Annotated in this window: 47 protein-coding genes; 31 read left to right on the top strand and 16 right to left on the bottom strand. The window is 49.2% G+C overall.

Going from position 1 to position 57,671, the window contains the following annotated elements; translation table 11 throughout:
- The first annotated feature begins 139 nt into the window (after positions 1-139).
- Together MKY66_RS27700 and MKY66_RS27695 are read left to right on the top strand one after the other, a co-directional pair.
- A complete protein-coding gene (locus MKY66_RS27700) occupies positions 140-640 on the top strand; it encodes a GNAT family N-acetyltransferase (protein ID WP_076209747.1) in 501 nt (166 codons plus the stop codon).
- 24 nt (positions 641-664) lie between these two features.
- Positions 665-1,453 (top strand): SDR family oxidoreductase, encoded by a 789-nt coding sequence (locus MKY66_RS27695; RefSeq protein WP_076209748.1) that lies wholly within the window; start codon positions 665-667, stop codon positions 1,451-1,453.
- 113 nt (positions 1,454-1,566) lie between these two features.
- Here MKY66_RS27695 and MKY66_RS27690 read toward each other — a convergent pair whose 3' ends face one another.
- The gene (locus tag MKY66_RS27690; protein WP_076209749.1) at positions 1,567-2,115 is read right to left on the bottom strand and encodes a GNAT family protein; all 549 of its coding nucleotides are present in this window, start codon (positions 2,113-2,115) and stop codon (positions 1,567-1,569) included.
- Positions 2,116-2,147: 32 nt separating this feature from the next.
- A complete protein-coding gene (locus MKY66_RS27685; RefSeq protein WP_244988428.1) occupies positions 2,148-2,390 on the bottom strand; it encodes a DUF2164 domain-containing protein in 243 nt (80 codons plus the stop codon).
- Between the two features lie 392 nt (positions 2,391-2,782).
- On the opposite strand from MKY66_RS27685, the gene MKY66_RS27680 reads away from it, so the two are divergent.
- Positions 2,783-4,516: a glutamine--tRNA ligase/YqeY domain fusion protein gene (locus tag MKY66_RS27680; protein ID WP_076209887.1), complete on the top strand. Its 1,734-nt coding sequence runs from the start codon at positions 2,783-2,785 to the stop codon at positions 4,514-4,516.
- Positions 4,517-4,850: 334 nt separating this feature from the next.
- On the opposite strand, the gene MKY66_RS27675 is transcribed toward MKY66_RS27680, so the two are convergent.
- Positions 4,851-6,044, bottom strand: coding sequence for an MFS transporter (locus MKY66_RS27675; protein WP_047840746.1), 1,194 nt, complete (start codon positions 6,042-6,044; stop codon positions 4,851-4,853).
- A gap of 162 nt (positions 6,045-6,206) precedes the next feature.
- Between MKY66_RS27675 and MKY66_RS27670 the strand changes: the two genes are divergently transcribed.
- Positions 6,207-6,836 carry a molybdenum cofactor guanylyltransferase gene (locus MKY66_RS27670; protein WP_076209750.1) on the top strand — a complete coding sequence of 210 codons (630 nt, stop codon included), beginning with the start codon at positions 6,207-6,209 and terminating at the stop codon, positions 6,834-6,836.
- On the opposite strand, the gene MKY66_RS27665 is transcribed toward MKY66_RS27670, so the two are convergent.
- The gene (locus tag MKY66_RS27665) at positions 6,806-7,780 is read right to left on the bottom strand and encodes an AraC family transcriptional regulator (RefSeq protein ID WP_305956044.1); all 975 of its coding nucleotides are present in this window, start codon (positions 7,778-7,780) and stop codon (positions 6,806-6,808) included. The two genes, MKY66_RS27670 and MKY66_RS27665, sit on opposite strands and share 31 nt — an antisense overlap.
- A gap of 245 nt (positions 7,781-8,025) precedes the next feature.
- Between MKY66_RS27665 and MKY66_RS27660 the strand changes: the two genes are divergently transcribed.
- From MKY66_RS27660 to MKY66_RS27635, 6 genes are all read left to right on the top strand, one after another.
- Positions 8,026-10,029: a beta-galactosidase gene (locus MKY66_RS27660; protein ID WP_076209752.1), complete on the top strand. Its 2,004-nt coding sequence runs from the start codon at positions 8,026-8,028 to the stop codon at positions 10,027-10,029.
- Positions 10,030-10,309: 280 nt separating this feature from the next.
- Positions 10,310-12,100 carry a sensor histidine kinase gene (locus tag MKY66_RS27655; protein ID WP_076209753.1) on the top strand — a complete coding sequence of 597 codons (1,791 nt, stop codon included), beginning with the start codon at positions 10,310-10,312 and terminating at the stop codon, positions 12,098-12,100.
- Entirely contained in the window at positions 12,097-13,206 is a 1,110-nt protein-coding gene (locus MKY66_RS27650; protein ID WP_305956045.1) for a response regulator, read from the top strand. Before MKY66_RS27655 ends, MKY66_RS27650 begins: the two co-directional genes overlap by 4 nt.
- Before the next feature lie 147 nt (positions 13,207-13,353).
- Positions 13,354-14,634 (top strand): extracellular solute-binding protein, encoded by a 1,281-nt coding sequence (locus MKY66_RS27645; RefSeq protein ID WP_076209754.1) that lies wholly within the window; start codon positions 13,354-13,356, stop codon positions 14,632-14,634.
- Between the two features lie 181 nt (positions 14,635-14,815).
- A complete protein-coding gene (locus MKY66_RS27640) occupies positions 14,816-15,700 on the top strand; it encodes a sugar ABC transporter permease (RefSeq protein ID WP_017691891.1) in 885 nt (294 codons plus the stop codon).
- Positions 15,697-16,524, top strand: a complete 828-nt coding sequence (locus MKY66_RS27635) for a carbohydrate ABC transporter permease (protein ID WP_047840740.1) — start codon at positions 15,697-15,699, stop codon at positions 16,522-16,524. Before MKY66_RS27640 ends, MKY66_RS27635 begins: the two co-directional genes overlap by 4 nt.
- Before the next feature lie 156 nt (positions 16,525-16,680).
- Here the strand turns inward: MKY66_RS27635 and MKY66_RS27630 are convergent, their stop codons facing one another.
- Positions 16,681-18,147, bottom strand: a complete 1,467-nt coding sequence (locus tag MKY66_RS27630) for a PLP-dependent aminotransferase family protein (RefSeq protein WP_339806456.1) — start codon at positions 18,145-18,147, stop codon at positions 16,681-16,683.
- Between the two features lie 348 nt (positions 18,148-18,495).
- Between MKY66_RS27630 and MKY66_RS27625 the strand changes: the two genes are divergently transcribed.
- A complete protein-coding gene (locus tag MKY66_RS27625; protein ID WP_076209756.1) occupies positions 18,496-19,107 on the top strand; it encodes a LysE/ArgO family amino acid transporter in 612 nt (203 codons plus the stop codon).
- 208 nt (positions 19,108-19,315) lie between these two features.
- Here MKY66_RS27625 and MKY66_RS27620 read toward each other — a convergent pair whose 3' ends face one another.
- The 4 genes from MKY66_RS27620 to MKY66_RS27605 all read right to left on the bottom strand — a co-directional run bounded on the left by MKY66_RS27620 (position 19,316) and on the right by MKY66_RS27605 (position 23,877).
- On the bottom strand, positions 19,316-19,612 hold the full coding sequence (locus tag MKY66_RS27620) for a methyl-accepting chemotaxis protein (protein ID WP_305956046.1): 297 nt from the start codon (positions 19,610-19,612) through the stop codon (positions 19,316-19,318).
- A complete protein-coding gene (locus tag MKY66_RS27615; protein WP_305956047.1) occupies positions 19,581-20,153 on the bottom strand; it encodes a hypothetical protein in 573 nt (190 codons plus the stop codon). Before MKY66_RS27615 ends, MKY66_RS27620 begins: the two co-directional genes overlap by 32 nt.
- A 377-nt stretch (positions 20,154-20,530) precedes the next feature.
- Positions 20,531-21,532: a GTP 3',8-cyclase MoaA gene (gene moaA / locus MKY66_RS27610; RefSeq protein ID WP_076209757.1), complete on the bottom strand. Its 1,002-nt coding sequence runs from the start codon at positions 21,530-21,532 to the stop codon at positions 20,531-20,533.
- Between the two features lie 119 nt (positions 21,533-21,651).
- The gene (locus MKY66_RS27605; RefSeq protein WP_305956048.1) at positions 21,652-23,877 is read right to left on the bottom strand and encodes a methyl-accepting chemotaxis protein; all 2,226 of its coding nucleotides are present in this window, start codon (positions 23,875-23,877) and stop codon (positions 21,652-21,654) included.
- 524 nt (positions 23,878-24,401) lie between these two features.
- Between MKY66_RS27605 and MKY66_RS27600 the strand changes: the two genes are divergently transcribed.
- The 11 genes from MKY66_RS27600 to MKY66_RS27550 all read left to right on the top strand — a co-directional run bounded on the left by MKY66_RS27600 (position 24,402) and on the right by MKY66_RS27550 (position 37,007).
- Complete coding sequence (locus MKY66_RS27600) at positions 24,402-25,226, top strand: ABC transporter ATP-binding protein (protein ID WP_076209759.1); 825 nt, start codon at positions 24,402-24,404, stop codon at positions 25,224-25,226.
- A complete protein-coding gene (locus MKY66_RS27595; protein WP_076209760.1) occupies positions 25,207-26,019 on the top strand; it encodes an ABC transporter permease subunit in 813 nt (270 codons plus the stop codon). The genes MKY66_RS27600 and MKY66_RS27595 overlap by 20 nt, the downstream gene beginning before the upstream one ends.
- Complete coding sequence (locus MKY66_RS27590) at positions 26,016-26,954, top strand: ABC transporter permease (protein ID WP_083656967.1); 939 nt, start codon at positions 26,016-26,018, stop codon at positions 26,952-26,954. The genes MKY66_RS27595 and MKY66_RS27590 overlap by 4 nt, the downstream gene beginning before the upstream one ends.
- A gap of 140 nt (positions 26,955-27,094) precedes the next feature.
- Positions 27,095-28,159, top strand: a complete 1,065-nt coding sequence (locus MKY66_RS27585) for an ABC transporter substrate-binding protein (RefSeq protein ID WP_076209761.1) — start codon at positions 27,095-27,097, stop codon at positions 28,157-28,159.
- A 242-nt stretch (positions 28,160-28,401) separates the two neighbouring features.
- A complete protein-coding gene (locus tag MKY66_RS27580) occupies positions 28,402-29,775 on the top strand; it encodes an aspartate aminotransferase family protein (protein ID WP_076209762.1) in 1,374 nt (457 codons plus the stop codon).
- 109 nt (positions 29,776-29,884) lie between these two features.
- The gene (locus MKY66_RS27575; protein WP_076209763.1) at positions 29,885-31,174 is read left to right on the top strand and encodes a M20 family metallo-hydrolase; all 1,290 of its coding nucleotides are present in this window, start codon (positions 29,885-29,887) and stop codon (positions 31,172-31,174) included.
- A gap of 4 nt (positions 31,175-31,178) precedes the next feature.
- On the top strand, positions 31,179-32,060 hold the full coding sequence (locus tag MKY66_RS27570; protein ID WP_076209764.1) for a nitrilase-related carbon-nitrogen hydrolase: 882 nt from the start codon (positions 31,179-31,181) through the stop codon (positions 32,058-32,060).
- Between the two features lie 111 nt (positions 32,061-32,171).
- Positions 32,172-33,539, top strand: a complete 1,368-nt coding sequence (locus MKY66_RS27565; protein WP_076209765.1) for an NAD(P)-dependent oxidoreductase — start codon at positions 32,172-32,174, stop codon at positions 33,537-33,539.
- Between the two features lie 503 nt (positions 33,540-34,042).
- Complete coding sequence (gene preA / locus MKY66_RS27560) at positions 34,043-35,338, top strand: NAD-dependent dihydropyrimidine dehydrogenase subunit PreA (protein ID WP_076209766.1); 1,296 nt, start codon at positions 34,043-34,045, stop codon at positions 35,336-35,338.
- Positions 35,335-36,780: a dihydropyrimidinase gene (hydA, locus tag MKY66_RS27555; protein WP_076209767.1), complete on the top strand. Its 1,446-nt coding sequence runs from the start codon at positions 35,335-35,337 to the stop codon at positions 36,778-36,780. The genes preA and hydA overlap by 4 nt, the downstream gene beginning before the upstream one ends.
- A complete protein-coding gene (locus MKY66_RS27550) occupies positions 36,780-37,007 on the top strand; it encodes a hypothetical protein (RefSeq protein WP_076209768.1) in 228 nt (75 codons plus the stop codon). Before hydA ends, MKY66_RS27550 begins: the two co-directional genes overlap by 1 nt.
- A 15-nt stretch (positions 37,008-37,022) precedes the next feature.
- Here MKY66_RS27550 and MKY66_RS27545 read toward each other — a convergent pair whose 3' ends face one another.
- The 7 genes from MKY66_RS27545 to MKY66_RS27515 form a co-directional block, all read right to left on the bottom strand.
- Positions 37,023-38,690 carry a PucR family transcriptional regulator ligand-binding domain-containing protein gene (locus MKY66_RS27545; protein WP_339806450.1) on the bottom strand — a complete coding sequence of 556 codons (1,668 nt, stop codon included), beginning with the start codon at positions 38,688-38,690 and terminating at the stop codon, positions 37,023-37,025.
- A 355-nt stretch (positions 38,691-39,045) separates the two neighbouring features.
- Positions 39,046-42,282, bottom strand: coding sequence for an efflux RND transporter permease subunit (locus MKY66_RS27540; protein WP_076209769.1), 3,237 nt, complete (start codon positions 42,280-42,282; stop codon positions 39,046-39,048).
- A gap of 33 nt (positions 42,283-42,315) precedes the next feature.
- Positions 42,316-43,245 carry a TetR/AcrR family transcriptional regulator gene (locus MKY66_RS27535; RefSeq protein WP_339806448.1) on the bottom strand — a complete coding sequence of 310 codons (930 nt, stop codon included), beginning with the start codon at positions 43,243-43,245 and terminating at the stop codon, positions 42,316-42,318.
- Positions 43,246-43,875: 630 nt separating this feature from the next.
- Positions 43,876-44,190 (bottom strand): multidrug efflux SMR transporter, encoded by a 315-nt coding sequence (locus MKY66_RS27530; protein ID WP_017691901.1) that lies wholly within the window; start codon positions 44,188-44,190, stop codon positions 43,876-43,878.
- Positions 44,190-44,531, bottom strand: coding sequence for a multidrug efflux SMR transporter (locus MKY66_RS27525; protein ID WP_017691902.1), 342 nt, complete (start codon positions 44,529-44,531; stop codon positions 44,190-44,192). The genes MKY66_RS27530 and MKY66_RS27525 overlap by 1 nt, the downstream gene beginning before the upstream one ends.
- Positions 44,528-45,151 (bottom strand): TetR/AcrR family transcriptional regulator, encoded by a 624-nt coding sequence (locus MKY66_RS27520; RefSeq protein ID WP_076209771.1) that lies wholly within the window; start codon positions 45,149-45,151, stop codon positions 44,528-44,530. Before MKY66_RS27520 ends, MKY66_RS27525 begins: the two co-directional genes overlap by 4 nt.
- Before the next feature lie 126 nt (positions 45,152-45,277).
- Entirely contained in the window at positions 45,278-46,753 is a 1,476-nt protein-coding gene (locus MKY66_RS27515; protein WP_076209772.1) for a phospholipase D family protein, read from the bottom strand.
- A 228-nt stretch (positions 46,754-46,981) separates the two neighbouring features.
- Between MKY66_RS27515 and MKY66_RS27510 the strand changes: the two genes are divergently transcribed.
- The 9 genes from MKY66_RS27510 to fni all read left to right on the top strand — a co-directional run bounded on the left by MKY66_RS27510 (position 46,982) and on the right by fni (position 57,630).
- Positions 46,982-47,965, top strand: a complete 984-nt coding sequence (locus MKY66_RS27510; protein WP_339806445.1) for a MerR family transcriptional regulator — start codon at positions 46,982-46,984, stop codon at positions 47,963-47,965.
- 265 nt (positions 47,966-48,230) lie between these two features.
- Positions 48,231-49,781, top strand: a complete 1,551-nt coding sequence (gene crtI, locus MKY66_RS27505) for a phytoene desaturase family protein (protein WP_076209774.1) — start codon at positions 48,231-48,233, stop codon at positions 49,779-49,781.
- Positions 49,778-51,241 carry a phytoene desaturase family protein gene (gene crtI, locus MKY66_RS27500; RefSeq protein WP_076209775.1) on the top strand — a complete coding sequence of 488 codons (1,464 nt, stop codon included), beginning with the start codon at positions 49,778-49,780 and terminating at the stop codon, positions 51,239-51,241. The genes crtI (MKY66_RS27505) and crtI (MKY66_RS27500) overlap by 4 nt, the downstream gene beginning before the upstream one ends.
- Positions 51,238-52,110, top strand: a complete 873-nt coding sequence (locus MKY66_RS27495; RefSeq protein WP_076209776.1) for a phytoene/squalene synthase family protein — start codon at positions 51,238-51,240, stop codon at positions 52,108-52,110. The genes crtI (MKY66_RS27500) and MKY66_RS27495 overlap by 4 nt, the downstream gene beginning before the upstream one ends.
- Positions 52,110-52,877, top strand: a complete 768-nt coding sequence (locus tag MKY66_RS27490) for a carotenoid biosynthesis protein (protein WP_076209777.1) — start codon at positions 52,110-52,112, stop codon at positions 52,875-52,877. The genes MKY66_RS27495 and MKY66_RS27490 overlap by 1 nt, the downstream gene beginning before the upstream one ends.
- Positions 52,846-53,607, top strand: a complete 762-nt coding sequence (locus MKY66_RS27485; RefSeq protein WP_076209778.1) for a lysophospholipid acyltransferase family protein — start codon at positions 52,846-52,848, stop codon at positions 53,605-53,607. Before MKY66_RS27490 ends, MKY66_RS27485 begins: the two co-directional genes overlap by 32 nt.
- 1 nt (position 53,608) lies before the next feature.
- Positions 53,609-54,757, top strand: a complete 1,149-nt coding sequence (locus MKY66_RS27480; RefSeq protein ID WP_076209779.1) for a glycosyltransferase family 2 protein — start codon at positions 53,609-53,611, stop codon at positions 54,755-54,757.
- A complete protein-coding gene (gene crtI, locus MKY66_RS27475) occupies positions 54,754-56,235 on the top strand; it encodes a phytoene desaturase family protein (RefSeq protein WP_076209780.1) in 1,482 nt (493 codons plus the stop codon). Before MKY66_RS27480 ends, crtI (MKY66_RS27475) begins: the two co-directional genes overlap by 4 nt.
- A gap of 327 nt (positions 56,236-56,562) precedes the next feature.
- Complete coding sequence (fni, locus tag MKY66_RS27470) at positions 56,563-57,630, top strand: type 2 isopentenyl-diphosphate Delta-isomerase (RefSeq protein ID WP_076209781.1); 1,068 nt, start codon at positions 56,563-56,565, stop codon at positions 57,628-57,630.
- Positions 57,631-57,671 lie beyond the last annotated feature (41 nt).

Below are 57,671 nucleotides of genomic sequence, written 5' to 3'. Positions count from 1 at the left end.
TAGAACAAAAAACTTAAATAGTGGAGTAAACGAACAATGTCTTCCTATTCCTAAGTTTCTCAACGTTCTGAACTCTCTTAACTTTCCCGACGTTGTAACGCACAGCGTTGTCGACTATAGCACGAAAGGTTGAATCATTATGCTTACCAGCCATACATTTACGATTCGTCCATCCGAGATTAAAGATGCAGCCCAGCTAATGGAGTTGGATGCCCTGGTATGGGACAAATACACCTCTCCTGCACCTATGCAATGGCGTTCCAGACAACAATATCTGCAGCATTGCCCGCCAGGCAGTCAATTGATTGCGGTGCAGGGAGAGCGGGTATGTGGTTATGTGGGCTTTAATCCAGCCACAGGTATGCCCGTCAACCGTCATGTCTACGAGATTCATATTGCGGTTCATCCTCATGATCGGCGTTGTGGCATAGCTACAGCTTTGATGGATGCCATCAAGCAGCATGCGGCCCAACAAGGCGTTCGCAAGCTCAGGTTGCGCGTACTCTCCAGCAATCCGGGAGCGATTACGTTTTATACCCAGTGTGGATTTGTGACAGAAGGCAGGCTGGTATCCGAGTTTTATATCGGCGGCAAGTATGTGGATGATATTCTTATGGGTTATTTTATCCAGACCAGATAAAAAGGTAGCTGAGGAGGAACAACGATGGATATGGGACTTCGGGGTAAAAAAGCACTGGTGCTGGCTTCCAGTCGCGGGCTGGGCAAAGCGGTTGCCGCTCAATTGGCAGCAGAAGGTGCTGACGTCATGCTCGCCAGCCGGAGCGAAGAAAAGCTCGCAGCAGTGAAGCAGGAGCTTCTGGCGCTTGGCGGTGGCGGACGTGTGGAATATTGTGCAACCGATGTGACACGCAAGGAAGATATTGAGGCTCTGATTCACAAGACAGCAGAAATGTTCGGACAGATTGATATTCTGGTGAACAATTCGGGTGGCCCGCCATCGGGTTCATTTGAGTCACTGACGGATGAAGATTGGGAACGTGCATTTGAATTAAATGTACTCAGTTATGTAAGGCTGATTCGCGGTGCTCTTCCTTATATGAAAGAAAGCGGAGGACACATTGTCAATATCGCTTCAACTTCGGTGAAGCAGCCGATTCCGGGTCTGGTGCTGTCCAACACGTTCCGTACTGGCGTGTTTGGATTGGCGAAGACGTTATCCCAGGAGCTGGCTCCATACGGAATTTTGATCAACACGGTGGCGCCAGGACGTATTGCAACAGACCGTATACGTGAGCTGGATGCAGCACGGGCTGAGCAGAATGGAATCAGTGAGGAAGAGGTATCTGACCAATTCCGTAAAGAGATTCCACTGGGCCGTTATGGTCAACCAGAGGAGTTTGCCAAAGCGGTTGTATTCCTGTTATCCGGAGCCAATACGTACATTACCGGAACCTCATTGATCGTGGATGGTGGTATGGTCCGAGCACTATAAAAGTCATGGATACAATAAAATACCCTCTGTCACCACATTACGTGGAGATCGAGGGTATTCGTGTTGATCCATTATGTTGGGAGAGATCACTCCCGATTCATTATGTAGGCGAATTAGCGCAAGAGTTCCCATTCATGCTGAAGCATGCCGTACACCGCATGGTTCACGTAACCTTTAGGCAGTTTCTCTGCCTGACGAATGACACCCTCGAGAACAAATCCGAGTCTTTCAGGGATAGCGCGACTCCGTTTGTTATTCGTTGCCGAGCGAATCTCGACGCGATTCAGGTCCAGGTTCACCAGAGCATAATCAACCAGAACGCGACAAGCGCTTGTCATCAAGCCTTGACCCTCAAAGCCTTTTCCAAGCCAATATCCGATGCTTACCGAGCGGTTGGTCCAGTTAATTTCGTGGAATCCAATGACGCCGGCTAGATCCCCTTTTGACCATACTCCGGCGGTGAATCCGCCATTCTCGGCACCTTGTTTTAACGCGTTGGTAATGAAGTTCGAGGTGTGTTCCACTTCTGTCACATGATCCACCCACGGCAACCAATGTCTCAGTTGATCCCGCGAGCGATCTGTCAGTTCGAACAGCGGTTTGGTATGTTCCATGGCCAGTGGCCGAAGTTCGGTATATTCATCCAATGAATAGGTAAACATGAATGCAACCTTCTTTCTTTATAAATTAGTGATTAACGGGAAGTCTTGGGTAACTTTTGCTCCAGTGCAAACAGGTCTTCTTCCATTGAGGCCATGCGTTGATTGACCGTTGTGCGTGCGTCACGGAGTGCCTGATTATATATGTAGGGAGCGAGCTGTGTCATGAACAGGTCGAGGACACCCCAAGCGGCCAGATCACCCAGTTCTTCGCCACGTTCCTCTTCGAAATACGACTGGATGGTGCGAATGGCTTCATCCTGCTGTTCTTTGGTCAGTTTAAGCGAGTTCGTTGGAATGGGAAACCCTCCCTTTAATTTGTTTTTAGGAGTTGTTCAAAAAGTCCGCTTTTGATTACGAATAATGCCTTACGGCATCATCAGCATCGAAGATGAAATTCAGCCGAAATGTCCGTTGCTCACGTAGTTTTCCTACGCTCCGCTACTCCATTTCTATCTTCATTCCATCTTCTCGGTACTGAAAACCAGACTTTTTGAACACGTACTTTTACTATCATGCTACATGATTCGAGCGAACCCGTCAAAATGGTTTAGGGCCTATTTATGCACGGCTTATCCTGACTTTGGTGCCGTTCTTTATTGAACTCCTCCCCCGTTAAAGGTATATTTAAATGAAACGCGTTGCAATTACTGAAAGTTCCAATCAATTCATGAAAGGTTTGATACCTGTGGACAATCGTACAACCCCACCTAACTTTATCAAAAATATTATTACCGAAGATCTCCGGTCTGGGAAAGTCCAGGAAGTTATTACCCGTTTTCCTCCGGAACCGAACGGTTATCTGCATATCGGCCATGCCAAGGCGATCTGGATTAACTTTACGCTGGGCGGCGAATTTGGCGGCAAAACGAATCTGCGCTTTGATGACACGAACCCGGTCAAGGAAGATGTAGAGTACGTTCAATCGATTCAGGAAGACGTGAAATGGCTCGGATACGAGTGGAACGAGAAACGTTTTGCCTCGGATTATTTTGACGAGATGTACAACCGTGCTGTCTTGTTGATTAAAAAAGGTAAAGCCTACATCGACGACCAAAGCGCCGACGAAATCCGTGAAATGCGCGGAACGCTAACGGAGCCGGGTAAGAACAGCCCGTACCGTGATCGTTCGGTGGAAGAGAATCTAGACCTGTTCACACGTATGCGTGCAGGTGAATTCAAGAACGGAGAGAAAGTGCTGCGTGCCAAGATCGATATGTCTGCACCAAATATCAATCTGCGCGATCCGGTTATTTACCGGATTTCACATGCACATCATCATAACACGGGCGACAAATGGTGTATCTATCCGATGTACGCCTTTGCTCACCCGCTCGAAGATGCCATTGAAGGTGTAACGCATTCCCTCTGCTCCCTGGAGTTCGAGGATCAACGTCCATTCTACGATTGGGTTATTGCCGAGTGTGAGATGGAGAGCCAACCACATCAGTACGAATTTGGCCGCCTGAATCTGTCCCAGATGGTGACAAGCAAGCGGAAGCTGAAACTGCTCGTAGACGAAGGCCATGTGGATGGATGGGATGATCCACGCATGCCGACAATTTCGGGTCTGCGCCGCCGGGGTTATACACCGGAAGCTATTCGTGATTTTGTATATGAGACAGGCATTTCCAAAAACTATGGAGTTATCGACCTGCAAACGCTGGAGCACTTTGTACGTGAAGATTTGAAACTGAAAGCTCCACGCACGATGGCTGTGCTGCATCCGCTCAAAGTGGTTATTACCAACTACCCTGAAGGGCAAGTGGAATGGCTTGAAGCTGAGAACAATGTGGAGAACCCGGAGATGGGTAATCGCCAAATTCCGTTCTCCCGTGAGATTTATATTGAACAAGACGATTTCATGGAAAATCCGCCAAACAAATATTTCCGTTTGTTCCCTGGCAACGAAGTTCGTCTGAAACATGCATACTTCATCAAATGTAACGATGTGATCAAAGATGCAGAAGGTAATGTAACTGAGATTCATTGTACCTATGATGTAGAGACGAAGAGCGGCAGTGGCTTCACTGGCCGTAAAGTCAAAGGAACAATCCACTGGGTAGAAGCGACTCAAGCGGTACCTGCTGAATTCCGTCTGTACGAGCCGTTGATCCTGGATGAAGCACCAGAAGCAGAGGTCGAAGTGGCAGTAGCTGGGGCTGAAGCTGAGGTTGTGGAAGAGCAACCGGAGAAAACGTTCCTGGATCAATTGAACCCGAACTCCCTTGAGATTGTTAATGGGTTTGTGGAACAAGAGATGAAAGAAGCGAACGCTCAGGATAAATTCCAATTCTTCCGTCACGGTTACTTTAGTGTAGATCCAAAACACTCCGAACCAGGACGTCCGGTATTTAACCGGGTCGTATCCCTGAAAAGCTCATTCCAACTGCCGAAGGCGTAAAGTAAAGTCAAGGCGTAGGATCAATGCTACAAGTTAGAGCTATAAAGACTTAAATTTATAAATGTAAAAGGCGTCTCCAGGACAACAACCCATGGAGACGCCTTTCTCTTTACTGCACCTATGATTAATCTTTTGTCTGAATGTTTGAACGTTTTATTTACACCATAACGGAGAGGACAGAAGAAAGCTGGAGAAGCGGAGCGGTCGCCTTTATCCCCGGATTTTACCCTTTGAAAAGGAAATCAAGAAAATTCGGGGATAACAGCGATCGAAAGATTCTTCTGTCATCGGAGTGCTCCAGTGGAAATCTCTTTCAACTTTTTCAAACAAAAGATTATCTGTCCTCATCCATATTACCCATCTCCGTCAATACAACCGGCTGATAGCCGTTACGTCGATTCGATAACCACATGATGCTAAATCCAACAGCGCCGATGAGCGAGAAGAATACGCCAATGCTATACATGATTTCTGCACCGAAGCTCTGGAACAACCAGCCGCCGAACAGACCGGCAATGACGCCGGAGAGACCGCCCCAGGCCATCGTATACACCGCTTGACCGGAGGAACGATAAGGTCTTGGAATAAACAGCATGGTCAGCTGTGTACCCACATAGAAGTATCCACCAAACGTAATGGAGTGCATTAACTGAATGAATACAATCTCCAGTGGGTTGTTAGCCAGTGCCATGAGCTGCCAGCGAAGTGCAAACAGCACACTGATCAAAATGAGAGATGCCAGGAGCATGCTCATTTTGCGTTTGAGTAAGCGATCGAGCAACAGGAATACGCCGACTTCGAGAATGGATGAGGTGAAGATGGCCCAGCCGACCATCTGTTTGTCACCACCCATTTCTACTATGTATAGTGACATAAACGTACTGTTCATGGCATTAGGCACCGATACGAGTACACCCAGGCCGATAAATGCCATAAAATACGGATTGAACATGACTTTGCCAAACCGCCGAAAAGTAACCACAGGTGTATCCGAAGCGATCGGCTGTCTGGGTAGAAATACGGATAATACAAAGGCGGTGGCAATCATGCACGCAAATATAATGGATACACTGCCGATGCCAAAACGGTCAATGAGCGGTCCGGCTGCGACGGCAGTCAGCGCCCAACCGAGTGAACCCCAGAGCCGGAATGATCCAAATTTCTGGTTTGTACCATCGATATATCCGAGAATCAGACTGTTCGTTTGAGCAAATAATGGACTTTGAAAAAAATAAAAGAAAATCATAGCTACATAGATCCACGTATATGTGGGCGCATAGAATACACCCTGGGCGAGTACAAATGTGCCTCCCATCATAATCATCAGAATGATGCGAATGTTGCGAGATTTATCGCTCCAGAAACCCCAGAACGGGTTGGCAAACAAGGATACAAAGGGTCCAATCGCCATGAGACTGCCAATCTCCAGTTTGGTCATACCAATCTCTTGCAGATACAACTGCAGGAATCCGGCGAAGATCGAGATGGCTCCATATATGAAAAAGTTATATAGTTTCAGAGAAACCAATGAGGGATTGCCTCTTGAAGGTGCAGGTCTGTCCAATTAAGCCATTCCTTTCAAATGCATATTGTTCAATGTATCATTTGTTGAAAGGGGATTCAATGCATAGCGAACGTTTTGAAATTGATGTAGTCAAACACATATTGTGATCTGAGGGAGGATAACAACATGAATACGCGTGAATGGACAGGCATCATATTGGCAGGAGGTTTATCCAGCCGCATGGGGACCAACAAGGCCATGCTGGAACTGAATGGTTCCCTTGTACTTCAACATGTCACAAAGGCCATGAGACCCGCAGTATCCCGTATCATCGTGGCTGCCGGACCCAATGTGACAACCTACAGTGCGATGGGCTACGACTGCGTTCAGGATCACTATCCGGGGAAGGGGCCACTCGCCGGTCTCCACGCGGCGCTGGAAGCTTCCGATACAGACTGGAATCTGGTATGTGCCTGCGATATGCCGCTCCTGCAAACGTCTTTCTTTGATGGAATAAAAAAACTGGTCGAGTCGCATAACTCTTATTCTGCTATCGTTCCACGCGTGGATGGACATGTCCACCCTCTTGCAGGGGCTTACCACATACGAGTGCTCCCTGATCTGGAGCAGCGCCTGATGCAGGATCATCTTCGAGTCATGCGATGGCTTGAAGAGATCGGTTGCTGTTATGTCGATGCGGAAGAGCTTGAGAGAGCTGGCGTTCATCAAGTAGCGATGCAAATGAGTAATATGAACACGCCGGAAGAATATGAGCGTATACACAATCAAGATTCCGGACTTGAATCAGATCTATAGGATACAGGATCAGCTGATTCATCTGCATGATGGTTGCGGTATTGAAGCGGGCTCTGGCCTGTCCAACGTTTGAATTGTCTGCTGAAATGGGACAGATGGGTGTAGCCGAGCTTCCACGCAATTTCCCCGAGCGACAGCTCAGGCTGTTCGATCAGCACTTTGGCCTCCTGCAACTTCAAGCTGGAAAGGTAAGCCCTGGGTGATCGCCCGTACACTTTGCGAAAGACCTGTAGACCATATCCCGGGCTGATGCCAAACGAGGATATAATCTGCTCTACTTTGACCGTGGATACACTGCTTTCCTTGGTTCGAAGCTGGGCATGGAATGCTTGCTTGATTGCCTCCGCTATAGCTCCCGCATAATGCATGGCTGTTGGAGCTGGTGCATGTGAAGCAGCAACGGAAGTTGTGGATTCCGGTTCATTGTCAGCGGCTTGGGACAACAGGGCGAACAGTTCAAACATGCGGGCCTGCATGATCATTTTGTCAGTGGACGTGTAGGCCTCAGATATGTTAATCATGCCCATCCAGCTCTCCAGCACAACGCGCATCTTCCTATTATCTGCCGTACCTGCTGCGTAGATTCGGCTGTGCTGTGACATCAGCTTCAGGGTGAAGACCGGATCATCCACATTAAAGTGAGCGCTAAAATAAGTCATGCCTTCCGTGGATACACATTGATTTGTATGTTTGAACCCGGGAGGAATGAGAAGAATGGAACCTTCCTCCACGGTATAGGTATAACCATGAATCACACTCTCCTGCGTACCTTCGATGATCAACATAATCTCAAAGCCCGGATGTGATTCTTCCGGCATCGCCCATCCATAGGGTACTTGTTGGCTGTGCGCACCATAGAATTTGATGTTACAGTCGATAATAGGCAGCCAGTGGGCCAGCGTATGGTGAGGCATTTCTCGGAGCTGTGATCGGATATCCATCATATTCACCTCGGAAAAGGGTAAAAATAACTTGCCTTATACAATCGGCACCCGTAGTATACTTCATTATAATCAGTTTAACGCAAGTATGGATAATCCATGGAACACATCAGCGTTTGAAGTGGTTGATGAACAATAGAAGTTCTTCAAACGATAATAATGTAAACGCTACCATTATAGATTGGAATATGTCAACTCTTGCACACGTCAAGAACATTATATTTTCCACTTAAAAAGGAGATTAAATCATGGACAAATTATTATATGGTGTAGCTTACTATGATGAATATATGCCTTACGAAAGATTGGACAAGGACATTCAGATGATGAAGGATGCAGGGATCAACGTGGTCCGTATTGCAGAATCAACCTGGAGTACTCATGAACCGCAGAATGGTGTATTTGACTTTTCTTCTGTAGATCGTGTGCTGGATGCCATGCATGAAGCGGGAATTCAGGTTATCGTCGGGACACCAACGTATGCTGTTCCAACGTGGATGGTAAAGGAACATCCGGACGTGCTGGCTACCACCTCACAGGGACCTGGTAAATACGGCGCAAGGCAGATCATGGATATTACACACCCAACCTATCTATTCTATGCCGAGCGGATCATCCGGAAGCTAATCTCTCGGGTAAGCACACATCCAGCGGTCATCGGTTATCAGACAGATAACGAGACGAAGCATTACAATACGGCCGGAGATAATGTACAACTGCAATTCGTCAAATACATGCGGAACAAGTTCAGCTCCCTGGATGAGCTCAACAAGGAATTTGGCCTCGATTACTGGAGCAATCGGATCAATAGCTGGGAGGACTTCCCGTCTGTTGTAGGAACGATCAACGGCAGTCTGGGTGCTGAATTTGCCAAGTTCCAGCGTCTGCTGGTAACCAACTTTTTGGCTTGGCAGGTGGGGATCGTGAATGAATACAAACAGGAAGGACAGTTTGTTACCCAGAATTTTGACTTCGATTGGCGTGGATATTCCTACGGCATTCAAGGAGATGTGGATCATTTTGCCGCATCGAAACCTTTTGACATCACCAGTGTGGACATCTACCATCCTTCCCAGAATGATCTGACCGGTATTGAAATTTCATTCGGCGGGGATGTGGCGCGTTCGACCAAACAATCGAATTATCTGGTACTGGAGACCGAAGCGCAGGCTTTCTGGCATTGGGTTCCCTATCCGGGACAGCTGCGTTTGCAGGCATTCAGTCATCTGGCATCAGGAGCGAACATGGTCGCTTACTGGCACTGGCACTCGTTGCACAATTCGTTTGAGACGTACTGGAAAGGATTGCTCAGTCATGACTTTGAACCGAATCCGGTGTACAACGAAGCGAAGACCATTGGCAGGGATTTTGCCCGTCTCAGTCCAAAGCTTGTGAATCTGAAGAAAAAGAATCGGGTAGCCGTGCTGTTTAGCAATGAGGCACTGACATCCATCAAGTGGTTTGGGTTTAACTTCACCAGTGACAAGAACTACAATGACGTGGTGCGCTGGATGTACGATGAATTGTATAAAATGAACATTGGCTGTGACCTCATCGACCCATCGGTTGAGAGTTATGCGGAATATGACGTGCTCGTTGTACCTGCTCTGTATGCTGCTTCGGATGCATTGTTGGAAAAATTAAATCAATTCGTACAGGATGGTGGATATATCGTCTACTCGTTCAAAAGTGGATTTGCAAATGAGCATATCAAGGTACGCTCTTCTCGCCAGCCCGGCCTAATTAGTGAAGCATGCGGGATCAGCTATAACCTTTTTGTAGAGCCGAAACATGTGTCACTGCGCGATGATCCATTCAAGGTTGGTGAAGAACAGAACCAGATCTACACCTGGATGGAGTTAATTACGCCGACAACGGCTGAAGTACTCGCTTGGTATGATCATCCACATTGGGGTGAATATGCGGCAATTACCCAGAATACCTATGGAAAAGGCAAAGCCACCTATGTCGGCTGTTACACCAGTTCAGCGGTGATCCGTAAGGTGTTGGAACGTGTCATGAAGGAAGCGGGTGTATGGGGAGCCGATCAGGAGCTGGCTTTCCCTATCATTGTAAAGACAGGTGTGAACGATCAAGGGAACACGATTCGCTATTATTTCAATTATGCAGATGAGGCAACATCCTTCGTAAATGCTTATGGAAAAGGAACTGAACTTCTGGCAGGAACCCCGATTGCTGCGGGAGAGAAGATCGAACTGGAACCATGGGGCATACGGATTGTCGAACAATAATAGAGTAGGCAATGGATGTTGAACTATAAATTTACACAAAAACGGAGATGACAGAAATAACCTAACGAAGCGAAGCGTGCGCCTTTATCCCCGGATTTTCCCTTTTCAAAAAGGGAATCAGAAAAAATCTGGGGATAACAGCGATCGAAGGTTGTTCTGTCATCGAAGTGTCCGTGTAAATAGCATTAGTTGTAACATTTCCAAACGAATATAAAGACCAAAGCGCCCTCAGCTTCCATGCTGGGGCGTTTGTCTATTTTAGCTCAGGAGTGGATGCACTGTGTTTACCGAATGTTATCGGAAGCTGATAGATCCTTTCAAACGCAGCATTCGCAATAAATTGATTCTTACCATGACGCTGCTGGCCGTTGTGCCCGTCATTGCCATGACCGCCATGGCAGCCGAGAATACCCGCTCTTCCATGGAAGAGGAGATTATGGAGACCAACCAAGCCAATATGAATTGGGCCTCCATCTATCTGGGTGAACAGTTCGCTCGCATGAACAATATTATCTATTCGATTCAGATCAGTGACGAATTGCATCAATATCTGGCGTTGAACCAGGAAGCACCGGCAGCCAGCCGATTCGACGAACAGAAGGCCATGTTTAATATGCTGAACAGTGTATACTATTCTGCTGGCAATTATGTATTTGGCGTTGAACTCTATCTGAAAGAATTGGACACCCTGTTCACCTTCAACTCCATGGATTCTCGCATCAAGGCGGTATCGGAAATACCGGAAGGGTATCATGAGCTTTTTGCACAACATAAAGATTTTACAATTATTAATGATCCGGACGATCCACAAAAGTTTCACATGACCCGCAGCATGAACCGCTTCGAGGATCAGGCACAGATCGGCGCCATCAGTCTGGAGATCAAGTGGGCTGAGTTCAACCAGACCCTGGAGCTGCTGGATAGCCGGGGAGACTATGCAGTATACATTGCCGATAGCGCGGGTAGTCCGGTCTATCAACCAAACCAAGAGATTCAGCCGTCTGCGGAAGCACTAGAGAAATTGGCCGGTACAAAAGAAAGTTCGGGGTTTATCCGTACAGCCAAGGAATACGTATTCTTTCATTCCATTGAGCCGTCAGGACTGCGTGTGATCAAGATTGTACCTGCCCATGTCATTAATGAAAGTGCCTTGGAAACGATGAAATACGGATTGGTTGTGGGTGGCCTGGCAACCGTTATTTCTGTGGGACTAGCTGCGCTCGTAGCCTGGCGTACATCGAAACCCATTGTCAGACTGGCGAATTCCATGAAGGGTATCCAGCTGATCAAGGACAGGGAAGTGGTACGAAGCGGCCGGGTGGATGAGATTGGTCTGCTGGAGAAAAATCTGCACGGTATGGCTAATCGTATTCGGGAACATATTCGCGACAACTACCTGATGAATCTGGAGAAGCAGACGGCTGAGCTCAAAGCACTGCAATCCCAGATCCATCCGCATTTCCTGCAAAACACGTTGCAGATGATTGGCGGCATGGTCTACTCGCAAAAACCGGCAGACAGTTACAAAGTCATTCGAGCCTTGAGCGAGATGTTTCGTTATATTGTGCGAGCGCCGGATGGACTTGTGCCTCTACAGTCTGAACTCGATCAGTTGGAGCATTATATGCTGATTCAGAAGCAACGTTTTGCCGGCAGGCTTGAATATACACTGGAGATTACAGGAGAACTTCGGGCGTGTTATATTCCCAAGTTGTCTTTGCAACCGATTGTGGAGAATGCATTTTTGCATGGTCTGGAGAAGAAACAGGGCGAATGGAAGCTGGGCATTGAGGTCGTCTGTGAACCTACAGATGTAACCATTCGAATTTGTGATAACGGCGTGGGTATGGATACTGAGAAACTAACGGAGATGCAGTCCAGACTGGAGCGGCTTACCCGGCAGGCAGATCGGGTGTGGAGTTCAGGCACAAGTATTGGACTGGTCAATGCGGCCTCACGAATGGTAATGCATTTTGGACCTGAATATGGGATGAGCATGGAAAGTGAATACGGACAGGGGACAAGCGTTACGGTACGAATTCCCTGCAATAGAGGAGGCGAAGCCTTGTGAACAAGGAAATGTACAGAGTGCTGCTGGTGGACGATGAACCGTGGAACCGGGATATTTTACGCAACCTCGGAGATTGGAATGAACTTGGCATGACCGTTTCAGGTGAGGCAGAGGATGGTGAGCAGGCCATACAACTGGTCAAGCAGCATCAGCCTCACATTATCATTACGGATATGCGCATGCCCGGTACAGACGGTGTGGAGCTGCTACAGACGCTGAGCGGACAGTACCCACAGATCAAGGTGATCGTGGTGAGCGGATATGACGACTTCAATTATGCAAAACATGCAATCCGCCATCGGGCTGCAGATTATCTGCTCAAACCGGTGAATCCGGATGAACTGAATGGTGTACTTGCTAAATGTGCAAAAGAGTTGGAAAAGGTTGAATCAGCGCCTGAATCATGGGAATCGTATCCTTCTACGTTCGCAGGTGAGTTCTCCCTGTTTCAGCAGCAGGCTCGCTTGCGGTTTAATGACCTGAACGTTCAGAGTCTGCGTGAGTGGTTCCAACAATTGCAGCAGAAGCTGGAACGATGCGAGATTAACAGACCTCGGCAGCTTGGAAGGGTGGCTCATGAACTACAGGCTTTGTTGGATGAGTTGTGCGTCTCCAATGGCCTGTACGAGCGGCCCGAAGCAACGGCGCTACCTCCTGCGGCTGCACTGGCTTCCATCGAATCCACGATCACATGGATTTCGACTCCATACTATCAGGCTTTGGAGCAGCTGATTGCGCAGCGCAAATTTAAGAACAAGCTGAACCTCGACGAAGTGAAGCAATACATTCAGCAACACTGTATGGAGATGATTACGCTGGAGCAGCTCGCCCAGATCTTTTTTGTTAGTAAGGAATATCTCAGCAAGGTATTCAAGAAAGAGTATGAGGTGAACGTGACCGACTATGTTGTCCAATTACGTATGACGCGAGCGAAGGAATGGGTGATGGACGAACAGATTCCGTTCAAGCATATTGCCGAGATGGCGGGTTATGAGGATGTGTCCTACTTCTATCGAGTGTTTAAGAAGCATTTCGGAATATCTCCAGGGGAGATGCGGAAGGGACAGGCTCGTATGTCAGGCAATTCAGCCAGTAGCACGGAATGAGTCGTTTGATAGAGCATTTGCGGCAGGATTAAGGTTTAAAATAATCCAATACACAAGTCTAATTTTGTCCAATGAAGCGCTTTCATTTTCTGATATATAATGAGCCTATGAAAGACAAACCAGTTACACACCGGGAGGTCATAAGAGATGAAAGTATGGAAAAGCGTAGCAAGTGCGGTACTGGTCAGTGTTCTGCTCGCAGGTTGCGGTTCCAATGCAGGAACGGAAAATGGGCAGGAGGAATCGGCGTCAGGCAGCACGGTATCACTCAAAGTATTCGTTGCACAACCTCGGCTGAAAGAACACTACGATAAATATATAGAACAGTTCAAAGCCAAGGAGAAAGCAGAGAAAAACATTGAAGTGAACGTGCAACTGGAGATGCCGCCTGCGGACAATGCCCCTCAGATACTGAAGACACGACTCGCCTCTAATGATGCACCGGATGTGTTCGCCTTGCATGCAGTCAATGAGATTCCACCATTCAGCAAAGCTGGTTATCTGGAAGACCTGTCGGGCCAACCTTTTGTCGATAAGCTGCTGGATTCGGTTAAACCTTCCATAACGGATGCGGAGGGCAAAATCGTAGCTGTTCCATTGGAAACAGTATCATGGGGCTATCTGTACAATAAAGATATTTTTGAAGAGCAAGGGCTGGAAGTGCCAACGACGTTAACGGAAATGAAAGCGGTCGTGGAGAAACTCAAAGCAGCCAACATTACACCGTTTGAACTGTCCTACAAAGAAGCCTGGATTCCGCAATTATTCCTGCCACTTACCGTGGGTGCATTAACTCAGTCTGAGCACAAAGACTTCGTGGAGAAGATGAATCAGGATCAGGGCTCCTTCTCCGATATGAAAGCGTTGTTTGATATCTTCGATCTCGTCAATGCCAATGGAACGGACAAAGCGCTGGAAGTGGGCGGAGATGATGGTTCAGCAGCCTTCGCTTCAGGAAGCGCCGCGATGTGGATTCAGGGACCATGGTTTGCCGAAACCATTCTGAAGTCCAACCCGGACTTGAACTTTGGTGTAGCACCCATGCCGATCAATGACAATCCGGATGATACCAAAATCAATCTGAGCACCTCCACTTCACTTGCAGTATCATCATCTAGCAAAAACAAAGAAGTGGCACTCGATTTCGTGAACTACATTCTCGATGACAAGGATTCAAGTGCATTCTTCGAAGCACTCAAATTTAATCCGATTGCCAAGATCCATGACTTCAAGAGCTTCCCGTGGGTAGACGATGCTCAGAAATATGTGAGTGAAGGTAAAGCTTATGAGGACCCATCCCTCCCTCAAGCGGTGAAAGACGAGTCAGGCAAAGCGTTGCAAGGTTACTACTCTGGGCAATTAAATCAACAGCAGGTTATCGATGCGCTCGACAAGGCGTGGAAATCCTACAACAAAGTCAACAAGTAGGGAGTTGTGAGAAATTTAGTACCTGCTTTTGTTGGCAATATCTCAACGGTTTTGGGAGTTTTGTCAACAAATTAGCGGTACTTTGTTTCGTCGCAGTCTCCAAGCAGATGATATGGCAGGCAGAACGTTCTTTGTTCCCTCGTTTACGATCATCCGCTTCGAGTGAAAAGGGGGAGAACCAATGGCTACGAATGTGTTCAAGAAGTATCTGTCACTGCTCGCGTTCACTGCGCCTGCCTTTGTCATCTATGCGATTTTCCTGCTGTATCCCACGTTTAGTGGCATGTTCTATAGTCTGACGGATTGGAACGGACTCAATCGGGATTACAGCTTTATCGGTCTGGGCAACTTTGTGGAATTGTTCAAAGAAGATCCTGACTTTCTGAACTCCCTGTGGTTCACGATGAAATATGTAATATTTATGCTGATTCTGCAAAATGGAATTGCCTTGCTGCTGGCCGTGTTGATTGAGTCACGAACGCGCAGCAAAGGGCTCTTTCGGACGCTGTTCTTCATGCCTAACATGATCAGTACAATCATCAGTGCTTTCATGTGGACCTTCATCTTCTCTCAGGTGCTGCCACAGCTCGCAGAGAAACTGGCCTTTTCGTTCCTCGACCAGCAATGGCTGGGTGATCCGAAGTTTTCATTTTACTCTATTCTGATCGTATCGCTCTGGAACGGTGTAGGGTATATGATGATCATCTATCTGGCTGCTCTCCAGGGTGTGCCAAAAAGCCTCAAGGAAGCGGCTGTTATTGATGGGGCCAACGCATTCCAGGTGCTGCGCAATGTGGTGTTGCCAATGATTACTCATGCCGTGACCATCTGTTTCTTCCTGACGCTGAACGGAGCATTCAAAGTGTTTGAAGTGGTGTATGGACTGACTGGTGGCGGACCGGGTCGGGCCACGCAGGTGATCACGATGAACATCTATGAAGAAGCATTCTCCAACAACTTCAGATACGGCTATGCGAGTGCCAAATCGGTTGTGCTGTTCATCATCGTGCTCATCTTTACACTCATCCAGATCACCGTCATGAAGAAGAAAGAGGTGGAAGCATGAGGATGCAACGACTGAATAGTTATCTGATTCGACTGCTGCTGATTCTGGGCTCTCTCGTCGCTATGCTACCGATCTACATGGCGGTTGTGAACTCTTTCAAAACACAGGGTGAGATGTTCCAATCTTTTCTCGCGCTGCCAACAACGTTGCACTGGGAGAATTATTCGGACGCGTTTAACAAAATCAATCTGTTGGGCAGTTCCATGAACTCGGCAATTGTATCCTTTCTGGGGATCGGTGGTATCGTCTTCTGTGCCTCACTGGCGGGATACAAGCTGTCACGTACCTCCGGCCGTTTGAGTAACCTGATCTTCTTCCTGTTTGTTGCATCCATGCTGGTGCCGTTCCACTCGATCATGATTCCGCTGACACGGGTAGCCAAAGGCATGGGGGTGCAAGGAAGCACGTACGGATTGGCCCTGATCTATATCGGACTTGGCGTGAATATGGCAATCTTCCTCTATCACGGGTTTGTGAAGTCCATTCCGCGTGAATTGGAGGAGTCAGCCCAGATGGACGGATGTAATGAGTTCCAGACGTTCTTCCAGATTATCTTCCCACTCTTGCTGCCGATCACAGTCACCATCGCGATTCTGGACTTCCTGTGGATCTGGAATGACTTCTTGTTGCCACTGCTCATGCTGACCGATGTGAATCGTTATACGCTGATTCTGTCCACGAACATGCTGTTTGGGGAATACAACAAGGAATGGCCGTTGATTCTGTCCTCCCTGGTACTGACTGCGATTCCGGTTATTCTGATCTATGCGTTCTTCCAGAAGTTCATCATGGAGGGGATTGCAGAGGGTGCGGTAAAAGGGTAAAACATTCAAAGGTATCCCGCAGCGCAGCTGGTATCTGCCCGTACTGGTATTCGGACAAACTTACGATACTTACGCGAATAGCCTTGATCTGAAGGACATGGTCCTTCCAAGTCAAGGCTATTTTTTGATTGTGAAATCAGGAACCAACATTCGAAGTCAGGAGCCAGAATCCATGAGCCTGTAGACAGCTTCTGCGAGGCGTTTTAACCCATGTTCCATCTCATCGGGGGAAGCATACGCGTATGAGAGCCGAATGTGACTCGCGTCCAGCCGATCATACAGATAACCCGGGTGGATTAGTACATTCTGCTCCAGACAGGTATGGAACAATTGGCGGATAGAGAGAGGGGAGACAGCGAATTGCAACCAGATGTAAAACCCGCCAGCGGGTATTTCCCACTCCGCAATGTCATGAAAGTACTGTCGCAACAGATCCAGCATGAAGTCTCTTCGTTTGCGTAACTCAGGGCGAAGGCGTTCCATATGTCCAGCGTGATGTCCTTCTGCGAACCACAGGGCAGCAGCTTCTTGGGCGAGTGAACTGGTGCCATAATCGGTCTGCATCTTGATATCTGCGAGACGGCGAATGACCGGCTCTGGCCCGACTAGCCATCCGAGGCGCAGACCGGGGCTGACTGCCTTTGACAGAGTACCCATATGCAGCACCCGTCCTTCTTGGTCACGCGCCTTCAGCGATGACGGAGGAGGAGTATCCAGCCACAGATCACTGTAGGCGGCATCCTCCAGTATGGAGATGCCTAGTGTTCGAGCGGTGGTCATCAGTTCTTCCCAGCGGTGATCACTCATCACAGAGCCGGTGGGATTATGGAAGCTCGGGATCGTATAGAGAAGCGAGATGTGGTCTTGATCTTTGACATGCTGCGCCGCGTCCTCCAGACGAGCAATGTGCAATCCATCGTCATCCATCGGGATACCACTCATTTTCAACCCTGCCGATTGAAAGGCGTGAATGGAATAGAGATACGACGGTTTTTCCAGCAGAACTGCTGAGCCGCGAGGGAGCAGTCCGACCGAAATCAAGTGCAGCGCCTGAAGTGAGCCGGATACGATCAGTATGGAATCTGGAGAGGCATGAATGCCAGTCGTCTGCAAATGGGCGGATAAAGCCTCACGAAGCTCCAGGCTTCCCTGAGGTTCCAGGTAGTTGAGTGTACGAGAACGCTGGGACAGGGAGTACAGAATGTCGTTAAAAGCATCCTGAGGCATCAGTTCCGGGGCAAGCTCCCCTGTACCAAGACGTATGATGCCAGGTCGGAATTCAGCCTGATTAATCTGCTGGATCTCGGGCAAGTTGGGATAATACCAGCCCTCCTCAATGGCTTCGTTCCAATTGGGCATCGCTCCATGAGCCATACCATGCCAACCGGAGCCGGAAATATAAGTTCCCCCGCCATGTCTGCCTTCAATCAGACCAGCGGCTGCCAGATTATCAAGGGCAGTGACCAATGTACTGCGGTTTACCCCCATGGACTCAGCCCATATTCGCTGTGAGGGGAGACGATATCCTGCTGACCATTCGCCCGTTGTGATTTTCTGCCGGACATAGGCTTCAATCTGGCGATACAAGGGCAAGTCGAGAGAGGGGTTCGGCTTCCACTCCATGTTTAGCCGAGAATCAGAACGTTCCATGACAGGCAGAATCACCTCCGTTTGAATTTACACTTGGTACTCCGATGGCAGAACAACCTTCCGATCGCTGTTATCCCCAGATTTTTTTAAATTTGATTTTATAAAGGTGAAAATCTGGGGATAAAGGCGAACGCTTCGCTTCTTCAGGTTATTTCTGCCCTCTCCGTTTACGTGTAAATTTTTATTTTTTATATAGTTAACTTCTGAAATGACACTTTGTAACAAACACTATATCATTTGGTTGGGTCTGATGCCATCCAAGTGGTTGGTTACGCCAGCCATCATCTGCTCTACTATGGAATACAGAGATAAGGGGGAAGAATGATGGAGGTTGTTATTCATGCAGTGGTTCTGGCGTTTGGCCTGATCTTGCCACTGGGTGTGCAGAATGTATTTATTTTTAACCAGGGAATGAGCCAGAGGCGTTATATACATGCACTGCCTGCTGTAATAACGGCAGGGGTCAGTGATACGTTGTTGATCGGGGCAGCCGTTGGAGGAGTATCACTCATTTTGCTGCAATGGCCATTGCTGGCGAATGTGTTGTATGGAGCAGGAAGCTTGTTTTTGCTGTATATGGCTTGGAGTATCTGGAGGTCGTCCGAATCTGTGGAAGGTTCACAGACGGTAATGTCAGCGGGGCGACAGATTGCGTTTGCCGCATCGGTATCTTTACTCAATCCGCATGCTCTGCTGGACACGGTTGCTGTGATTTGCACCAGTTCACTTCACTATGAAGGGGTGGAGCGCATCTATTTTGCCCTGACAGCCGCGGCTGTATCGTGGATATGGTTCTTGGGACTTGCAGGCGCAGGAAGGGTGATTGGCAGAACGGATCGAACTGGACGCATCAGTCTGGTGTTTAATCGGTTGTCCGCTGTAGTCATGGTTGGGCTGGCAGTTATGATGCTGTGGAAGCTCATCTATGCATAGAAGGACCGTGATGTGGCTCATCCTGTTTAAAATAAAAAAACTCCCCGTGACGTCAATCGCACGGAGAGTTCAATGTGGGTGCTGAATGTGATTATCAGCATGCCTGGTGATCAAGTTATTGAGTTGGAACTGTAGTGCTCGATAATGCTTTGGTGTTGTGTCTCTTATATATGGTTGGTCATTTGAGTTATGGAAATCATAATCGGATCTATTCCGCCTTCAGCAGCATGGATTCAATAAACACTTTCAGATCCCGGCTTACACTGTTCAACTGATCAATGACCTCGCTGAACTCGGTTACCAGCACCGCTTGTTGGTTGCTAGACTGTGAGATGGATGTGATCTCCTGCTCCATCTGCTGGATGGAATGCTGGACATCTTTCAAGGAACGTTCGATGTTCACCGTAGCTTCTTTGGTACCCGTAGAAAGTTTACGCACTTCAGATGCAACGACGCTGAATCCGGCGCCTGCCTCACCTGCTCGGGGCTGCTTCGATGGCTGCATTCAGGCCTAGCAGATTGGTCTGTTCTGAGATTTCGCGGATGAATGCGGCAACTTTGTTCACTTCACCTGAGTTCTGCACAGCCATGCGGGTATTATCCAAAATCTGCGTGGAAGATGCCGTCAATTGCTCGGATTGGGCAGCTACCGTCTGCACCATATCTGTTAATTTTCCGCTGATACCGCCGATCAATTCAGTGAAGTACTCCAGTTTTTCCTCGTTCTGAAGAGAGAAACCAATGGCAAGTGTGCCCACGATATTTCCTTGTTCATCCCGAAGTGGGGTGGCCGCCGAGTTGATGGATGTACCATAGAATTTTGCGTCAATACGGTTCGCTGAAGTTTCTCCATGTATAAGTGCCCGGCGGAGTGTAGGGTCATCGAGGGAAACGGGGTCTCCTGCCTTGATGCCCAGATCGAGTTCATTGCTGGGAACATAATACCAGAACTTCTCCGTGTCGGTTACCGCAATCATGATATCATGTTCTTTCAGCATAATTTTAAAATATGGACTTGCTGCAACGAGTGCTTCAACGATGTTCAATAAGGTTCAGCTCCTATTATGTATATGTATCATCTAGATGTATTGTATACATCGTCAGAATTATCGGAATCTTGAAGACCTGATAAGGGCATAAGGTATATTAATTAAATTTTTAACAAATGAAACAGGGAAATTAAAGTTTTTCAGAAACTTATGAAAACATAACGAAAAAGCAGACGAAAACAATTAAGTTCTCGTCTGCTTTGGTTATCCACCTATGCCTTATGACACGCTCCACTTCACGTTATGAATGCTGATTTACGTAAGGGTTCACCGCGCCAGCGCTACCTCATTCGTTGTGTTGAGAGGTCATCCTGACGGTAAAGATATATATCGATATGCAGGAATACGCGGTTGAGTTATATTGCGTACTGTTGTTATCCGCCAATCTGGGACATGCGGCGTACCGTCGGCGTGTGCGATTGCATTTTTTGTTCCAAAGCCAGAGCCATCTCATGATTCTTTGGTTTCGTACCCAGCGCTTTGAGGAAAAGTGCCGCCATAGCGTCCGGATCATCCACGAAGCGGCGAACATTATACTCATCCGACCAGTAGAGGCAGGCTTTGATATGTCCATCAGCGGTCAACCGAAGTCGGTTGCAATTGTCACAGAAATGATCGCTTACGGGATGAATCAATCCAAATGTGCCTTCGGAGCCCACAATTTTCATATTTCGTGATGGGCCATTGCCCGCAGGGCCTGTTGTATTTTCTACCGTCCAGCCTGCTTCAGCACATACATCTGTCACAGCTTCCAGCGGCAAATAGGATTTGCGCCATGAATCCGAAGCCTGTCCAATCGGCATATATTCAATAAAACGTACATGAAGAGGTTGATCAATCGTCATTGCAATAAAATCCTTGATCTCATCATCGTTGATACCCTTCATAAGCACAACATTCAGCTTGATCGGAGCAAGGCCAGCGGCAGTTGCAGCTTCAATGCCTTTCAGCACCTTGTTCACATCTCCGCCGCGGGTAATCATGGAGAAGCGATCAGCGCGCAGGGAATCCAGACTGATGTTAATCCGGTTCAACCCAGCATCTTTTAACGCCTGAGCTTGTTTGTCCAGCAGAAGAGCGTTGGTAGTCAGGGCAATATCGTCAATCCCGTCAATTGCCGAGATCATGCTGACGAGCTTATGCAGATCCTTGCGTACCAACGGTTCGCCCCCGGTGAGTCGGACTTTGCGCATGCCCATCGGGGCAAGTACCTTCAGCACCTGTGCTATTTCTTCGTAGCTCATAATCTCATCATGTGGAGCAAACTCCATACCCTCTGCAGGCATGCAGTACACACAGCGTAAATTACAGCGGTCCGTAACAGAAATACGGATGTAGTCATGTATCCGGCCAAATGAATCCTGAAGCAGTTCCATGCAGACCACCCTTTCATCGGTTCAGATTGGAAATCTTCTATTATAAATGATACGACAATTTCAAAAGGAACAGTTGCATCAAATTTTAGCTATTTCTCCAATCCGCGTCAACGATGACGTCAGATGACAGCATTTTTGGCGGGGTGATTCAGATGGAATTGACCCACGAGTTGTTGCAGAAAGACCGTAATGGCTTCCACATTATGCGAAGAATGCTGAACCTGCAACATATCACGAATCAGCTCCATCATCTCGGCCTCCACCTCAGCGGAAGTCGCCCGGTTTTGGTGGCTGATTGCAGCAATATTCTCCATCAGCATGACCACCTGATCCACGACTTGTGTGCGCTCGGTTTCTTCAGCGGTAGCATTTTGCAAAAGTTGCGAAGCGGCCTGAACCAGTGTTGTTCCTTCAGCCAGTACCTGATCTCCCTCTGTAATTAACTGGGACGCAGCTCCTGCTGCTGTTGAGATTCGGTCCAGAATCTGATGAATATTTTCCGTAGAAGAGCGGGATAAATCAGCCAGCTTGCGGATTTCCCCTGCCACAACCGAGAAGCCTTGGCCATGTTCGCCCACGCGTGCAGCTTCAATGGTAGCATTCAGAGCCAGCAGGTTCGTCTGAGCTGAAATTTCATCAATGACAGCCAGTGCACGGTAAATCTCTTTCATGGTATCCATGAAGGACAGGATGGTACGGTTGGTATCGGACACCGCTCCTGAGATTTGGGTCATTTTGTCGCCGATTCGTTCCACTTCCTGCTGAGCCACGCCGATCTGTTCGGTAGCAGAGGTCTCCAGTTGTTGCAGCGTTATGCGCATGTGATCGGCAGCAATCTTGGCCTGGTCGAGATCTTCCAGTTGAGTGCGAATGGCCTGAATCATCGAACCAAGCTTGTGGTTTACACGCTCAGTCGTACCCTGGGTTGTCTCTGTTGAAGTTCGCATCTGAACCTGATTATCCATAACGTCTACCGTGGCAAGTTGTACCTTCAGCATAATGCCTTCCAGAGAGTCAATCATGTTGTTGATCCACTTCGCCAGTTCACCGGATTCGTCTTGGGCAAAAGCAGACGTGTCCAGGCGCTGGGTCAGATCCCCCCTGCCTTCGGCGTTAATTCGAATAAATCGGCTGATGCGACGCAAGTCTTCATGCACCCGTCGATATTGGCTACGATGCAGCTGTAATGCAGTGAAGGATCCGAATAACACATTAAAAGCGGCCATTGCTGCCGCACTCCAACCGCTACCAGTGAGGGCATAGACAAGCGCGGCTCCTGCAACGCCTGACAAAAGCGTGAAGAGACTGTGCTGCTTGAACTGGCGCCAGCCGATGCTTCGTATCCGATACACTTCCTCCAGATCCCCTTCACACATCATGCCCCAGCGATCAGGACAGTGTGGCAGCTGGAAGGTGATGCCTTTGCCGATCACAGAAATATGGCGGTAATCCGAGTAGCCGGGAAAAGCTACGAACAGATTGGAACCATTCTGAATGGTGTTTGCTACCCCGGGGTGCAGTTCTCCGGTCGACGGATCAGTGAACATGAGTTCCAGCTCGGTGTGCTCCTTAACGGAAACGATACCCCATTCGGTGGTGACACCATCTTTGAGGTTTTCCCCATGCGTAAAGGTGCGGTCTTCGAAGCGGCTTCGGGATAAGGCGGTACCGGGTTGCAGATGGGGCCGTAATATGGACTCAGCCATAAAGAGGTAATTGTCACCGGAATCGGGATAGATATGGCCTGATTCTCGTTGGATCAGGTCACCCAGTACATCCCCGGGTACACGGCTGCATAATGAACCGACATATCGACCTTCCTGCAAGATTGGGGAGATAAACAGCAAGGTGACATCATCGTGAAAAGCGGACGAGCGTGGACCAATATCCAACGTCAGTGGATCAGAATAAGGACCATACAAGCATTTTTTACCATGATGATCTACTCTGGAGTATTTCAATCCTGGTCCAATTAAAGCTTCGTAATCTTCATAGATCTGTCCAATATGTTTCTTATATGTAGAGAATACCACCTGATTCTGTTCGTTCAGCATGAATAGCTCCGTACTGTCTACGGCTCGAATATAACTGGATTGAAACCATGCATCTAGTTTGCTTCGTTGCTGTGATCCTTGTAATACATCCTGTAATTGGACCGACTGTATCTGTTGAAGCAAACGATCCAGGTGATTCCACTGTTCATCTGCCCAGTCCATCATAATCTGCCGTCTCGTTTCGGCAATTCCCTCAAAAATCTGTTCCACATCTTCCTTCATATGTGCGTTCAACAGATACGATCGCCACAGCGGCAATCCTTTTCTCCATCCCAGCCAATCAAACATCATGACCACCCCGATTTCTGGATTTGAAAGCTTCGTTCTACTGATCTTTGGATAGACCTATATATGTGGTTTTCAAAGCGTTACATGACTGAGAATTCCAACATGCGTGGCGATTGATCCGGAATGGTGATACCGCCTTCATCATTCAGGAGCTTTGACTCACGTGGAGGTGGAACTCCTTGTACGTCTATTCAATCTTTATACAAGAAAACGACCAAGAATACGAGGGTATATGTCATATTTTCCGAATATTTATTCAATAAATACAAATGATCGTGCGTTTGTTGTTAGGTGAAATATATGTTAGCTATCTACGAAGAAAACTCACATGGATGTATCTGAGAATCTATCTCATTTTACATTGTGTAACATGAACAGGCCCATACTCAAAACACACTGTATAATGTAATTCCCGCCCAAAGCGATATAGTATTATCTAACAAGCAAAACCTGTTACGTTTGTGTATATAAACCTCCCATTCAGCCTTGGTGTGTAATGAAAATAACTTCCACAAAGGAGAATGCCCATGTCCTCCGCACCCTCAGCTACAGTCCCCGAAGCCTGCCATATTGATGTAGATCATGTGTCCGTTGTTTTTGGCACAGGTACACAACAAGTCACTGCTTTGTCGGATGTTACATTCCAGATCCAGTCCAATGAGTTTGTCTCGCTGCTTGGCCCTTCCGGGTGTGGCAAGTCGACCTTGCTCCGGCTGGTGGGTGATCTACTTCAGCCCACCTCAGGCACCGTTCGCATTGCAGGTCAGGAGCCTGAGCGGGCCCGGCTACAGCGACAGTTCGGCATTGTCTTCCAGACACCCGCCTTGTTCGATTGGCGCACCGTTCGTCACAATGTGGAATTGCCCTTGGAACTGCTGGGTACCCGCCGTAAGGAGTGCCGCCGCATTAGCGGTGAACTGCTTGAAATGGTAGGGCTAACCCGCTTCGCAGACCATTATCCATGGCAGCTCAGCGGCGGGATGCAGCAACGTGTATCCATTGCACGTGCCCTTGCGCTTGATCCGCCATTGCTGCTCATGGATGAACCCTTTTCGGCCCTGGACGAATTCACCAAAGAAAAGCTTCAATTGGAGCTGCTTGAGATCAAGCGCTCAACAGGAAAGACCTTCCTCTTTGTCACACACAGCATCCCTGAAGCCGTATTTCTGTCCGACCGGATCATCGTACTCTCGGCGCATCCGGGGCAAGTGCACTCCATTCATTCGGTTAATCTGCCTTCTGACCGCCATAGTGAACTGAGAGAAACGGAAGCTTTCTACCACATGATCACAACCATTCGTAATTGCTTCTACGAGGAGCGTGATGAATCTCATGTCTCTGCGGTTCTTTAAACCAGGATATCGCTCCTGGGTCGTCATCTGGATTATGGCCATATTGGTGCTGTGGGAAGGAATCGCCTGGATGCTTCAACTGTTCTTGTCACCCCAGCAGGCGGCATCTCGCCTTCCTTATCTGCACGAAGTCCTTGCAGCCCTGTTTCGTTACTCGGGTACGCTCGCAGAGCAGGGGGCTGTCACGTTTGGCAATGCAGCCATTGGTTTCGCAGGGGGAACGCTGCTGGGTCTGGGTCTGGCGCTGCTCATGAGCGCGGCTGTCTGGCTGGAACGCACGTTATCTCCATATGTAGTCTCCTCTCAGATGGTTCCGGTTATTGGTCTAGCACCAATCGTGTACGGCATCATCCACAACGCGGAGTGGGCCCGAATTGTTATGGCGGCGTATGTCACTTTCTTCCCCATCATCATCCATACGTTAAAAGGATTGAAAAGTACAGCACCAGAGCACCTGGAACTGATGCGTTCCTGTGGAGCTTCACTGACTGCACGATATATCAAATGTCTGCTGCCCTCAGCACTGCCGGGACTTTTTTCCGGGTTGAAAATAGCCGCTCCGCTCGCGGTGACTTCCTCCATCGTTGTGGAATTGATGGGCGCTCCCGACGGACTCGGTGTCCTGATGGTCAGTTCGTTATATTACGGTCATGCCCAAGTTGGCATGTTCTGGGCGACCATCATGCTTAGCATTGGCATTGGCCTAATTTCGTATCTGGCCATCAGTCTGGCTGAACGTTGGCTGACCCCTTGGCAGCCTGAATTCAGGGCCAAAGGAGGGGATGCCACATGAGTGAAGGTCAAGTTTTGCAACGGAAGCGTGATGAAGGTGTGGCTATTGCTGCTGTAACTGGCGCGGCTACGCCCCTCACGGGTTCACAGATAACATCTGCTTCAGGATCAGAAATTCACGGACAACAGGGACAAGCCGAAAAGGCCAGATTGGGTACCAGCGTTCGCAGGCGCTCAATTGTACTGAGCATGCTTCCTTGGGGTGCGGGTGTGTTATTTCTCGCCCTCTGGCAGCTCAGGGTGTTTCATTGGATATTTTCGTTGGAAAGCTACCAACTGCCCGTGCCTTCCGCCATTGCGGCATCCATTCAGGAAAATGCCAATATGCTCTTTCGATATGCGATGTACAGCGGAACCGAAATGCTGGGAGGCTTTTTGCTCGGTTCATTGTTGGGTGCTCTGGCGGCAGCGGGTGCATCGTTCTTTCCAACAAGCGGCAGGGCCGCGGTTACGGTTCTGTCTGCACTTAATGCTGTTCCGATCGTGGCCCTTGCCCCGATTATGAACAATTGGTTCGGTGATGGGATTTGGTCTCGTATTGCAGTCGTCACGGTGATTACGATGGCCGCCATGGCCGTCAGCCTGTTCAAAGGGCTGACTTCCATTCAGCCGCAGTACAGTGATCTGCTGAGTGGTCTAGCCGCGAGCAGGATGCAGTTTTTTTGGAAGCTGAGACTGCCTCATGCGCTGCCTTCCCTCTTCGCCGGTCTGAAGATCAATATGTCGACCAGTATTATCGGGGCCATTGTGGGTGAATTTTTCATCGCCTCCCAGGGGCTCGGGTACTTGCTCTCGGATCAGATTCGACTGGCGAACATGCCTTTGGCTTGGTCCTGCATTGTCATCGCAGCCGCGCTCGGCATTGTGTTGTATGAAGCGGTTGTCCTGGCAGAAAAGCGACTCATTCCGTGGAATCGTGCACGCACAGATCAATAACGTACATTAGGACACCAACCATCCATAGATCGTAATACGTGATTGAGGTTGTTCAAAAAGTCCACGGTACTGAAAAGCAGACTTTTTGAACACGGACTGATGCTTGAAAATTCGTATATAAACAGGGGGTTGTTCTGTACATGTACAAAACGTTGAAGCCGGGTTTGCTGGTATTGGTCCTGTTGGTTGTTACAGTGCTGAGCGCATGTTCTACGAAGTCCGAGCCGGCGGCTGAGCCTGTCGCTGCGAGTTCAGGAGGGGCGGGCGAAGCAGATCAACCCTTAACCAAAGTGAAAATTCAACTGAAATGGGTACCGCAGGCGCAATTTGCCGGGATTTATGCAGCGAAGGGGAAAGGTTTTTTTGCAGATGAAGGCATTGATGCCGAGATTATTCCGGGTGGTCCGGATATCGTGATTGAGCAGCAGGTGGTCAATGGCGCGGCCGATGTGGGGATCACGGGAGTGGACAGTCTGCTGGTCAGCCGGGATAACGGTCTGCCGCTCGTCTCGCTCGCGCAGATCTCACAGAAGAGTAGCTATCGTTTGATTGCCAAGAAGTCCCTAGGCATTACCGATCCGGCTCAGATGAAGGGCAAGAAGGTCAGTACCTGGTTTGGCAGTCAGCAGTTTCAGGTGCTCGCGTTTATGGAGAGGAATGGACTCGATCCGAAGAAAGATATTGAACTGGTGAAGCAGGGCTTCACAATGGATCAGTTTTTCAATGACCAGGTGGATGTGGCGACGGCAACAATCTATAACGAATATCACGTGGTGCTGGAAAGTGGAATGAAAGAATCCGATCTGGATGTGTTCAACATTGAAGATGCCGGTGTTGGCATGCTGGAGGACACTCTGATTGCCAAAAAGGATTGGGTAGACAGCAACCGTGAGCTTGCGGTCAAAGTGACCCGTGCCATTTTGAAAGGCTGGAACTACGCCATTGATCAACAGGATGAGACGGTGGATATCGTGATGAGTAATGTGACGGAGGGCAGCACCACCCGCGAGCATCAGGTAACGATGCTGGAAGAGATTGCAAAGCTAATTCGCCCGGAAGGATTTACGGAGCAGCAAGTTGGCAGTTTTGTGGATGAGTCATTTACCCGAACTGCGGATATTGCACTGAACTATGGCTTGATCAAAAAAGCTGCCAACCTGGATGAAGCGCTGGAGAAAAGCATCTATGAAGAAGCTGTGAAATAAGCATGGACGAACATTTACACAAGAACGAAGAGTGCAGAACCAATCTGAAGAAGCGAAGCGTGCGCCTAAAAGCTTTCTGAAAGAAAGCTGCATCGGAAGCATACGCTTATCCCCGGATTTTTCCTTAAGGAAAAAAATGAATCTAGAAAATCTGGGGATAACAGCGATCGGAAGATGGTACTGCAATCGGAGTGGGTGAGTGTAAAGTCTGTAGGTCCAGCTTAAAGAGAGGAGGATGACGAATGAGTTCTGTGGATCAGCAGCCTCAGCCTCTTGGCGGTACGAAGGAAGAATGGCTGGAGAAAGATCGCAAATACGTATGGCATCACATCTCACCTCATAACGATCATCCGATGATTGCGGTAAGTGGAGAGGGCAGCTGGATCACCGATCAGGATGGTACACGTTATCTGGATGCGATGTCTGGACTGTGGTGTGTGAATGTGGGGCATGGCCGGGAGGAGATTGCGAGGAGTGCCTACGAACAGATGAAAGCACTCGCTTATGTACCGATGACGCAGAGTCATGAACCGGCGATTTTGCTGGCGGAGAAGCTGAATGAATGGCTGGAGGGGGAGTATCGAATATTCTTCTCCAACTCAGGTTCAGATGCAAATGAGGTGGCTTTCAAAATAGCCCGTCAGTATCACCATCAGAATGGTGAGCCTACACGGCATAAATTCATCTCCCGTCACCGTGCGTATCACGGCAACTCCATGGGCGCACTGGGCGCCACCGGGCAAGCCGCTCGCAAGATCAAATACGAGCCACTCGGCGTAGGTTTCTCTCATGTTCCGCCACCATATTGTTACCGATGTCCGTTTGGACGAAAAAAGGATGAATGCGGACTCGAATGTGCAACCATCTATGAAGAGGTGATTCGTTGGGAAGGTCCTGAGACGGTTGCCGCAGTAATTATGGAGCCGGTGATTACAGGGGGCGGCATGATTGTCCCACCGCCAGATTACATGCGTACCGTACAAGAGATCTGTCAGCGCTATGGAGTACTGCTCATTGTGGATGAGGTAATCTGTGGTTTTGGCCGCTCTGGGCAGAAGTTTGGTCATCAGAACTATGGCGTACAGCCAGATATCGTGACGATGGCAAAAGGCATGACCAGTGCGTATTCGCCGCTATCGGCAACGGCCGTGCGAGCCGATCTGTATGACACGTTCCGGGAACCCGGCCCGGATACCCATTTTCGCCATGTGAATACCTTTGGCGGGAATCCCGTTTCCTGCCGAGTTGCACTGGCGAATCTGGAGATTCTGGAACGAGAGAATCTGGTCAGCCGCGCGGAGGAACTGGGATACCTGCTTCGTGAGAAGCTGGAACCTTTGCTGGAGCTGTCCATTGTGGGGGATATCCGTTCATTCGGATTCGCCTGTGGGGTGGAGTTGATTGAAGCTGATGGTTCTCCTGCGGAGGCGGACAAAGTGATGAAGGTGCTCGCCAGTTGTAAAAGGGACGGCATTCTGATTGGCAAGAATGGCGATACCGTGCCGGGGTTTGCAAACATTCTGACGATCTCCCCACCATTTGTCACCACCGAGGAGGAGCTGGATCTGATCGCTGGAAGTTTGCTCGTTGTGCTACGTAGTCTGGACGCAGGTTAGTTGCCATAGATGGATAACACACAGGTACGACAGACGTTTACGGTTTAGCAAGCGAGATGGAGATTTTCATATCATTACGCGATAAATAAGCGCAAGGAGGCGAGGAAGGGTGCAGACCACAAGAGGCAAAGTCATTAATCAGCATCGGCTGAATGAGCGAATTGAGCAGTTGTCACAGATTGGCCGAATCGCGGAGACGGGTGTCTGCCGACTTGCCCTGACCCCGGAAGATATGGATGGCATCATTCAGGTTCGTCTCTGGATGGAAAAGGCCGGTCTGACGACTAGACTTGATGCCTTCGGCAATCTGATTGGTCGTCTCGAAGGTGCGGATCAGGCGCTGCCGATCCTCATGATTGGTTCCCATATTGACTCTCAGCCCTACGGCGGTCGATATGATGGAGCGATCGGTGTGCTCGGCGCACTCGAAGCCGTGCAATGCCTGATCGAAAATGGCATTCAGCCTCTTATGCCGATTGAGGTGATTGCCTTTTGCGATGAAGAGGGTTCCCGTTTTAACAAAGGGTTGTTCGGCTCGCGTGGCATAACCGGTCAGTTGGAAGAAGGCGAACTGGAGCGGCAGGATAAAAACGGAGTGACCCGCCGGGAGGCGCTGGAAGCCTTCGGCTGTTCTCCTTCGGATTTTGAAGAAGCGATCTATCCGCCAGGTTCCATTGGCAGTTATCTGGAGCTGCACATTGAGCAGGGGCCGGTGCTGGAAGCGTTGAATGCACCAGTAGGTCTGGTGACGGGCATCTCGGGCCCGTTGTGGCTTACGGTGACGATGAAAGGCATGGCGGGTCATGCGGGCTCCGTTCCGATGGGGATGCGGCATGATGCTTTGGTAGGCAGCGCCAAAGTCATTGCGGCTTTTGACGATATGGTGAGAGAAGACCCGGGAGCACCAACCGTAGGTACGGTGGGAAGTTTGAGGGTGTTTCCAGACTCACGGAACATCATTCCGGAGGAAGTCAGCTTCACGGTGGATTTGCGAGACATGGAGATGGAGCGCAGGAACCGGCTTGAAGCCCGATTGATGAACATTTTGGATGACGTGAGCTTCCGATATGGTCTAACCTACTCGCTGACAGAGGATACGAATAGTGAGCCGCGGTATTGTGCAGAGCCAATCATGTCGGTTATTCGTTCATCCGCGGAAGAGATCGGGGTTACTTTGCCAGAACTGATGAGTGGTCCGTTCCATGATGCGTTGGCCCTTTCGCTTGTGTGTGATTATGGCATGATCTTTGTCCGCAGCAAAGACGGCATCAGTCATCATCCCAGCGAATATTCCTCCCCGGAGGATATTGGACTGGGCACGGAAGTGTTATATCGCACCATTCGGAGGATGTGCAGTGGCGTGAACCAACCAATCATTTTACCCGAGGAGGCGTTGTGACGTTATGAGCAAAATCAGCATCGGATTAATCCAGGCTTCTCATGAAATTGAAGGTTCGGCTCCCGTTGAGGTGCATAAGGAGGCCGCGGTTCAGAAACACATTGTGCTGGTCCGTGAAGCTGCTGCAAGAGGGGCGAAGATCATCGGGTTGCAGGAAGTATTCTATGGACCGTACTTTTGTACAGAGCAAAGTCCCAAATGGTATGCATCCGCTGAACCTGTGCCGGAAGGACCAACGACCAGACGTTTTCAGGAGCTGGCGAAGGAGCTCGCGGTGGTGATTGTTTTACCTGTGTACGAGGTGGAGGGCATTGCTTCGTATTACAATACGGCAGCTGTCATTGATGCAGATGGTACGTATCTGGGCAAATATCGCAAACATCATATCCCGCATGTGGAAGCAGGTGAGGGTACAAATGGGTTCTGGGAAAAGTATTATTTCAAACCAGGTAACCTCGGGTTTCCGGTTTTTGATACGGCCTACGCCAGAGTTGGTGTGTACATCTGTTATGATCGTCATTTTCCGGAAGGTGCACGATTGCTTGGACTGGCGGGGGCTGAAATAGTGTTCAATCCGTCCGCTACGGTTGCGGGTACATCGGAATATCTGTGGAAACTGGAACAGCCTGCTCACGCGGTAGCTAACGGCTATTATGTAGCGGCCATCAACCGGGTTGGCGTGGAAGCGCCATGGAATATGGGTGAATTTTATGGACAGTCGTACCTGGTCGACCCGCGAGGCAGAATGGTAGCGATCGGCAGCAGGGATCAGGATGAGGTCGTTATTGGCGAGATGGATACGGAGATGATTCGTGAGGTGCGTAATGTGTGGCAATTCTACCGGGATCGCAGGCCGGAAACGTACGAACATCTGGTTAGTCTGTAGGAAGCAGCAACGAGTGATCGGTAAGTGATTCTGTCAGCGGGGTGGCATGTGTAATGCACGTAAGATTGTTTTAGATAGCGTAGATCATTCTCCAGGAGGTGCATGACATTGATGAACAGCTCAGGAACAACGTTATCCGATTATGGGTGGGAGAGTCGTTTTGCCGAGATGAAACCCGCTATGACAGGAAAGGAAGCGATGGAGGAGTCAAACCGCTGTCTGTACTGTTACGATGCACCTTGTATCAAGGCCTGTCCAACTGATATCAACATCCCTTCGTTTATTAGCAAAATATCAACAGGGCACCTGAAAGGTTCGGCCCGCACCATCATGGATGCAAATCCGGTTGGAGCCAGCTGCGCACGCGTCTGTCCCACAGAGGAATTGTGTGAAGGCGCATGTGTGCTAAATGAATCGTCAAAGCCGATTCGAATTGGTGACTTGCAGCGTTACGCCACTGACTGGGCACGAGCCAAGAATGAGCCGTTATTCCAGGCAGCGCCCACCAATGGGAGAAATGTTGCTGTTGTAGGAGCCGGGCCAGCGGGATTATCGGCGGCTCGTGAACTGGGGCGCGCAGGTTATGAGGTGACGATCTATGAAGCCAAACCCAAAGGCGGCGGGCTGAATACGTACGGCATCGTATCTTTCCGTTTGCCCGAATCGGTTGCGCTATGGGAAGTGGAGCAGGTAGAAGTGCTTGGTGTGCAGATTCGTTATGGTGTGCGCATCGGTGTGGATATTCCTGTTACGCAGTTGCTGGAGCAGCATGAAGCGGTCATTCTAGCCTGTGGCATGGGTTCAGTACCTATGCTGGGCATTGAAGGGGAGACATTGGAAGGTGTCTATGATGCGATTGAACTGGTGGAGTCTACGAAGCAGGGTGTTCCACCCGCGCTGAATGGTCTGAAGGTCGCCGTTATTGGCGCGGGCAATACGGCGGTAGATGCAGCAACCTGTTCGGTACGTCTTGGTGCCGAGCGGGTGCAGATGTTATATCGGCGCGGGGAAAGCCAGATGACGGCGTATGCGTTTGAATATACGTTTGCCAAGCAGGAGGGTGTGGAGTTCCGCTGGTTTACGATGCCGCAGCGTATTATTGGAGACGAGAACGGTCGGGTTCAAGCTGTGGAATGTGTGAAAATGGAGCTGATTACCCCGCCTGGCGGTGGGCGTGCGTTGCCTGTGCCTGTAGAAGGATCGGAGTTCATGATTGAATGTGATACGGTCATCCGGGCGATTGGGCAGCATCGTTTATTACCATTAATTGAAGCGTTCGGGCTGCGTCACCAATGGGGCGTCGTTGAGATCGAACCGCATACGTACCGTACCTCGCATCCTCAGATCTATGCGGCAGGAGATGTTATTTTTGGTCAGGGCCAGGGTGAAGCGATGGTTGTCTCGGCTGCACAGCAGGGTAAGCTGGCTGCTGCCGCAGTCATGAAGGCATTGCCTGGACAGGTGGAAGAGACGGCATGAGCAGTTCATCGAATCCTCGTTCCCCTGACGCGCTAAAGAACCCTACACAACTTATAGTGGGAATTTATGGAGGGTTGAAAAATCTAATGAATCTCACACGTCTTATTTTGATAAAAATCGTTGAAATGAAGCCGAAATGAGCTATTACAGCAATATAAGCTTTCTACGATTCGTTAGATTTTGAAAGTGCCGCAAATGAGTCGAATAAGAGCTCTACGGTTCGTTAGAATTTAGGTGCGTACTATCCAGAAACCCCATTACTACGCAGAGATCCTAAACACGACCAAATATCCAGTACAACGATAAAAATTGAACTAAACATTTACACAAAACGGAGAGGACAGAAAGAACCTGAAGAAACGGAGTGTTCGCCTTTATCCCCGGATTTTCCCTTTATAAAAGGAATCAAAAAAATCTGGGGATAACAGCGATCGGAAGGTTGTTCTGTCATCGGAGTGTCCAGTGTAACCAGTGAGTTCAAACAACACCAAGGAGGGATCGTTATGGCTGACTTATCCATTAATCTGGCAGGTATTCGATCACCCAATCCATTCTGGCTGGCCTCTGCACCACCGACCAATACGGGATATCAGGTCCAGCGTGCGTTCGAGGCGGGCTGGGGTGGCGCGGTGTGGAAGACGCTGGGTGAACCAATTATCAATACATCCTCGCGTTTCGCGGCGGTTCATTTTGGTGGGCAGCGGGTGGCAGGGTTTAACAATATCGAATTGATATCCGATCGTCCGCTGGAAGTGAATCTGCGGGAGATTGCCGAGACCAAGAAACGCTTCCCGGATCGTGCGGTTGTCGCTTCACTGATGGTGGAACCTACGCGGGAGAAGTGGCATGAGATTGTGAAAAAGGTGGAGGCTGTCGGTGTCGACGGCCTGGAGCTGAACTTTGGTTGCCCGCATGGCATGGCCGAACGTGGTATGGGAGCCGCCTCTGGTCAGCAACCTGACCTGGTCGAACTACAGACGATGTGGGTGAAGGAAGTGGCGACCACACCGGTGATTGTGAAGCTCACGCCGAATATCACGGATATTACGGCGACAGCCCGGGCAGCTGTACGAGGTGGCGCGGATGCGATCTCCCTGATCAATACAATTAACTCCCTGGCAGGTGTGGATCTGGATTCGTGGAATACCGTGCCCCATGTGGGCGGCAAAGGAGCGCATGGCGGATACTGTGGCCCAGCCGTGAAGCCAATTGCACTGAATATGGTTGCTGAGTGTGCGCGTAATCCTGAAGTTGGTGTGCCGATCTCGGGTATTGGTGGAATCTCGGACTGGCGGGATACCGCAGAGTTTCTGCTCATGGGCGCTACAGGGGTTCAGGTATGTACCGCAGCGATGCATCATGGATTCCGCATTGTGGAGGACATGATTGATGGGCTGAACGATTATTTGGATGAAAAGGGTCTAAGCAGTGTAGCAGAACTGGTAGGTCAGACGGTTCCGCGTTACTCCGATTGGGGCAATCTCGATCTGAACTACAAAGTCGTCGCCCGCATCAACCGCGATGTCTGCATCAACTGCAACAAATGCCATATTGCTTGTGAGGACACCTCGCATCAATGTATTGATATGTTGACCGACCCGTCCGGCTCCTATCTGGAAGTGGTGGAAGATGACTGTGTTGGCTGTAATCTGTGTTCGATCGTTTGCCCGGTGGATGGGGCGATTGAGATGGTTGAACTTGTACCTGAGCAGGAACCTGTAACCTGGAATGAAAGGCAGTCTGCGATTGCGATGTTGCAATCCGTTAGAGATCAATCAACCAAGGAGGCGATATCATGAGTACCCGCAAATTGATTCGTAACGGTGTGTTGGTCACGGCGTCGGATACCTTTGAAGCAGATATTTTGATCGAAAAGGGTAAAATCACACAGATTGGCATCGGACTGATGCCTGACGAACGAACGGAGGTTGTGGATGCAGCGGGTTGTTACGTCATTCCGGGCGGGATCGACCCGCATACGCATCTGGATATGCCCTTCGGTGGAACGGTAACGGCGGATGATTTTGCGACGGGAACGACAGCGGCAGCCTTTGGTGGTACAACAACGATCATTGATTTCTGTCTGACACAAAAAGGCCGTCCATTAATCGAATCTCTCCAGGAGTGGCATGCCAAAGCCGAGGGTAAAGCTGCCATCGACTACGGTTTCCATCTCATGATCGGCGAGATGAATGATCAGGTGCTGGAAGAGCTGCCGCAGATCATTGAAGAAGAGGGTGTGTCATCCTTCAAGGTGTTCATGGCGTATAAAAACCAGTTTCAGGCCGATGACGGGATTCTCTTCCAGACGTTGCAAAAGGCAAAAGAGTACGGCGCACTCGTCATGGTTCATGCCGAGAACGGGGATGTCATTGACCTGCTGGTTCGACAGGCGCTCGCCGAAGGGCGCACGGAGCCGATTCATCATGCGCTGACTCGTCCATCCATGCTGGAGGGAGAAGCAACAGGGCGTGCGGCGCGTCTGGCTGCACTTGCGGATTCACAGCTGTATGTGGTGCACGTGACCTGTGCGGAAGCAGTGGAGCAAATTGCGCGTATGCGTGAAATGGGCTACCGGATCTGGGGGGAGACCTGTCCTCAGTATTTGATACTGGATCAATCGATCATGGATCAGCCGGACTTTGAGGGTGCAAAGTATGTTTGGTCACCTCCGCTGCGGGAAGTAGCGCATCAGGAAGTGTTGTGGAATGCATTGAAAAGTGGTCAGTTGCAGACGATTGGCTCCGATCATTGCTCGTTTAATTTCAAGGGGCAGAAGGACTTGGGCAAGGATGATTTTAGCAAAATTCCTAACGGGGGGCCTGTCATCGAAGATCGTCTCAGCATTCTGTATTCCGAAGGTGTAGTCAAAGGAAGGATCACACTGAATCAGTGGGTTGATCTATGTTCGACAAGAGCGAGCAAGTTATTTGGACTATTTCCGCAGAAAGGGACTCTCGCTGTCGGGACAGACGCGGATATCGTTATTTTTGACCCCTCTGTAAACAGGGTGATCTCGGCAGATACGCATCATATGAACGTGGATTACAGTGCATTTGAAGGTATGCAGGTACAGGGATGTCCGGTGACGGTGTTGTGCCGCGGGGAGTATGTCATTCGAGATCGGCAGTATACCGGAACAGCAGGGGCAGGCCAATATGTGAAGCGCAACAAGTATGATGCAGGCGCGCCCATACCGATGAAACATCCTGTGACGGCAGTGAATGGGGGGAGAAGCTGATGTCGGATCATGATGTGTTTGATGCCGAGAGGAACGCCATAGAGCGAATGGTTGCACAGGGTTATCGGATCTATGCGGTACGGGAACATCTGGAGGGTGCTCACGTCATATGGGGGCACCCGGATCTTCCCGAAGAGAAACAAGAGCAATACGTAGGCACGGCGTCTGGACGGAAGTGGTTCAGTCACATCCTGATTCGCCAGCTTCAGGAGCAGCGGGGAGCTTAGACGATGCCCAGCTCTTCACGCGATCGGGCCGTGTACGTACTCATAGGCGTAGATGGCAAGTTCGATCGCAACCCTTTTCTCGGGGAGGATATAATCTTCTCCCAAAAGGGCTTCGATTTTGTCCAAACGGTGATACAGTGTCTGTCTGACGATATATAGAGCGGTGGCCGTCTCTTGCTTGGAGCAGCACAGGATCAAATATTGCTTGAGCGTGCGCAGCAGCTGACCTCCTTTCTCTACATCGTAACGAATGAGCGGCCCCAAATATTCTTCGATGAAATCATCCAGATTGCCACTCTGCTTCATACTGGCGATGATGCGGTAACAATGAAGATTACTGTAAAAGGGCTGCTGCATCACACCGATGTCCTTCTGAATTCGCAGTGTCTCCTTTGCTGATTCCAGGCTGTCCTTGAGACGGGAGAGGTCTGTGCAGTTATGACCGATACCGAATAGGCCTGAGAAGAGGCAGTGGTTCTGTTCCTGCTCGTGCTGCTGCAGCTGTTCGATGCAGCGCCAGAGACTGCTTTTGCGCTGAGATCCAGGTAGTGGGTCGAGAATGATAAGAATGATCTGGTGGTTTAGAACGGTGCTGTAGAGGGTGAAATTCTCCCGAGCGAACACGGAACGGGCAACGATGTTGCGTTGGATCAATAATTTCTGAATTTTGAGGCTGTCTGTGTACGCGGGGTTGCTGTCGAATAAGATTATGGTAGCTTTACTCGTTGCGAGAAGGGGATTAACGGTAGATACATATTCATGGATTTCTTTTGTGGAGTGATGTCCGTTAAGCCAGTCAATGACCCACATATCTTCTTTGTAGCGACGTTTCTCTTCCATGTATTTGGTTCGCATCCAGTCCTGGGCAATTGCGGCCGCGCAACGTTCCAGTGCCTGAAAGACGAATTCATCCGAAGGTTTGATTGGTATATTATTTGAATCGTGATCCTGCAGTTTTTGGTGCATCAGCACAAGGTCAGCAAAGGTGTAGTCTAACGCCTGAACAGGCATGCTGATCACATCCAATGTGTTATCTGACAGTTGCATTAAATTCGGAATATCCTCCCCCGCCAAATGTTCCCGCTGCAAAAACCAATCCTGCCGACGAGTCTCCAGCTGCTCTGGAGAGCAATAGGGAACGCTACTCGCTTCCCCCTCAAGTGGATATAACGCCACGGCACATCCGGTTGTTCGTGACAATAATCGAAGCAGGGGTTGTACCCCGTCTCCATTCAGAAGAAGTTGGTTAAACGAGGTGGTGAGACTGTCGAGTTCGGCAATCATCCGCTGATGACTGCGAATCAGGGTGAAATGCAGGTCTTGCGTAATATCAATATAACGGACTTGTTCGTGGAACCAGATCAACGGGAAATCCGCTGCCACTGCAATTTCCTTCATAGCACCGAGCTGCGACTTGGTGTGATCCCCCAGTTCCATACAGAGTCCGGCAGCCCCACGAGCAATTAACTGACGCAAAAAAGACAGGCCTTGCTGCTCACCTTCCTGCCAGCCAATGCCTGTCGTAAGCACCAATTCCCCGCCATTGAGCAAGTCCCCTACTTCTGGAACCTCCATGATATGAACCCAGCGAACATACCGCTCTAGCGCACGATCACTGGCCAGAACTTCCGCCTTGCGAAATACGGGACGTTTTAACATGTCTCTGACTTGAATATGAAGCATTGTCTCCCCCACACAACCACCATCCTTCCCCAATAACATGTGATCTATCTGGAGTCTGGAATCCGTCAACTTGCATAATTAATCCATATTATAAGTCCATTTACAGCCTATGAGCTGAAATCTAACGTTCATTTGTTTCAAATGACAAATGAGTCTGTGCTTTTTGTGATTTTGATTAAAATGAAGCATTTCTATGTCAGTTTATGTATTGTGTGAATTTACATGAAAAAAAAAGCCCCTTAACATCACATCGGAATTCAATCATTCCAATATGCGCTAAGGGGCGAGAAGCTAAATATTATAGTCTGTATTTAAGTTGTACTCAACCCATTACATGAGCACGACTCTCTATTTCTTAATCTTCGATTCTTTTCTTTTTAAATTTCATCAGGAACTCATACACAATCGGTACGATAACCAGTGTGAGCAGCGTGGAGCTGATCAGACCACCGATTACGGTGATTCCGAGTCCTTTGGAGATGATACCCGCACTCTCTTCGAGACCCGTTACCAGTGGCAACAGGGCACCAATGGTTGCGAGAGCGGTCATCAGAATTGGACGCAGACGTGTTGCACCGGCTTCCAGCAAGGCTTCACGGGTAGACATACCCTCTTTTTCCTTGTGAATAACACGGTCGATCAACACGATGGCGTTGGTGACCACGATCCCGATGAGCATCAGTCCACCCATCATGGCTGAGACGTCAAGCGTACCACCAGCGATGAACAGACCTACCATAATACCAATAACCGTAAATGGCAGGGAGAACAGGATTGCGAATGGTGCCAATCCGCCGCCGAATGTAACAACGAGCACGAAGTATACAATGGCGATGGCCGCCAGCATGGCGAGACCCAGTTGAGTAAAGGTATCATTAATCTGTTCGGTTGTACCTCCGAACTTCACTTCAACGCCATCAGGCAGATCCAGCTTGTCGATCTCAGCCTGTAGGTTACTCGAAGCTTTCGTTACATCCGAAGCCAGGATGTTGGCTGTGACTTGTACAACAACTTTACCATCAATTTGCATGATGGAGTTCGGGGACGTACCTTCTTCTACTTTGGCAACATCTTTGATTGGTACTTCGATGCCAAGAGGTGAAGTGACGGTTTCATCCTCAATTTCTTTAATACTGCTGAATGTTTTGTTGTCTGTCTCTACATATACTTTGTACGTTTTGTTATCGATATCGACTTCCGTAAGCACAGGACGTTCCCGTGCCGGGCTCAGCGTCATTGCCAGTTGGCCTGCAGTCAGGCCCAGGGAACTCAATTTCTCCTGATCCGCCACGAGCGTATACTGCCCGTAGGTGTCAGCGAGTGTAGTGTCTGCTTTTTCAAAATTATCCTTATCCGCTTCAACCAGTTTCAGAATTTCGTCCGACACAGGTTTGAGTTGCTCTACATTATCGCCATAGATGGAGAGACTCAGGCCGCTACCACCCAGACCGCCGGACATGTCGAGCTCATTCCAGGTACCTACGGTAACTTCTTTCTTCAGACCTTCTACAAGCTGTTCCTTCACTTGAGTAAAGTCTTTCGTGTCTTCGTTATATTCAATATAGAATAGAGCCGAGTTGGAACCACCGCCACCCATGCTGCTCAGTGGGTTACTTCCGCCGATGGAATATTGCATTTTCTCCAGACCCGGTTGTTCCAGCAACCACTTCTCGGCAACGAGTGCTTCTTTTTCTACACCTTCACGTAAAGCTCCAGTTTGTGGGCTGTACGTAATAGTCACATATTTATCCTGTTGTTCTGGCAAGAAGCTTGCACCGATGAACGGGTACAGGAACAAACTGCCGACCAGCAAGATCACTGCAATACTGACCGTGATGAGTTTGTGTGAAAGGGTCCAGTTCAGCAGACGTTTGTAACCTTCCGCCATTTTGCCCGGTTTTTCTTCGTGATTCTGTTTGTTCTTCAACCCTCCACGGAACAGGGTGTGCGCAAGCATCGGCACAATGGTAATGGCAACGATCAGGGATGCCAGCAAAGCGAATACCATGGTCAGTGCAAATGGCGTGAATAACTCACCGACCATACCGCTTACCAACGCCAGTGGCAGGAATACCGCAATAGTTACGATCGTGGAAGAAAGGATTGGCACAAACATCTCGCGAGTTGCTTCGCGGACTAGTTCACGGCCTTTTAATCTCTCACCTTTGAGCGTTAATCTGCGGTAGATGTTCTCGATAACAACGATGGAGTCATCGACAACCCGTCCGATGGCAACCGTCATGGCACCCAGCGTCATCATGTTCAAAGTAATATCCATCATGTTGAGCGCAGTCAATGCCATGAGCAAGGAGAGCGGGATCGATATAATGGAGATAATGGTTGAACGAATATTACGCAGGAATAGCAGGATGATCAGGATGGCAAACAAGGCACCAAAAACGGCTTTACCCAGCATCGTGTTCACCGAGTCCTGAATCGGTTTACCTTGGTCAAGCAGGACAGTCAAATCAGCATTTTTGAACTGCGATTGCAACTCTTCCGCTTTATCTTTGACTGCGTTAACGACATCAACCGTGTTGGCATCGTTGGATTTTACAATGGAAATACCAATCGATTCCTTGCCGTCAGTCCGGGAAATGGATTCCGCTTGACCGATGACTTCGATCTTGGCAATTTCACTTAATTTCACTGTCGGGATACCAGCTGCGTTGGCAGCACCTGAAGGGCTACCCACACTGGCATTACCACCAGCAGCTTGGCCTGCAGCCTGGTCTGTTCCTTGTGCAGAGCCAGGAGCTGTACCTTGACCAGCTTCACCAGTTGGCGCTCCAGAGCCTTGTGGCGCTCCGCCTGAACCATTGCCTGCGGAAGCTCCGGCACCGCCGGGTACAACTGGAATGGCAAGGTTTTTCAGATCATCGATGTCGATGATGTTTCCATCTACGACAACGGCTTTCTGGGATTTATCCAGTTCAAACAGTCCAAGGGGCACACGAATGGATGAACCTTGAACGATGCCGTTTACCGTATCTTCGGTCAGGCCCAGCTCGGCCATTTTGGCTTGGTCAAACTTCAATTGAACTTCTTTCACATATTGACCGGACACCTGGACCTGAGCTACACCGTCAATATCTTCGAGTGCAGGCTGAATATCCGATTCAACCAGTCGTGTCAATTGTTCCAGGTCACCGCCGTCCTTGTCGGACAGGCTTAGAGATACAACCGGGAAAGAGTTAATGCTGAACTTGGAAATGGTCGGCTTCTGCACGCTGTCAGGCAGTTGTACTTCATTCAGTGCCTCACGAACGGTTGCAGTTGCGTTGGTTAGATCTGTTCCATAATCAAATTCGAGTGTGATCGATGCTGCGTTCTCCATGGAAGTGGAGGTCACTGTCTTCACGCCATCTACATTGCGTAGTTTTACTTCCAGCGGCTTCGTGACATCTTCAACAATTCCCTCCGGTGCAGCCCCCGGATCAATGGCAGTGACATTCAGAAACGGTACGTTGATGTTCGGGATTGTCTCTTGTTTCATCGTCAATCCGCTGTACAAACCTGCGAAAGAGATGATAATCGTCAGAATCCAAATCGCAAACTTGTTGTTCAGTGAAAAATTAATTATACCTTTCATACGATGGTTTCTTCTCCTCTCTGTTTCTCCTGTTTATATGTGTGACGAGTCAGCCTGGATAAACCGGCTATACTTGGCATCCAGACTGTGCTTAAGCTCAGAGTGCAAAGGTTTGATGGCAGATACGCTCTCCAAATTGTGCATCATGCCGAGAATGATGGCACGCCGCGGTGTGAATTCCATCATCTCCTGTCTGAGGATGGCGATGGTTTCGAGAACATCATTCTTTGTTTGCCCTGCGGGCAAATCGGAACCAGCGATATCCTGCATTTGCTTGATGATGTGAATGGGATGACGCATCACAGTGGAGTCTGTGTTTGGATCACTACTCCATGCGGGCCAGTCTTCCAACAAAATCAAAGGCGCAGGGCGCTGATCGAGCAATCCGTAAGCTGCATAATCAATCATCTGCAGCATATTGGTTGCCATTTTGGAGACGGTAAGGGAGGGCATTTCCGTAAACCAGATCTTAACGTAGGAGAGGAACAGACCCTGTATGAGTAAAATAAGATCTATCGTATAGGGTTCAATCTCCGGTCCGTACATATCTTCCAGTTTGTCCTTGAAACCGTGTAGTGTAAGGATCTCCAAATCTTTATGCTGCGGGTTGCATTTTTCCTTGCGATGTGGCTCATCATTCATCATCATGCTTTGCATCTGCACACGTAAAAATTCCTTTAGCTCGGACACATGGCCGAGCAGTGTCTCAATCTGTTTGTGTGAACGTTCTCTCGGAGTAAGGTCAGCTTCATGTTCGATCTGGGATAGTTCGTCTATGAGCGTAAATAAACAGTACTCCATCGTGCTGTCTTCCAATTCCTCTTTGGATTTGAATATCAGGTAGAGGCTTCCCTTAGACATCCCGCATATCTCTGCAATCTCCTGCATGGAGGTTGCGGCACTGCCTTTGGCCGAGAATAGCTTGAGTGCTGTAGTAATGATGAGTTTTTTCTTCTCATTCATCTCATGTATAGGGTTCATTAACGATACTTTCACCTCATCAGGGAACTTATGAGTTCTTGAATTGACTTAAGGGTCAAACTAAGTATAAACGATATAGTTGAAGGAATTCAAATGGGAGTAAATTGGAAATAAGAGCGGAGAAAAGAGACTGATCAAAGGGAAGAATACACGGCAAGTAACAAGGTACAGCTTGTATGTACGATAGGGATAAGGTATCAAGAACGTTTAAGTTAGTTTCCTCCAGTGAAGGCGTACAAGGCAAGTATAATAATGGCGACTAGAGCGATGAGATAGAAGATGGCCATGCCGATGAGAAGGGTATACCCAGTATAAGAACCCATGCGTGCCAATAACTTTCTAATAATTACGACATCCTTTCTTACGTAGCAAAGTATAAAGAGGTTCCCTATTTATATCATTCCCCAAAAAAGACGACTTCCTGATTGAAGTCGTCTTTTTTATATTACAAAATGTAATAGATATCATAATGGAAGCCAAGAATTACACGATAACGGAGATGGCAGAACCAACTTGAAGAAACGAAGTGTTCGCCTTAAAGCTTTCTGTAAGAAAGCTTCTTCGGAAGCATATGCTACCACCGGAGTTATAGAGTGTAATTCAGTTGTTCCGTTATGTGATCAGTTTCAGCCCAACGGCTGCCACCAAAATCATCGCGATAAACAGTATACGCTTCGCTTCTTTCCGTTCACCAAACAGGAACATGCCTGTTAACGTACTGCCGACCGTCCCGATCCCCGTCCACACGGCATACGCTGTGCCCATGGGAATGGATGTCATGGCGTAGGACAGCAACGAGAAGCTGAACACAAACGACACCAGCATAAGTACGATGTATGGCCATCCTTTCTTGGTGGAAGCACCATTAATACCGATTACGCCGAAAATTTCACATATCCCTGCACCTACAATTGCCATCCAAGCCATTATACTGCACCTCCTTTGGCTTCTTGCTGATCCGTAACCAGCTTCAGTCCGATTACGCCGCAGAGCAGCAGCCCGATGAGCAATACTTTGGCCAAGCGGAACGGCTCACCGAACAGTACCATTTCCGTAAGGACGGTACCCGCCGTACCAATTCCCGTAAAGACGGCATACACCGTACCCACAGGCAGCCTTTTGGAAGCGGCAATGATCAGTCCAAAGCTGATCACGATGGCAATCCCCGTTAAAGTCCACTCCCAGGCATTCGAGGCATGTTTCAGCCCGCTCACCCAGACAATCTCAATAATTCCACCGATAAATACATATAACCAGTTGCGGTTCATGATGTTGAATCTCCTTCCGGCACAACGCTTTGTGCCTCTTCGTTCAAATGATGAATGCCATGCCAAAAGACAGGCCAGGATGCTTCCAACCGTCTCTTGTAGCGACGGGAACTTCCATAGATAATCTCCACGGTAATACCGTCGAGGAACGTCATAAATGCAATAGCGGCTTGTTCAGCGGGAAGAGGCGGTATATCTTCATTACGCATTGCCCTTTGCAGCAGACGAGTCAGTGCGCGTTCCATGCCATCGATAAACGGATACACCTGATCCATCACTTCGCCATACAGAGAAAGGGGTGGGTAAAAACAATTACGCAACATCAATCGAGCCGAAGCGTGGGCATTGTATTCTTGTTCGAACCAGATCAGCAAGCCTTTCAGCCGCTGCTCCAATGGTAGATCCGCATGATCGCGGAAATATTCCAGTGTGTGCCGTTTTACCTCGTGAAATGCAAAGGCCAGTGTGTGCAAAAATAAATCATCCTTACAGCTAAAATGTGCATATATGGACGGTTTTTTAATCCCGACTTCATCAGCAATAGCTCTCAGAGAAGCTCCCTCATAGCCATCTCTCGCAAAATGGAACAGGGCTGCATCTCGAATGGATTGAGCAGTCATTCAATCACCTTCCTAACGGTCGTTAGGTAATTATATTTTCACACTTCACACCCCCTGTCAAGATGAAAAAATCCGCCTGCACAGTAGAGTACAGACGGATATAACAGGTATGAATGTGGTTTTTGATCAAAAGGTTGTAAAACCCAGAATCAGTTGCAGTTTATATAGGATACCTTTCAAAAACGTAGTCTTCTCCTGAAACTCATCCAGGTCTAACGTGAACTCGGCATCATTATTATTCCAAATACGCTCGAAATAATTCGCGATATCAAGCGTGAACTTATTGTCTGGAGGTGCAGCAACCCATAGATCATTCTCCAGATTGTAGTCATTCATGTTTCGGGGGGTGAAATTGGTTGAACCCCCTAGGACAATATGATCTCCGGTTGCTTTGGCAAGATAGATCATCTTGGTATGGTATTGTTCCTTGGTGGTGTTATACCAGCGGATCTGAATTTTACCGTCGGATTTATCATGCAATTCAGCAGCGACAGGACGGTTCGGAATGCCGATCTTCTCCTGACCAAATGCATTTTCATTTGGATCAAGTACAAGCCGGATCTCGGTTCCTCGTTTTGCGGCTTCCAGCAGGGCTTCTAATACTTTCGGAGAGGCCACATAGAACATGCCTATCCATAAGGTGTCACCTTTGCCAGCCTGATTGATCTCATGGAGTGCAGCGTCATTCACTTTGCCTTCAGTTAAATAGCGAATTCGTAGGTCTCCCGTGTTTGAATCCGGGGAAGGCGTGGTGTAGGCAGGGACCTGGCCTCCGCCTGAGATGTCGAGTACAGCTTGCTCTGACTGAAGAATATCGCCAATGATTGGGCCTGTTACTTCAAATGCAATGTTCGAGTGGTAGGCACTCGCATCATGAATATTGCCAGAAGAGACAATCGCCGTCTTCTCACTAACAACAACTTTGCGATGATTTCCTTTCACATTGAGCAGCTTGAGATAGGAACGGACCGTTATATCCGGACCATCCGTGGCCATCAGGTTTTTGATCCAGCCATCTCCGGATTGACCAAACCATTGGAAGAAGGTCCGCCAGACCGCAGAGTACACTGGCGTTGAATCACGCAAAGGGTCAACATCAGTGATGACCACATGAATGCCTGCTTGTTTCATTTGTTCCAGCAACGGATTGGGTGCTGAGTTATAGTTGGTATTTACTTCATCTGTAATAAACCAGATGTCCATATCAGGATGCTGATTTTTTTTGGCGACCAGTGCTTCGGTGAATTCATTACTCACAGGAGGAAAGTTCTGTCCCTTGTGCTGATAATTATTGAACAGGAACATATCCACCAGGACAAACTGCTCTGCTTCCTCCACAATCTGCATCATGCGCTGGAAAATCTGCTGTTCGTGCTGCATCTGTCCGTCAGAGGAAGGGTAAGTGAGGTCATGCAGGAACTCGACTTGATCCACACGATACTCCGGGCTTTCGTAGGAAATGCCCGTTGGTAATGGTTTGTAAGTCTGATAGAGCATGACGGCGATGAGCCATAGGACCAATAGGACGAGCCCTGTTCGTATGTATGGAAATTTGCCGCGTGAAGACTTGCGGTCTGATGTATGGCGGCGTAATGAGACCAACGGCGCACTCCCCCTTCTGTACTTGCTGACTTCTATTACCACACGGATGATCACATTGACGCAGGAGAACCCGGTAGTATAACTAATGTAGCGGTAAAATGCATATGGCAAAATTGGCAGGATGCAATCGACAGTTGTCTGAGCGTTGTGTATAATGAGTGTATTATTTTTGTAGAATGTTAGGGTTTTCATATGCCTGACAAGGACGGGGAACCAATGATATAACCTTTGAAATCTGGACATTTAGGAAAGAAAGTGGGTAATAAGGTGTATTCCATCAAACAAGTCGCTGCCATGCTCGGTATCCCGACGGTGACGCTCCGGGCTTGGGAGAATCGGTATAGTGCGGTCACCCCTGAGCGGACGGAATCGGGTTATCGAATGTATACCGAAGAGAATGTTGCGGATCTGCGCTGGTTGAAAGAACAGATTGAGCTGCATCAGACCAATATTTCGGAAGCGGTACGGATGTTGAAAGTAAACAAATTGAATCCGCCCGAGGCTGTGCCCACGCCGATCATGGCTCCGGTGCCTACGATGGAAGAAGCCTACGCACGCATGGCAGATCAGATCTATGACTCGCTCTACAACTTTCAGGGTGAACGCGCCAATGGTTTGATTGATTTTGGTTTCACCATGTATGGGTATGACTCGATGTTCTATCATGTGTTGGTGCCCATTCTGGTTCGGGTTGGAGATGCATGGGAGCAAGGCAGGGCTTCGGTGGCTCAGGAACACTTCATGACACAGCTGATTTCACAGCGGTTTTATCAGTTTTTCCATCTGTTCCCGATCTATCCGCATCTGCCCAAAGTTCTGGCGTTGTGTCCGGAAGGGGAGCACCATCAGGTCGGATTGCTGCTGTTCTCTCTCTTTATGCGTAAAAATGGAGCGGAAGTACTGTATCTCGGTGCGAACACGCCAGAAGAAGGCATCTTCCCGATTATTCGGGAGCAAAAGATCAAGTTGGTCTGCCTTTCGATCACAAGCCCAGGGCTTCTTGAACGGTGTGATCAGCTTATAGAGCGGATTAAAAACGAGTTTCCACATATTCGCTTCGTACTTGGTGGAAAGGGCTATGAGCGTGCAGAACATGCTCGTTACCCGCAATGGATTATGCCAGAGGATTCAGCGGATTGGCAGTCATGGATAGAACGTGAGTATCTCGCAGATCGAACACCTGGTGCGAGGTTTGGACAGGCACATAACTAAACATATCTTATCATTCAATGAATAGGTTAGTGTATAAAGGACATCCTTTGACGAAAGTGATCAAAGGGTGTTTTTTGTGTTTATATATGGATTAGCAGAGTATTTTGACCGACGGGTCATTTTTTGGTTTACAAGGTCGTATAATATTTGTATTATATTTGTATAATGTTTTTGCTAGTTACCGCTTAAAGTGTTCTTGGGCGGTTTAATAATAGGTTAGGGGCTAGAGAACTATAGGAATTCCCTACATAGAAAGGTGAGTGGCATGATACCGAATCAACAACGCAAACGTGCAGCTGTCATTGGCGCAGGTCCGGGTGGACTTGCAGCAGCGATGTTATTGTCCGGTCAGGGGTACGAGGTAGATGTGTATGAGAAACAGCCAGTCATCGGGGGGCGTTCTGCCAGATTGGAACTGGGTGAATATCGATTCGACCGGGGTGCTACATTTTTGATGATGCCACAGCTGATCGAAGAGATGTTCGATGTGGTGGGACGCAAATTATCCGATTATGTGCATATGAAAGAGCTAACCCCACTGTACGCACTGAACTTTGGTGATAAGGTGTTCACGCCTTCTCGTAATCGGGAAGATACAGCTGCACAGATTAAGGAATTGTTTCCGGGCAATGAGGACAATTACCTTCGGTTCATGCAAGAAGAAGAAGTGAAGTTTGGCAAAGTCATGCCTCTGCTCCGTCGTCCTTTTGGCAAGTTGACTGACTATCTACGCAAGGATGCGGTAACAGCTCTACCTAAGCTTGATGTCCACAATACAGTCTATGGAATCTTGTCCCGCTATTTTACAGATGAGCGTCTACGCTGGGCATTTACATTCCAATCCAAATACCTTGGCATGTCTGCCTGGGATTGTCCGGGTACCTTTACCATATTATCGTTTATTGAGCATCACTACGGATTGTTCCACCCCATTGGCGGCGTGAATCGGATCTTCCAAGCCATGGCCGATGTCGTGGAAGAATACGGAGGACGCATACATACTTCCACCCCGGTGAAACAGGTCATCGTTCGCAATGGTCGTGCAGAAGGTGTGTTGCTTGAGAACGGTGAACGCATCGAAGCAGACCATGTGGTTGTGAACGCCGACTTTGCACATGCCGTGAACCATCTGTTTGAACCAGGCGTGCTTAAGAAATATACCCCGGAGAAAATGAAACGCAAAAAGTATTCCTGCTCGACAGCAATGTTGTATCTGGGCGTGGATGGTGATGTGGACCTGCCGCATCACTCGATCTATTTTCCCGAGGACTACCGGTTAAACGTTGATGAGATCACAAAGCATAAAATGTTATCAGCCGATCCATCTCTATATATTCATAACCCTTCCAGACTTGATTCGACGCTGGCACCGGAAGGGAAATCTGCTTTGTATGTTCTGATGCCTACGCCTAACCTTACCGCAAATATTGATTGGGAGGCAGAACGGGAGAATGTGCAGGAGGCCATGATGAAACGCATGGAAGGCATTCCTGAGCTGGCAGACATTCGCAGCCGTATTGAAGAATGTATGCTGTTCACTCCACTTGATTGGGAGACTGAACTGGATGTGTATCGCGGAGCAACGTTTAATATGGCACATAATTTGGGCCAGATGATGTATCTGCGTCCCCATAACCAGTTTGAAGAGTTGAAAAGTGTATGGCTGGTAGGCGGAGGGACACATCCGGGCAGCGGGTTGCCCACGATCTTCGAATCGGCACGGATCAGTGTCAGACTGATTCAGGAAGAGGACGCACGCACACGTTCCAAGCCATCCTCTTATGTGAAGACGGCAGAAGCCAGAGGGCATTCATGAAGCGGGCCGCTATTGTAGGCGCAGGGATTGGCGGACTCACTTCGGCACTGTTATTGAACCGTCAAGGTTGGGATGTCACCGTGTATGAACGGGGTTCCCGCGTTGGCGGACGCATTGGATATGAGCAGGAAGGCGAGTATCGGATCGATCAGGGGCCAACGATCGTACTGCTGCCGGAGATGTTACTTGGAATACTTGAGGAAGCAGGCGTAGATCGTTCGAAGATTGAGTTACTTCGCTGTGATCCGTTATACAGAGTGCATTACCACAGTGGTCGTGTCATGACCAAGATGACCTCACGTGAAGAGCAGACTGCGGAGATTGAGCGTTTGTTCCCGGGAGAGAGCCGAGGATTCACACGATTTATGAAAGATATGGACACGTTGTTTCCGGCAGGCCGGGCAGCGTTTCTGGAAAGGGCTTTTCCGCGCAAAAGGGATTTCTTCACCCCTTCGCTCATGTCCCTCATGGGCAGATTGCGTGCACACAAAAGTGTCCGGAAAGCGGTAGGTGATTATTTTCAGCATGAGGAATTGCTTGATGCGTACTCTCTGCAAAGTCTATACATCGGTGGATCACCGTTTGGGACGCCAGGCATCTATTCCCTTTTGCCTTACGCAGAGCATGAATATGGTATCTGGATGGTCAAAGGTGGATATGCAGCATTGCCGGCCATTCTGGAACAGGAACTGATATCACGTGGTGGACGTGTTGTGCTGAATTCCGAAGTGACCGGACTCACGATTGAAAATGGTGTGTGTAAAGGTATAGAAACGGCAGCCGGCGCAGAAAATGTGGATGCAGTTATCTACAATGGTGATTTCCCCCATCTATCGGGTTTGCTTGGACAATCACCAGAGGTATCGCGTAAAAGAAAAGCGTATCGTCCCTCTTCCGGATGTGTATTGCTCTATGTGGGCGTGGACAAAACCTGGGAAGATGCAACAACACACCAGTTCTTCCTGCCACCGAGTCTTGAAGGTAGCTTACAGGAAGTGTTCAATCAGCGACGCATTCCGGCAAAGTCCTCATTCTACGTATTTAATCCGGTCGCATTGGATGAAACTGCAGCACCTCCAGGACAGAGTGTATTGTATTTCCTCATTCCGGTGCCTGATGCCGAAGGTGTCGACTGGGATCAAGAGAGCGAAGCATTGGCAGAACGGGTACTGGAAGAAGCGGAGCAACGTGGATTCCCGGGACTTCGTGCAGCGATCAAGTGGAAAAAGGTACGTACACCTGCCGATGCAGAGCGAGACGGGCTCTATGGGGGCGGAAGCTTTGGTATAGCACCTGTATTGTTCCAGTCCGGTGTATACCGGCCGCAACCCAAACCATTTCCCAATATACAGGGATTATATGCAGCAGGAGCATCTGTACATCCAGGAGGCGGAGTGCCGATTGTAATGCAAAGTGCACGTATGGCCGTCAATCAACTCATGAAGGAGATGGGAACATGAATGAAGCGATTTTGAGCAGGTGTGAAGAGTTGATGCAAAAGGGTTCTTCCTCTTTTTATCAGGCCTTTAGAGGGCTGCCAAGTCCACGTCGGGAAGCGGTATATGTCATTTATGCCTTCTGCCGCATGATTGATGACAGTGTAGACGAGCCGGAACATTCGCCCTATACGATTCACGAGATCCATGACTTGTTTGATCGGCTAGAGGTAGCGGAAGGGCACTTTATCTGGCCAGCACTGAGATGGTTGTTCAGCAGTTTTCCTCATCTGGATAAGGGGCCATTCTTCCGTCAGATGGAAGGGCAACTTACAGATCTTAAAGTAACGCATTATGCAACGATGCAGGAACTGGAGCATTATTGTTATCTGGTGGCCGGAACCGTAGGTGAGATGTTGTTGCCTGTATTGCGGGATGATAACGGCGCAGAAGTAGCCATGAACGGGATTGCTTTGGGTAAAGGGATGCAGATCGTTAATATTATCCGGGATGTTGGTGAAGATCGGGCCAGAGTGCGCCGGTATGTTCCGCTGGAGATCATGGAGAAGCATGGTTACACGGAGCAGGACTTTGAAGACGGAGTCGTGGACGAACGCTTTATTGCCATTGTTCATGAGTTAAAAGCTGCAGCATTGAACTGGTTCCGTATTGGCATGGATCGTCTGGATACGTACCCAACGGAAAGTGCGTTTTCCATCGAGCTGGCAGCAGCCTTTTACTCCACCATTCTGCACGCCGTTGAACGCAACGATTATGACGTATATACCAAACGGGCATATGTTAGCGATGAATTGAAACTGGAGATGCTGGGTGCGATTGTGAAACGTTACCCGATGCTGGCCTATCAAGCCTCCCGAACGGCGGTATCCTGATGATCCAGTGGCTTTACTGGGCGTGGTATGTCATTGGAACTACCTTGATGCTAACGATTGGCGTGCCGGACGTATTGTCCTTTTCGAATGGTTTATTTCTAATCTTCTACGCATTGTATGTGCTGGATCTGATCTACCAAGGGCGTAATCGGACAGGTCTGTCCGACCAGTCAGTCATCTGGCTGAAACCCGAACTCTGGATAGCCTCTGTAATCATCTGGCTTGGAGGTATGGGCGTAGAGTGGGTAGGGGTTCATACCCATTGGCCGTTTGGTGAGTATGCTTACTCAGACTTCTTCGGGATTCATCTATTCAGTGTGCCAGTTACGCTGGGTTTTGCCTGGATCGCAGTGGTTGGTAACTCGGCGCTGTTAAGTGGCGGCGGTTCAACCTGGACTGGCAAATTGCTTCGAGCAGTGAAGACCGGGTTCTGGGCGATTGTTCTTGATCTGGTACTCGACCCTGTTGCGCATGCGAGAGGATTCTGGGAATGGCAGGCTCCAGGTGGATTCTACGGTGTTCCGTGGACCAATTACATAAGCTGGTTTATCATGGGTGCATTCCTGTCCCTCTTCCTTCCGGCCATGCCTGGTGACCGTAGCTCATTGCTGCGTGCAAAATGGTTGTATCAGCTGTTTATTCTTTTGTTCGGCCTACTTGCTCTAAAGGAAGGAATTACGGGCAGCTTTATCATCGCCATAGCAGGGATGCTTCTTGCCGAAGGGAGCTGGCTCTATGATTCGCGCCGTAAAATCAAAACCGTTTAATCATATTTTTTCCTTATACAATCACTATTATCTGCTACGTCGGCGCTTCCGCTCCTTCACGCTCACAGGGTCACTGGACCCGCAGGTGGACATCAGGGATAACTCCCCGATTGAACCGACTCGTCCGGTGATCTATTTCATGAACCACAGCTCCTGGTGGGATGGTCTGCTGCTCTATCATGCGGCGAGGCAGACATCGCGGGGTGATCATTATGTGATGATGGAGGAGCAACAGCTTCAGCAATATGCTTTTTTTCGTAAATTGGGTGCGTATTCGATCAATAAGGAGAGTGCGTCTGGTATTCGGACCTCTCTACAGTACACCAGTGAATTATTGGATTCAGGCAAAAGGGTCTGGATTTTTCCGCAAGGAGAAATTCTGCATCAGGAGGCCAGACCAATTCAGTTCCGTCCAGGCATCGGATTGTTGCTTCGTCGTTCTCCGAATGCCATCGCCGTACCGGTAACCTTGTGCCATGGGATGGTCCAGCATGATCTACCGGAAATATCAATGCAGGCAGGCCCGGCTGTGATGGAAGACTGGAAGGCGTTGAAGAGTGAAGAGATTGCCGCCAGACTCGGCCATGTGCTGGAACAGCAGTTAGACGATCATAGATCAGAGCTTATACGGATGGGGCAGGGAAGTTTGCCAGATGCGATTCCACTGATTCGTCATGTACGTTCGACAAGTGAAAAATACGATGCGGCACGAAAGCGGGTGAACCGTTAGCATGAATGCATCTGAAATCTTCTGGATTGTGCTTACCTGCATATTGGGCATACAGTTGCTGTTCGCTCTATGGAACGTCTCCTGTCTGCCCAAAGTACGTTTATTCCGAGCAGACCGAATACAACCACCAGACCTGCTGGTCTCGGTGCTGATTCCAGCCAGAAATGAAAGACTACATATCGAAGGATGTCTGGAAAGTGTGCTCGCGAGCGATACGTCGGGATTCCGGATGGAAGTGCTAGTACTGGATGATCGCTCCGAAGATGAGACAGCGACCATGGTACAGGCGATTGCGGATCGGGATGCACGTGTGCGTCTACTGCATGGTGTTGATCTTCCCGAGGGCTGGATGGGGAAATCTCATGCGTGTCACAGATTGGTTCAGGAAGCCAAGGGAGAATGGTACATGTTCGTGGATGCGGATGTGCGTTTGGAGCCAAGTGCGATTCGGCAGACTCTTGCGGCAGGGTGTGAGCAGAGCGGGGGACTGGTAACCGGTTTTCCTTATCAGGTAACGAAGACGTGGATGGAAAAGCTTGTTGTGCCCATGATGGTCTTCACCATCATCAGTCATCTGCCCATTTTTATGATACGCAGATCATCCAGTCCGATGTTTGTAGCCGCTACGGGGGCTTTTTTGCTGATTCATCGCTCCAGTTACGAGGCTTCCGGTGGTCATGCTGCCATTCAGGCACATCTGGTAGATGACATGAGTCTAGCCAAAGCGGTCAAGCGCGCAGGTCATCCGGTGATGCTGACAGACGTGCATGACGTAACGAATACCCGCATGTATCAGAATGGTGCAGAAGTATGGAACGGATACAAGAAAAACATGTACGAAGGTATGGGGCGCAAAGACGTGCTGCTGCTTGGCACGATGTTAATGTATACACTGATGTATATTGCGCCTCCACTAGGATTGACTATTGGACTCATGACGGGTAGTTCGGTGTCCATTCTGTATGGATTGATAGGAACATTATTAGGTATGGCTGTGAAAAGAGCAGCGGATCATGCTGGTGGACAGCCCTGGTGGCTTGCTCTTCTGCAACCGGTCAGCATGGCCTGTGTCATTGCCATCGGACTCGCTTCCTGGCAGGCAGGCCGCTCCGGCAAGGGGTATGTATGGAAAGGTAGGCGGTACAGTTGAGAGGTAACGTCATTATAATCGGTGCAGGATTTGGAGGTCTGTCGTGTGCGATACGACTGGCTTCTCAAGGTGTGCAGGTAACCATTCTGGAACGGCAGCAACACGTAGGTGGCAAGCTGCAGCAGATTGAGCGGGACGGGTATCATTTTGACCGGGGACCGAGCACAATCACGATGCCATCCACCTTTCGTTCAGTCTTCGACCATGCGGGAGTAGCAATGGAAGATTACGTGCAGTTATATGAGTTAGAGCCCCGCACGCGTAATATATTCGCAGATGGCACAGTGGTAGATTTGTCAGGCAATCGCGGGTGGATGAAAGAGCAGATCGCGACGTACAGTCCGGAGGATGCGGCTCGTTATGATGCGTTTATGGATGAATCTGCTGCACTGTATGCGGAAGCTAATCGTCATTTTCTCGGTAAGTTGCTGCTGTCTCCTTCTGACAAATACAATCTCCAGATGCTGCGCAGCCTGCTCCGCGTGCGGCCAACGGTGAAGCTGGATAAGTTACTGCGTTCGTATTTCCAGCATCCACATACGCTGGCTATGTTCGGACGGTACGCGACCTATGTGGGATCATCGCCGTATCAATCGCCCTCCATCTTTGCAATGATGGGTCATGTGGAAGCAGAAGTGGGCATCTACGGAGTCAAAGGAGGAACCTATCAACTGATCGAAGGAATGACTCGGCTGGCACGGGAAAAAGGTGTACAGATCATTACGGGCATAGAAGTTCGGCAGATTGTTGTTCGGAATGGCAAAGTGGCTGGCGTGGATACAGATCAAGGTTTCCGGGAAGCCGACCAGGTGGTTGCCAATGGAGATGTGCTTAGCGTGAATCGACTGCTGCTCGCACCGGAACATCGGAAAGAGATGAGCGATGCGCGCATACAGAAGTATGAGCCATCCATTTCGGGATTTGTAACGCTGGCGGGTGTGCGAAGACAATATGATGCGCTACTGCACCATACGGTCTTCTTCCCGGAACGGTATGAACCGGAGTTTGACCATATTTTCCGTGACCGCAAAATGCCCGCCGATCCCACGATCTACATCTGTTATTCCGGTTATTCGGAAGCGGGCATGGCTCCGGCGGGAGCCAGTAACCTGTTCATTCTCGTTAATGCCCCTTACTTGTCGGATTCGTGGAATTGGGAGCAGCAGACAGAACGTTACGGTGCGTTTGTGCTGGAACAGTTGGCAGCGCGGGGAATTACCGGGTTGAATGAATCCAATGTGCTGATCCGGTACACACCGCGAGATATCGAACGGGATACCTTGGCGCATCAAGGGTCGATCTACGGCATCTCCTCCAATTCGGTGAAGCAGACCTTCATGCGACCAGGCAACCGAAGCAAAGATGTACAAGGACTCTGGTACGTTGGCGGAACAACACATCCAGGCGGCGGCACACCGATTGTGACGCTGTCCGGGCAGCTTGTTGGTGAGCAATTGGCATCGGAAATCTTGAGATAAGTTCGTTGTGCAGATGATGGAGTGAAAATGTGATCTGTTAATCCAAGTGCGTGTTCGTCGTCCGTGTTAACCAGCTTTGAGGTTGAGACGGAAGATCCGTGCTTTTGAGTAGGCATAAGATAGTGGTGCTCCGTGATTTAAGTGAGACATTTGGTGTCGGGGCATCCTTTCAATAGGTGGATTGGAACGTTATACTGGATAGAGTTGAGCTGTAATGCTTAATTAATAAATGTTTTGTCTTTTTTACAAAAGACTTATATACATAGAAGCTAGGAACAGGCAGGTTATCCTGTCGATCCGCACGATTCTCACATAGGAGGTCTCATCATGAATGAACAAGAGCGAGCCGGCGAGCGGCTGCTTCCCGAAGTGGCTACGGGAGAACGGAAGCTGGAACACGTGCGCCTCTGTCTTGAGGAGAATGTGGCAGGAGAAGGGGTAACCAGCGGTATGGAGCGGTTTGCGTTTCGCCATCACCCACTGCCGGAGCTGGATTTTGAAGAGGTGCATCTGGAGACTTCGTTTATTGGCAAAAAAGTACGCACACCCTTGCTCATCAGTTCGATGACGGGTGGAAGCAAAACAACGGGCGCCATCAATGAGCGCCTCGCCCGAGTAGCAAACGCCAGAGGCTGGGCGCTCGGCGTAGGTTCGATCCGGGCTGCCGTGGAACAGCCGGAACTGGCGAGTACCTTCGATGTGCGGCGCTGGGCACCGGACATCCCGGTCATTGCCAACCTGGGCGCGGTGCAGCTGAACTATGGTTTCAGCACGGCTGATTTCCAGCGCGCCGTGGATATTGCGGGTGCGGACATGCTCGTGCTTCATCTGAACACGTTGCAGGAGGTTTTTCAGCCGGAAGGTAATACCAACTTCAGTGGATTATTTCAACGGATTGAGCACTTGTGTCGCGAGTTAGACGTGCCTGTTGGCGTGAAAGAAGTAGGTTTTGGCATCGATGGTGTGACGGCGAAAGGCCTGTATGAAGCAGGTGTGTCGTTCATTGATGTAGCCGGTGCAGGTGGTACAAGCTGGGTACAGGTGGAGAAGTACCGCAACAATAACCCGGTACGCCGGGCAGCTGCTGAAGCTTTTGCCGATTGGGGCATTCCGACAGCGGAGTGTATTCAGGAAGTACGAGCGTTGAACCCTACTGGTGCCCTGATTGGCAGCGGTGGACTGTACACAGGCGTGGATGCGGCCAAAGCCCTCGCGCTCGGAGCGGACCTGGCTGGTTTTGGCCGATCTCTGCTCGAATCCGCAGTTGCTTCCGATGATGCACTGAATGAGCGGTTGGAACAGGTCGAATTCGAGCTGCGTACGGTGATGTTTGGCATTGGCGCAGGGCGGATTGAGGATTTGAAACAGACGGAGCGGCTGGTGGAACGGCGTTAACATAAAGATTTGAATTATGAAAAGGTGTAATGTTTCGTCTT

Source organism: Paenibacillus sp. FSL R5-0766, assembly GCF_037971845.1.
GTDB lineage: Bacteria > Bacillota > Bacilli > Paenibacillales > Paenibacillaceae > Paenibacillus.
Note: the sequence above shows the minus strand (reverse complement) of the source record. Positions and strands in the feature narration are given on the sequence as shown.

Coding starts and splice junctions, on each gene's coding strand:
- MKY66_RS27525 (WP_017691902.1), bottom strand. CDS start 44,531: ATGAACCGCAACTGGTTATATGTATTTATCGGTGGAATTATTGAGATT.
- MKY66_RS27680 (WP_076209887.1), top strand. CDS start 2,783: ATGAAAGGTTTGATACCTGTGGACAATCGTACAACCCCACCTAACTTT.
- MKY66_RS27625 (WP_076209756.1), top strand. CDS start 18,496: ATGATGGAGGTTGTTATTCATGCAGTGGTTCTGGCGTTTGGCCTGATC.
- MKY66_RS27545 (WP_339806450.1), bottom strand. CDS start 38,690: ATGCTTCATATTCAAGTCAGAGACATGTTAAAACGTCCCGTATTTCGC.
- hydA (WP_076209767.1), top strand. CDS start 35,335: ATGAGTACCCGCAAATTGATTCGTAACGGTGTGTTGGTCACGGCGTCG.
- MKY66_RS27620 (WP_305956046.1), bottom strand. CDS start 19,612: ATGCAGCCATCGAAGCAGCCCCGAGCAGGTGAGGCAGGCGCCGGATTC.
- MKY66_RS27580 (WP_076209762.1), top strand. CDS start 28,402: ATGAGTTCTGTGGATCAGCAGCCTCAGCCTCTTGGCGGTACGAAGGAA.
- preA (WP_076209766.1), top strand. CDS start 34,043: ATGGCTGACTTATCCATTAATCTGGCAGGTATTCGATCACCCAATCCA.
- MKY66_RS27630 (WP_339806456.1), bottom strand. CDS start 18,147: ATGGAGTGGAAGCCGAACCCCTCTCTCGACTTGCCCTTGTATCGCCAG.
- MKY66_RS27700 (WP_076209747.1), top strand. CDS start 140: ATGCTTACCAGCCATACATTTACGATTCGTCCATCCGAGATTAAAGAT.
- MKY66_RS27695 (WP_076209748.1), top strand. CDS start 665: ATGGATATGGGACTTCGGGGTAAAAAAGCACTGGTGCTGGCTTCCAGT.
- MKY66_RS27665 (WP_305956044.1), bottom strand. CDS start 7,780: ATGATGGATATCCGATCACAGCTCCGAGAAATGCCTCACCATACGCTG.
- MKY66_RS27660 (WP_076209752.1), top strand. CDS start 8,026: ATGGACAAATTATTATATGGTGTAGCTTACTATGATGAATATATGCCT.
- crtI (WP_076209774.1), top strand. CDS start 48,231: ATGATACCGAATCAACAACGCAAACGTGCAGCTGTCATTGGCGCAGGT.
- MKY66_RS27490 (WP_076209777.1), top strand. CDS start 52,110: ATGATCCAGTGGCTTTACTGGGCGTGGTATGTCATTGGAACTACCTTG.
- MKY66_RS27605 (WP_305956048.1), bottom strand. CDS start 23,877: ATGATGTTTGATTGGCTGGGATGGAGAAAAGGATTGCCGCTGTGGCGA.
- MKY66_RS27540 (WP_076209769.1), bottom strand. CDS start 42,282: ATGAAAGGTATAATTAATTTTTCACTGAACAACAAGTTTGCGATTTGG.
- MKY66_RS27495 (WP_076209776.1), top strand. CDS start 51,238: ATGAATGAAGCGATTTTGAGCAGGTGTGAAGAGTTGATGCAAAAGGGT.
- MKY66_RS27550 (WP_076209768.1), top strand. CDS start 36,780: ATGTCGGATCATGATGTGTTTGATGCCGAGAGGAACGCCATAGAGCGA.
- MKY66_RS27670 (WP_076209750.1), top strand. CDS start 6,207: ATGAATACGCGTGAATGGACAGGCATCATATTGGCAGGAGGTTTATCC.
- MKY66_RS27520 (WP_076209771.1), bottom strand. CDS start 45,151: ATGACTGCTCAATCCATTCGAGATGCAGCCCTGTTCCATTTTGCGAGA.
- MKY66_RS27690 (WP_076209749.1), bottom strand. CDS start 2,115: ATGTTTACCTATTCATTGGATGAATATACCGAACTTCGGCCACTGGCC.
- MKY66_RS27595 (WP_076209760.1), top strand. CDS start 25,207: ATGTCTCTGCGGTTCTTTAAACCAGGATATCGCTCCTGGGTCGTCATC.
- MKY66_RS27585 (WP_076209761.1), top strand. CDS start 27,095: ATGTACAAAACGTTGAAGCCGGGTTTGCTGGTATTGGTCCTGTTGGTT.
- MKY66_RS27600 (WP_076209759.1), top strand. CDS start 24,402: ATGTCCTCCGCACCCTCAGCTACAGTCCCCGAAGCCTGCCATATTGAT.
- fni (WP_076209781.1), top strand. CDS start 56,563: ATGAATGAACAAGAGCGAGCCGGCGAGCGGCTGCTTCCCGAAGTGGCT.
- MKY66_RS27570 (WP_076209764.1), top strand. CDS start 31,179: ATGAGCAAAATCAGCATCGGATTAATCCAGGCTTCTCATGAAATTGAA.
- MKY66_RS27590 (WP_083656967.1), top strand. CDS start 26,016: ATGAGTGAAGGTCAAGTTTTGCAACGGAAGCGTGATGAAGGTGTGGCT.
- MKY66_RS27535 (WP_339806448.1), bottom strand. CDS start 43,245: ATGAATGAGAAGAAAAAACTCATCATTACTACAGCACTCAAGCTATTC.
- MKY66_RS27480 (WP_076209779.1), top strand. CDS start 53,609: ATGAATGCATCTGAAATCTTCTGGATTGTGCTTACCTGCATATTGGGC.
- MKY66_RS27640 (WP_017691891.1), top strand. CDS start 14,816: ATGGCTACGAATGTGTTCAAGAAGTATCTGTCACTGCTCGCGTTCACT.
- MKY66_RS27530 (WP_017691901.1), bottom strand. CDS start 44,190: ATGGCTTGGATGGCAATTGTAGGTGCAGGGATATGTGAAATTTTCGGC.
- crtI (WP_076209775.1), top strand. CDS start 49,778: ATGAAGCGGGCCGCTATTGTAGGCGCAGGGATTGGCGGACTCACTTCG.
- MKY66_RS27485 (WP_076209778.1), top strand. CDS start 52,846: ATGATTCGCGCCGTAAAATCAAAACCGTTTAATCATATTTTTTCCTTA.
- moaA (WP_076209757.1), bottom strand. CDS start 21,532: ATGGAACTGCTTCAGGATTCATTTGGCCGGATACATGACTACATCCGT.
- MKY66_RS27645 (WP_076209754.1), top strand. CDS start 13,354: ATGAAAGTATGGAAAAGCGTAGCAAGTGCGGTACTGGTCAGTGTTCTG.
- MKY66_RS27565 (WP_076209765.1), top strand. CDS start 32,172: ATGAACAGCTCAGGAACAACGTTATCCGATTATGGGTGGGAGAGTCGT.
- MKY66_RS27635 (WP_047840740.1), top strand. CDS start 15,697: ATGAGGATGCAACGACTGAATAGTTATCTGATTCGACTGCTGCTGATT.